The following is a 57,526-nucleotide window of genomic DNA, read 5'->3' on the forward strand; positions in this document are numbered from 1 at the left end:
GGTGGCCATAGCGAGGTGGTCCCACGCCTTCCCATTCCGAACAGGACCGTGAAACGCCTCAGCGCCGATGATAGTGCAGATACCTGTGTGAAAGTAGGACACCGCCAGACGCCCGATACCGAAGCCCAGCTCAGACGAGCTGGGCTTTGTGCTTTGGTGCGGCGAAAACACCGCGCATGCACCCCGCGGCCAACCTTGGCCGCCATTTTTACTTGACGACGCTGCCTGCCGCAGGCACTATCAATAGCACTATGGCTAAGACGACCCTTTTTGTTTCTCACGCTTATTATTATGGTTACCGCACACATCTGGCGGCACCAGGGAAACTTGTGGTCTGAATTCTGACCCTCAATATTTCAAACAATGCCGCCGTAATTGGCGGCATTGCTTTTGTGGGCAACGTTTTTCAGTTACGGTGGTGCGGAGCCTGAAGATGGAAAATGCACTGCCCTGGATTGCGTCTTTCTCCTGCACCTTGCCCGTGCAATCCATACATATCATTACCGATGTCGAGCATGCTGCGACCGTGCCCGCGCGTGAGCTGGCTGCCTGTGGCCACGATGCAAGTGGCCGCTTGATGGTTTCGGAGGCCTTGTTTCCCGAGGTGCGTACGCTGGCGCATATCCTGGCACAGGGTGGCCATCCGTGCCGGGAAGACTGGCTTGCCGCGCGTGTGGTGGTGTTTCAGTTGAATCATCTGTCACTGAGCTTGTCCGAGCTGGATATGATGGACGTGCTTAACCGCAAGCTGGCGTGGTTGGCGACTTTCTTGCAACTGGAGCTGCCGCAGCTGCGTTCATTCGCTTTGAGCGGCGCGTTGCCGGGCAAGTTGTGCCAAGGTGGTGTGCCGATGTTGCTGCGCAAGCAAGGCGGTGTGGTGGCGCAGTCCCTTTCCTTGCGCGAGCAGCTGCGCCCGTGGCTGGTACAGCTGGCTCACGCGTGGCAGGCGAAGTTCTGACCTGCCGGATTAATGATAGGAGGTGTTATGCAAGACGGTACCGTAGAGCGTATGCCGCGCCAGGATGATGCGATCCGTAACCTGACTATGGTGGTGTATATCTTGCAGATCGTGAATCTGTTTGGTGTGCCTGGTGCCATAGTCGGCGTGATCATTAATTATGTGAAGCGTGATGAGGCTCGCGACACGCTGTGGGATAGCCACTTTAGCTGGCAGATACGTACTTTCTGGTGGGCCTTGTTGGGCGCTGCCATTTCTTACCCGTTGATTATCCTGTTCGGGCTGGGCTTTCTGACCGGTGCTCTGGTGTGGTGCTGGTATGTTTACCGCATCGTGCGGGGTTTCCTGGCTTTTAATGATGGCAAGCCGCTACCGCGGTAAGCACGATTGCCCGTGCGTAGTGGGGCAAAATTTGGCACAATGCGCGCCTTCCCTTTGATTTAAAAGAAGATGGACGCCCACCTGCTGCAGCTGCTGGTCACCCGGGTCATGCCGTACGGAAAGTACAAAGGCCGCCTGATCGCCGACCTGCCTGGCCATTACCTGAACTGGTTTGCCCGCGAAGGCTTCCCGCCTGGCGAGATCGGCCGCCTGTTGGCGCTGATGCACGAACTGGATCATAACGGTCTGTCTTCTTTGCTCGACCCACTACGAAAGCGATAATACATGGCCATTCAATGGTTCCCCGGTCACATGAACAAAGCCAAGAAGGAGCTCGAAGAGCGCCTTGGCAGTATCGACGTGGTGATCGAGATGCTGGACGCGCGCCTGCCGGGCTCCAGTGCCAACCCGATGATTGCCCGCCTGGCGCGTGGCAAACCGGCCTTGAAGGTGTTGAACAAACAAGACCTGGCCGACCCCAAAGTGACCGAGCAGTGGTTGAACTGGTACCGCAAGATGCCGGGCACCCGTGCCATCGGTCTGGATGCCTCGGACGCCGCACCTGCGCAGAAACTGGTGGCTGCCTGCCGCGAGCTGGCCCCTGGCCGCAATAGCGTGGACAAACCGCTGCGCGTGGTGATTTGCGGCATCCCGAACGTGGGCAAATCCACGCTGATCAACAGCATTACCGGCCGCCGTATCGCCAAAACCGGTAACGAGCCGGGCATTACCAAAGGCCAGCAGCGCATCATGCTGGCGGACGATATCGAGCTGTTTGATACCCCAGGCATGCTGTGGCCCAAGATCATCGTGCCGCAAGGTGGCTACAATCTGGCCGCCAGTGGCGCCGTTGGCCGCAATGCGCTGGACGAAGAAGAAGTGGCGCTGGAGTTGTTGCTGATTCTGATGAAGCACTACGCCCCGCAGCTGGACGAGCGCTACAAGATTGGCGACATCGACGGTCTGCAAGACTGGCAAGTGCTGGAGCGGGTCGGCAAAAAGCGCGGTGCAGTACTGCCGGGTGGCCGCATCAATATCCAGAAAGCATCCGAAATCGTGCTCACCGACTTCCGCGCGGGGGCGACTGGCCGTATTTCGCTGGAGCTGCCGGAAGAATGGATGGCGTGGGAAAAAGCCGCCAAGGAGCACGAAGTGCTGCGTGCTGCGCAAAAAGAGAATGCGCGCCTGGAACGTGAGGAAAAGAAAAAAGGCACCCGCTAAGGCGAGTGCCGGTACAGCAAAGGCGGCCTGGGCCGCCTTTTTTCATGTGGACAAGCGCAGCTGCGGCCAACGTTGCTGCCACATTTTTTGCTGTAGCCGCTGCTGCCAGATGGCATCGCCGCCGGCAAACAGCGGGTTGCGCACGACTTCAGCGGCAAACAGCGGCGCCCAGCCTAGTGGCGCCAGCCAGTGCAGCTGCTTGTCCGCATCCACCCGTACGGCGTAGCAGGTGGCGGTTTCCGGCCAGTGGCGAATGGCGCTGGCACAATCCGGGTAAGGTGCGTGTTGCTGGCGAGCTGCCATGCGCGCCTGGTTGCGTACCTGCCAAGCTGCGGCCAACTGTGCGGCAAGCAGGGTTTCATAGTGGTGATCCTGTGCGGGTGACAGCTGCGCTGCGTCCAGGTAGATCACGTCGATGTCCTGCAGTGCTGTCGGCTGCAGATAGCCGTGCTGGTGATCCCATACCAGATTGCGGATGAAGCCGGCGGCCAGCCAGGCCTGCACGGGTAGAGCATCGCGTACGGTTTGCAGGCATTGCCAGCGAAAGGTGTCAGCACGTAGCCAGCTGGCTAGCAGTGCCGTCGCCTCGGCATCGCTCATGCCAGCAGTGGCAGGCAAGCCAGCAAGCCGCCATCCGCGCGGCGGCGATCCACATGGAAGTACGGCATGCCCAAGGTTTGGGCGGCGCCGATGTCGCGTACCGCGTCGTCGCCTATCACCATGCACTGTTGTAGCGGCACGCCGGCCAGCGCGGCCGCCACTTCGAAGATGGCGGCGTCGGGCTTGGCGTGGCCGCAGTTTTGCGGCGTCAGCAGGTGCGGGAAGTGCGCGTCCAGCCCGGTAAAAGCCAGCTTGCGTTGCTGAATGTCCAGGTGGCCATTGCTGACCAGCACGCGGGGCAGGTGGGCAGTAGCGGCGACAAACGCGGCGGTATCGTCGAATGCCTTCCAGTTGCTACGGTAGCCGGCAATATAGGGTTCGAAGGCTTGTGCGGCTTCGGACTCGGACAGCTCGCGCTGGAACAGGCCGCGCAAGCGGGCGTGGCGTTGCTCGATGATGCTGCATTCACCGCGCTCGAAGCGTAGCCAGTGCTGCTGCGTGAGGGTGTGCCAGCACTGGCAGGCGTCGTCCAGCGTATAAGGCAGCTGGTGCGCGGCCAACAGGGCAGCCACCCCGTGGCGCGTGGCGTGGGCGTCGTCCAGCAGGGTGTCGTCGATGTCGATCAGCAGGGCGGCGATGCGCATATCAGGCGATGGGCTCGCCGGGCTGTTCGAACCAGCCCATCAGGATCGCCTGGGCGGCCACCTGGTCCAGCATCTCTTTCTGGCGGCGGCCGTACACGCCAGCGTCTTCCAGCAGGCCTTCTGCAATGACCGAGGTTAGGCGCTCGTCCACCAGCCACACCGGCAGGCCGTAGCGGCCGTGCAGGCGCTGGGCAAACTTGCGGCACAGTGCGGTCAGGGCGTGCTCTTTGCCATCCATATGCATGGGCAGGCCCACCACGAAACCGGTGGCTTTCCATTCGTCTATCAGCTTGGCGATGGTGGCAAAGCGCACGTCATTCACCTCGCTGTGAATGGTTTGCAGCGGGGTCGCTATGCCCAGTTGCGGCTCGCCCAGTGCCACGCCAATGCGTTTCTCGCCAAAATCAAAGCCCAGCACGGTGCCCTTATGCATGGCCGGACACGCTGGATAGCAGCGCCGGGTCGAAGCCCAGCAGCTTGATGGCGCAGGTGTAGCGCTCTTCTACCGGGGTGTCGAAGATCACCCAGTCCTCGGCAGCGACGGTGAGCCAGCTATTGGCGGCGATTTCTTCTTCCAGCTGGCCTTTTTCCCAGCCGGCGTAACCCAGGCTGATTTGCAGCTTGTCCGGGCCACGGCCTTCTGCCACGGCGGCCAGGATGTCTTTGGAGGTGCTCAGCGCCAGGTCGTCGGTGATGGTGAGCGTGGATTGCCAGTTGCCGATAGGCTTGTGCAGCACAAAGCCACGGTCTGGCTGTACCGGCCCGCCAAAGAAGACCGGCGTGGTGTTGGTATCGTCGTTGCTCAGCGGCAGGTCGATCTGCTCCAGCAGCTGCGCCAGCACGATGCCGGAAGGCTTGTTGATAATCACCCCCATGGCGCCTTGTTCGCCGTGCTCGCAAAGGTACACGATGCTTTTGGCAAACAGCGGGTCGGCCATATCGGGCATGGCAATCAAGAAATGATGGGCAAGAGATAGCGTTTCCATAGCCGCATTATGGCAACCAATGTCATGGCCGGCAAAGGTTGGCCGCAGTTTCTTTTTATTGCCGGCAGATTGCTTTGGCGCAGGGTGCGTGCGGGCGGGTAAAATGCCCGGCTGATTCAACCGTTTGTGGACTTGCCCCTTGCGCCTTACCCATATCAAGCTTGCCGGCTTCAAATCGTTTGTCGACCCCACCAGCATTGCCGTGCCAGGCCAGCTGGTGGCCGTGATCGGCCCCAATGGCTGCGGCAAATCCAATGTGATCGACGCCGTGCGCTGGGTGCTGGGCGAGTCCAGCGCCAAGCAGCTGCGCGGCGAGTCCATGCAAGACGTGATCTTCAACGGCTCCAGCACCCGCAAGCCGGTATCGCGTGCCTCGGTCGAGCTGGTATTCGATAACGCTGACGGCCAGCTTACCGGCCCGTGGGGGCAGTACGCCGAGGTGTCCATCAAGCGCGTCCTCACGCGGCAGGGCGAATCCAGCTACTACATCAATAACCAGCAAGTGCGCCGCCGCGACATTACCGACCTGTTTTTGGGTACCGGCGTGGGTGCGCGTGGCTACGCGGTGATCGAGCAGGGCATGATCTCGCGCATTATCGAGGCCCGCCCCGAAGAGCTGCGCGCCTATCTGGAAGAGGCTGCCGGTGTCTCCAAGTACAAAGAACGCCGCCGCGAAACCGAAAACCGCCTGGCCGATACCCGCGACAACCTGACCCGTATCGAAGACCTCAAGCTGGAGCTGGGCCGCCAGGTAGAGCGCCTGAGCGAGCAAGCCGAAGTGGCGGCCAACTACCAGGACATGCGCGGCGCGCTCACTTTCAAGCAAAACCTGCTGGCCTTGGCGCGGCGCGAAGAAGCCGCCCGCATCGAAGCCACCGCCCGGGCCGAGCTGGCGCGCATCGAAACCGAAGAAACCGCGCTGGAAGCCGCCCACACCCACCTGGAAACAGAGCTGGAAACCGTGCGCGAAACGCACTACGCCGCCAGCGATGCCGTACACGAAGCCCAGCAGGCGCTGTTTGAAGCCAATGCCAACCTGGCGCGGCTGGAAGAGCAGCAGCGCCACCGCCTGCAAAGCCGCGAACGGCTGGAGCGCGAGCTGGCCAGCGCCCGCAACGAGCGCCAGCAGCTGGCCGAGCACCAAGCCCAGGTAGAAGACGAGCTGGACGACTGGCTACCCCGCCGCGAAGAAGCCCAGATGCGTATGGAAGAAGCGCAAATGGGGCTGGAAGACGGCGCCGACAGCCTGCCATCTGCCGAAGCGGCCTTTCGCGTGGCGGACCAGCGCCTGGCGCAGATGACCGCACAAATTGCCAACCTGACCCGCGAGCGCGACCTGGCGCGGCAGCAGGGCGAGCACCTGCGCCGCAGTATCGAACAACTGGCCGGGCGCGAACACGCCCTGCAGCGCGAGCTGCAAGACCTGAACCTGCCAGAACACGCCGTGCTGGACGCCGCTCGCGCCGAAGTAGACAAAGCCCGCAGCGCACTGGACGCCGTGCGGGCCAGGTTGGCCGCAGACGAAGCCAAGCAGGCCGACTTGTCTGCCGAGCGCGAGCAACTGGATAAAACCCTCAACGCCCTGCACAGCGACGCCGCCCGCGCCGAGGCCGAAATGGCCGCGCTGGATGCCGTGCTGGCGCGCGAAGCGGCAGGCGAGCAGCTGGCCGGCTGGCTGGCCAGCCAGCAGCTGGTCGACGCACCGGCGCTGTGGCAAAGCCTGCAGGTTGACGATGCCTGGCGCACCGCGGTGGAAGTGGTACTGGGCGAGCGCCTGGCCGCCCGCGCAGGCCAGGCCGGCGATGCCGTGCCACCCGCCCCGCTGGCGTTGGTCGATCAGCCGGTTAGCACCGGTACGGCCGCTATCGGCCCGCGCCCCGCCTTGCTGCAGCAGCTTAGCGTGGATAGCGCTTTTGCCGGCGCCCTGGCCGACTGGCTGGCTGGCGTCTACTGTGCGGCCAACCTCGACGACGCCATCGCCCGCCGTGGCGAGCTGGCCGCGGGCGAGTGCTGGGTCACGCCGCAAGGCCACCGCATTAGCCGCCACGCCGTGCATTTTCACGCGGCACAAGCTGGCGACGGCATGATGGCGCGCAAAGCCGCCCGTGACGCCGCTGCCGAAAGGTTGGCCGCACTGCAACCGCAGCAGCACGACGCGCAGCGCCGCCGCGATAGCGTGGTTTCCATGCTGGGCATGCTGGCCGAAGCCATCCGCGCGCAGAAATCGGCCGTGTCGCGGCTGGAGGCGGAGCTGAATGCCGCCACGCTGGAGCACGTCAAGCTGGACCAGGCCGCACGGCAGGGCGCCGCCCGCCTGGCCGCCATCCACGCCGAGCAGCTGCGCCTGCAAGACGAGCGCAGCACCGCACAAGACACCATTACCGACGCCGAGCTGCTGGCCGAAGAAAACGCCATGCAGCTGGAAGAGCTGGCCGAGCAGTTGGAAGACGCCCGCTTGGCACGGCTGAACGCCGAAACCGGCCTGGAGCTGGCGCGTAACAAAACCCGCGACGCCGAACGCCAGCTACACGAAATCAAGCTGGCCCAGCACACCGCCGAGCAAAAAGTGGCCGAGCTGGCGCGCCGCGCGCGCGAGCTGGCCGAGCGCGACCAGCAGCTGCAGGAGCGGCTGGAAACGCTGGTGATGGAAGCCGAGACGGTAGAAGAGGCCGCACCGGACGACGTGCTGCAAGAGGCGCTGGCGGTGCGTGAAACGCGCGAGCACAGCCTGTCCGCTACCCGCGACCAGCTGAATGCCCTCACCGAAGCCCTGCGCCAGTACACGCAACGTCAACAAGAGATCAACGCGGCGCTGCCGGCGCTGCGCGAAGCGCGTTCGGACTGGCTGCTGAAGCACCAGGAAGCGCGGCTGAACGTAGAGCGTTTTGACGAAGAGCTGAAAACCGCCGAGGCCGACGAGGTGGCGCTACTGCCGCACCTCACCGACGCGGTAAAACCCAATGCCTTGGCCGCCGAGATCGCCCGCCTGGCACGTGCCATCGATGGCCTGGGCGCGGTGAACCTGGCCGCGCTGCAAGAGCTGGAAGAAGCCAGAAAGCGCGGTGACTACTTGGCCAGCCAGACCGACGACCTGATGCAGGCCATGGCCACGCTGGAAGAAGCCATCGCCAAAATCGACGGCGAAACCCGCGAGATGCTGCAGGCCACCTACGACGCGGTGAACGCCAAGATGAGCGAGTTTTTCCCCACGCTGTTTGGCGGCGGCCGCGCCGAGCTGGTGCTCACCGGCGAGGATTTGTTGTCGGCGGGTATCCAGATCATCGCCCAGCCACCGGGCAAGAAAAACAGCACCATCCATCTGCTATCCGGCGGCGAAAAAGCGCTGACCGCCATGAGCCTGGTGTTCTCGCTGTTCAGCCTGAACCCGGCGCCATTCTGCCTGCTGGACGAGGTGGACGCTCCGCTGGACGACGCCAATACCAGCCGCTTCTGCGACTTGGTCAAGCAGATGGCCGTGCATACCCAGTTCCTGTACATCAGCCACAACCGCCTCACCATGGAAATGGCCGAGCAGCTGGTGGGCGTGACCATGCAAGAGCAAGGCTGCAGCCGTATCGTGGCAGTGGACATTGTCGAGGCGCTGAAGATGCGCGAAACGGCCTAAGCCCATGCGCCGGGCGCTGCTGGGATCGCTATTGCTGCATGCGCTGCTGCTATGGGGTTTGGCCGCAGCCGTGCCCCTGCCCGCGGCTGAGCCGCCCATCATGCTGATCCGCCTGCAGCCAGCACCAGCATCGGCCGATGTGCCCCAGCCGCGGGCCAGCCCGGGCACGCCAGCCAGGCCGGCTGTGCTAAAGCCAGATTACGGCCGGAGTGCAGGGCAAGCAGAGCGCGCGGCCAACCCTGTGGCAGCACAAGAGGCAGCCATCTCAACCGCCACCCCGCCGGTGCCAGTCGCGGTACCGTTGTCCGCTAGCCCCGCGCCAACGATGCCCGCTGCTGGTGCCGCACCGGCTACACCGGCAGGGCAGAACCCGGGCCGTGGTGGTAGCGAGGCGGCTAGCCAGGAGGTGGTCGCTAGCCGCCCCGCCCGTGTATTACAGGCGCCGCGGCCTGATTATCCGGCCATCTCGCGCGATCTGGGCGAGCAAGGCGTGGTAATGTTGCGGCTGGCAATTGATGCCGATGGCAGGTTGCAGCGCACCGAGCTGCAGAAAAGCAGTGGTTTTACGCGCCTGGACAAGGCGGCGCGCGATAGCGTGGCGCGCTGGCAGTTCCAGGCCGCACAGGAAGGCGGGCGGCCGGTGGCGGCCCAACTGGTGCTGCCGGTGCGCTTTTCCCTTGACGAAAATTGAACAAAACGCTAAATGACGTACTGATTCACGCGCCGTACCCCTGCGGGGGTTTGTTATAATACCGGTTCGGATAATGGCTGCTGCTGTGGAAAAAGCTCAATGAGCGAAATGAAAATAGGCATCTTGTTGCTGAGTGCATTGGTAGTAGCACTGGTATTCGGCTTCAATTTTTATCAGGAATGGCGCTTTCGCAAGAAGACCAGCCAGGCCTTTGCACGCCATCACACCGATGTGTTGCTGGACGTCCCCCGAAATAATGTGCGTGACGGCCAGCAGGCGCGCCTGGAGCCGGTGCTGCTGGATGACGAAGACGACAGTACGCCAGCCTACCTGAACGATATCCCGCCGCCCGCCCCGCTGGCGCGCACTGCGCAGCCAGAGCCTGTCGCCCCGCTGGTGCAGGAACCCCCGGAGCTGGATGCTGCCGACCACCAGGCCTTGGTGGTATCGCTGCTGGACCCGTCGCTGGATTTTATCGCCGAGGTGGCATTCGCCCAGCCGCAGGTGCTGGAGCAGCTGCCGCGCTTCAATGTGGCCAAACGTGTGCAGGCTATCCTGCGCACCGAGCGTGGCTTGTGGAAACCGGCCGAAATCCTGCCGGGCACCCGCTACAAACAAGTGAACTTTGGTCTGCAGCTGGTTGACCGCGGTGGTGCGGTCACCGAGCAGGAGCTGGCCAGCTTCTGCCAGCAGGTAAGCCACTACGCCGAAAAGCTCGGCGCCCAGGTCAGCTTCCCGCAGCGCCAGCAAAAGCTGGTGTCGGCGCGCGAGCTGGACCGCTTCTGCGTGGATGTAGACGTGCTGATCGGTATCAATATCGTGGCTGGCAAGCCCATTGCCGGTGCGCGCCTGCGCAGCGTGGCCGAGGCCGCCGGCCTGCAGCTGGAGCCGGATGGCCAGTTCCACTATCTGGCGGATTCCGGCAATACACTGTTCTCGCTGGCTTCTGCCGACCAGACCCCGTTTACCCTGCACACCTTGCTGGACAAACAGTTTCCGGCGCTGACACTGATGTTTGACGTGCCGCGCGTGGCTGGCGGGGTAGCGGTATTTGACCGTGCGGTACAGTTTGCCAAACATCTGTCGCAAGAGTTTGATGCGCAGCTGGTGGACGATAACCGCCGCGTGCTCAGCGACCAGGGCCTGGCGCAGATCCGCGACCAGCTGACCCGCATCTACGGCAATATGGACGACCGCGGCATTGCACCTGGCAGCGTGGCCGCCCTGCGGCTGTTTGCCTGAGCGGCCAGCATTTCCCATTCACTATCACGCCGGCAGCTGCCGGCGTGCTGCATTCCAGGTTAGGCCATGACTGTCATCCCTGCCCCTGTCCAGACCCGCGCCACCGAGCTAGCGCAGCTGCTGGAACGCTACAACCACCAATACTACGTGCTGGACGCCCCCACGGTGCCCGACGCCGAGTACGACCGCCTGTTCCGCGAGCTGCAGCAGCTGGAGGCCGACTACCCGGTGCTGAAAACGCCGGCCTCGCCCACGCAGCGTGTCGGTGGCGAGGTGCTGCCGGCCTTCGATAGCGTGACGCATACGGTGCCGATGCTGTCGCTGTCCAACGCTTTTTCCGACATGCAGGCCGACGACTTTGCCGTGCGGCACGCCGAGCTGATTGCCTTTGACGAGCGGGTTGGCCGCGACCTGGCGGCGGCCAACCTGGCCTACGCCACCGAGCCCAAGTTCGACGGCCTGGCCATCAGCCTGCTGTACCGCGACGGCGAGCTGGTGCAGGCCGCCACCCGTGGCGACGGCAGCAGCGGCGAAAACGTTACCGCCAATATCCGCACCGTGCGCGCCATCCCGCTGCGTCTGCATGGCGAGCATGTCCCGTCGCTGCTGGAGGTGCGTGGCGAGGTGCTGATGCTGAAGCGCGATTTCGAGCGCCTGAACGAGACCCAGCGCGAACGCGGCGACAAGCCGTTTGCCAACCCGCGCAACGCTGCCGCCGGCAGCCTGCGGCAGCTGGATTCGCGCATTACCGCGCAGCGCCGCTTGTCGTTCTTTGCCTACGCCATCGCCCAGGTAGAGGGTGCCGACTGGCCGGCCACCCACGACGCCGAAATGGACTGGCTGGCTACGCTGGGCTTCCCGGTAGTGCAGGCCGACTTGCGGCCGGTGGTGCACGGTGCTGCCGGGCTGGCCGACTACTACGAAAGCGTGCTGGCGCGCCGTGCCGGCTTGCCGTTCGAGATCGATGGCGTGGTGTACAAGCTCAACAGCCGTGCGCAGCAGGAGCGGCTGGGCTTCGTGTCACGCGCGCCACGCTGGGCCATCGCGCACAAATTCCCCGCCGAAGAGGCGCTGACCGTGGTGGAAGCCATCGAGGAACAGGTTGGCCGCACCGGCGCCATCACGCCGGTGGCGCGCTTGCAGCCGGTGTTTGTCGGTGGTGTCACCGTGACCAATGCCACGCTGCACAACGAGGACGAAGTGCGCCGCAAGGATGTGCGCGTGGGCGATACCGTCATTGTGCGCCGCGCCGGCGACGTGATCCCCGAAGTGGTCGCCGTGGTGCCGGACAAGCGCCCGATGCGGCCAACCTTGGGCGGCGACCTGTTCAGCAGTAGCGAAGAGCCGATGTACGACGCCTACCGCCTGCCCAGCCAGTGCCCGGTGTGCGGCAGCCACGTGGTGCGCGAGGAGGGCGAAGCCATCGCCCGCTGCAGCGGCGGGCTGGTATGCAAGGCGCAGCGTACGCAGGCGATCCAGCATTTTGCCGGCCGCCGCATGATGGACATCGACGGCCTGGGCGAGCGCTATATCGACAAGCTGGTGGAGTTCGATTACGTGCGCAGCGTGGCCGACCTGTACCGGCTGACGCTGGCCGATTTGCTGGAGATGAAGCGCCGCGCCGATGAGCAGGAAGGCATCACGCCAGAAACGGTGAAGGCTGGCAAAGTGGCCACCAAATGGGCTGAGAACCTGATCGACGCTATTGCTGCCAGCAAGACGCCACCGCTGGCGCGTTGCCTGTTTGCCTTGGGTATCCGCCACGTGGGCGAATCCACCGCCAAGACGCTGGCCGACTGGCTGGGTTCGCTGGCGCACATCCGCCAGGCACCACGTGCCGTGTTGGCCGCGCTGCCGGATATTGGTGGCGTGGTGGCGGACGCCATTGCCGAGTTCTTTGCCGAGGCGCAGAACGAAGCCGTCATCGACGCGCTGCTGGCCGCCGGCGTCGTGCCCGCTGACGAACACGCGCCGCGCGCCCAGCTGCACGACAAGCTGACTGCGGCCAACCTTTATGCCCGCCTGGGCGTGCCGCGGCTGACCGAGGTGCGGGCGCAGCAGTTAGCCGCATTGCAGCCTGACATTGCCGCGCTGGCGGCCATGCCGCGTGTGGACCTTATCCAGCTGGCGTTACCGGCCGAGGTGGTGAACGCGCTGGCCGACTGGCTGGACGAAGCGGCCAACCGTGCCGCGCTGCAGCAGCTGGCGGCCTACCGAGATGCGCTGCTGGCCACCACGCCAGCCGAGGCCGCGCTCATGCTAAATGAGGCCGTGGCCGGCAAGACCTTTGTGCTGACTGGTACGCTGCCCACCATGGGGCGCGACCAGGCCAAAGCACTGGTGGAGGCCGCTGGTGGCAAGGTAAGCGGCAGCGTGTCCAAAAAAACCCATTACGTCGTGGCCGGCGCGGAAGCCGGCAGCAAGCTCGACAAAGCGCTGGAGCTGGGTGTGCCGGTGCTGGACGAGGCGGGTTTGCTGGCGCTGCTAGGGCAGGAGCCGGCATGAATACCCAGGCATTCGAGCAGGGCAACCAGCTGATGGCGGCAGGGCAGCACCAGCAGGCGATTGCCTGTTTCGATCGCTGCCTGCAGGCCAACCCGCAAGACTGGCAAGCCTGGCTTAACCGTGGCAATGCGCGCATGGCGCTGCGCCAGCTGAATCTGGCGCTGGAGGATTACCTGCAAGCCTCCACGCTGCAGCCGCAGGCCAGCAGTGTGAAGGTCAACCTGGCGGTGCTGCTCAAAGAGCTGGGCGAATTGGCGCTAGCCGACGCGCTGCTGCGCGAAGTGCTGGCGCAAGAGCCGGGCCACGCCGACGCCTGGGGCAATCTGGGCACCATCTGCTACTACCAGGCCGATTATGCGCAGGCCATGCACTGCCAGCTGCAGGCATTGGCCCTGGCGGGTGATAACCCGGCGCGGCTGAACAACCTGGCCATGGCGTGCATTGCGGCGCTACAGCCGCAGCAAGCCGAACAGCAGCTACGCCGCGCGCTGGCGCTGCCCGATGCCCCGGCGGTATGCCGCTTCAACCTGGCGGTGGCTTTGCTGATGCAAGGGCGTTATGCCGAAGCCTGGCCTTATTACGAGGCACGCTGGGCAGGCCTGCTGCAGCCGCGTTGGCCGGCGCAGCGCTGGCAGGGCCAGCCGCTGGCCGGCAAGACCTTGCTGCTGTGGGCCGAGCAGGGGTTGGGCGACACGCTGCAGATGGTGCGTTTTGTCCCGCAGCTGCGTGCGGCCAACCCTGATGCACACATTGTGCTGGCGGTGCAGGACAGCCTGCTGCGTTTGCTGGCGCAGCTGGAGGGCGTCACCGTACTACCCTTGTCCGGCACGTTGCCGGCATTTGACTGGCAGCTGCCGCTGATGTCGCTACCCGGCGTGCTTGGCATCGATCTGGCCACGCTGCCGCGGCAGCCTTATCTGCACAGTGTGCTGGCGCAGCCACCACGGCAACTGCCGCAAACCGCGCGCCTGAAAGTAGGGCTGGTGTGGCAGGCGGTACCCCAGGGCGGCGGTATTGCCGAGCTGGCACGCCAGGGCCGCTCGGTACCGGCCGAGGCGCTGTTGCCGCTGCGCGAAGTGGCGGGTGTGGATTTTTACGCGCTGCAGCCCGGCGTGGTCGACCCGCTGCTGGCTGACTGGGTGCAACCGTTGCCCTTGCAGGATTTTGCCGATACCGCCGCCATGGCGGCGCAGCTGGATCTGCTGGTCAGTGCCGATACGGCAGCCCTGCATCTGATGGCCGCGCTAGGCAAACCGGTGTGGGTCATGATGCGTGCCGAGCGTGCGCCGTTTTTCCTGCATCAGGGCGATCATTCGCCGTGGTACGACAGCGTAAGGCTATGGTGTCAGCCGGCTGCAGGGGATTGGACGGCGGTGGTGGCTGAGGTGGCGACAGCGCTCGCTAGTCTGTCGCGAGCGGCGCGGCATTGATGTTAGAATCGCATCAATGTCATAACAAACCACCAATCTTTTCCTATCGAAGGCAATAACATGCAGAAAATTACCAAAGCTGTTTTTCCAGTAGCTGGTATGGGTACCCGCTTCCTGCCTGCTACCAAGGCCAGCCCCAAGGAAATGCTGCCGGTGGTGGATAAGCCGCTGATCCAGTACGCCGTAGAAGAGGCAGTAGCGGCGGGTATTACCGAGCTGATTTTCATCACTGGCCGTAACAAACGCAGCATCGAGGATCATTTCGACAAGGCTTACGAGCTGGAAACCGAGCTGGAAAACCGTAACAAGAAAAAGCTTCTTGAATTGGTACAGGACATCCTGCCGGCCAACGTCAGTTGCATTTACATCCGCCAGGCCGAAGCGCTGGGTCTGGGCCACGCCGTGCTGTGCGCCAAACCGGTAGTGGGTGACGAGCCTTTTGCCGTGATTCTGGCGGATGACCTGATCGCCGGCGAACCGGGTGCCATGGAGCAGATGGTGCGCGTATTTGACGACACCCACAGCTCGGTATTGGGTGTGGAGACGGTTGCCCGTGAAGAAACCGGTTCTTATGGCATCGTCGAGGTGCAGCAGAACCCGCGCGGCTACCAGCAAGTCGCCAGTATCGTGGAAAAGCCGCACCCGGACGTAGCCCCGTCCAATCTGGCTGTCGTTGGCCGTTATATCCTGACTTCGCGCATTTTCGACAAGCTCATCAATACCGTGCCGGGGGCAGGTGGCGAAATCCAGCTCACCGATGGTATCGCCGCGCTGATGAAAGACGAGCCGGTATTGGCTTTGCCGTTTCAGGGCAAGCGCTACGACTGCGGTTCCAAACTGGGTTACCTGAAAGCCACGGTAGAATATGGCTTGCAACACCATGAAGTAGGCGCTGAATTCTCGGCCTATCTGGATTCGCTACAACGCGGCTAATCCCGCATTGACATTCTGCGCCGCCTTGGTCATAAAGGCGGCGTTTGTTTTTTGAAAGGAAATACCATGCCTAATGTTGCCGAAGCTCGTGGCATTCTCAATAGCTCCGATATCCTGTTCAGTGCAGCCGAAGTGGACGCCGCGGTAGACCGCATGGCCGCCGAAATCACTGCCGAGCTGGGTGAGACCTACCCGCTGGTACTGTCGGTAATGGGTGGTGCGGTGGTGTTCACCGGCCAGCTGCTGCCACGTCTGCTGTTCCCGCTGGACTTCGACTACGTACACGTATCCCGTTATGGCGACAAAACCCAGGGCGGCGAGCTGGTGTGGAAAACCGCACCAAAAGAAGACGTGCGCGATCGCGTGGTACTGGTGCTGGACGATATCCTGGACGAAGGCCATACCATGGCGGCTATCCGCGACAAGGTGCTGGAAATGGGCGCCAAGGCGTTCTATAGCGGCGTTTTCGCCAACAAACTGATCAGCAAGGCAAAACCGATCAAGTCCGACTTCGTCGGCCTGGACGTGCCGGACCGTTATGTATTCGGCTATGGCATGGACGTGCGCGGTGCCTGGCGTAACCTGCCGGCGATTCATGCGCTGAAGTAAGCGCCTGTTATGCTGGTTTTAAAGCCCACAACATAAATGTTATGGGCTTTTTTCATGCGTACGGATTAGAATTGCTGCCAGATCATAAAAAGAAAGAGCATGCCATGCTGGCCGTTATCGGAGGCTCCCGTCTAACCAGTCTGCCTATTCTGACCGTGACGCACCGCCAGATTGTGCGCACACCGTATGGCGACCCATCTTGTGCCATGACCTTTGGCCAACTGGGTTCGCATAGCATGGTGTTTCTTGCCCGCCACGGCTATGGCAACTCTATTGCACCCCATGAAATCAACTATCGCGCCAATATCTGGGCATTGCAGAGCCTGGGTGTACGCCAGGTACTAGCCATCGGTAGTGCCGGCGGTATACGCCCCGATTTGGCACCCGGGTCTTTGGTTTTGCCGCATGATGTGATCGATCATACCTGGGGGCGTAAGCACACTTATCACGAAGGCCCCGGGGTGGCGCTGCAGCACGTGGATTTTGCTCAGCCCTACGACATGCAACTACGCCAGCGTGTATTGTCCGCCGCAGCCAGGCAAGGCGTGGCGCTGGTGCCCGATGGTGTTTATGCCTGCACGCAGGGCCCGCGGCTGGAAAGTGCTGCCGAGGTATCGGCGTTGGAGGTGCAGGGTGCCGATATGGTCGGCATGACCGGTATGCCGGAAGCAGCGCTGGCGCGCGAACTGGGTTTGTCCTATGCCTCCTTGTGTATCGTGACCAACTATGCGGCAGGCAAAAATCGCGGCGTGGCTGACCGGAATTTCAATACCCAGCTCATCATGCAGGCCACCCAGCGGCTACAAGAAGTGCTGTTGGCGTTGTGACCCTTTTGTCGCGCTTGGCGTGCCAGTCTTAATAAAAACTGATTTTTGCCGATAAGATTACGATATCGGATAGTGTGGATTTATAAGGATTCATCATGAAAGTGTTGGTTACAGGTGCAGCGGGTTTTATCGGTAGCCATATAACAGGCTTGCTACTGGCGCAGGGCTTCGAGGTGATAGCGCTGGATGACTTGTCTACGGGTTCGCTGCGTAATCTGGAGAGTTACCATGGCTTGCCGGGCTTCCGTTTTGTGCAGGCTGATATCCGCGAGCGTGCATCCCTGTCGCCGCATTTTGCCGGTGCGGACTGGGTGATGCATCTGGCTGGCCGTTCTGACATCGTGCCATCTATCGAGCAGCCGACGGATTATTTCGACGTCAATGTCAGTGGCACGCTCAATGTGCTGCAAGCGGCACGCGAACACGGTATCAAACGCTTGGTGTACGCTGCATCCTCGTCCAGCTACGGTATTCCGGACGCGTACCCGACCCCGGAAACGGCGCCCATCCGTCCCGAATACCCGTATGCACTGACCAAAGCCATGGGCGAAGAGCTGGTGCTGCACTGGGCCAAGGTGTATCAGCTGCCGGCGGTTTCCCTGAGGCTGTTCAATGTCTACGGCCCGCGCTCGCGCACCAGCGGCGCCTATGGTGCCGTGTTTGGCGTGTTCCTGGCACAGCACCTGAAGGGTTTGCCGCTGACCATCGTGGGTGATGGCGAGCAGACGCGCGATTTCACCTTTGTGACCGACGTTGCCCGTGCGTTTCTGGCCGCCGCCCGCTCGGATGCAAGCGCCGAAGTCTTTAATGTGGGTAGTGGCAATCATTACAGCGTTAACTACCTGGTAGAACTCATCGGTGGTGAACGCTGCTATATACCGAAGCGCCCGGGCGAACCTGATTGCACTTTTGCGGATACCACGCGTATCCGCAGCCGTCTGGACTGGGCTCCACAAGTCAGCTTCGAAGAAGGGGTTGCGGTGATGAAACAGTGCATGAAAGACTGGACCGACGCGCCGGTATGGACACCGGAGCGCATTGCCGACGCCACTCGCGTCTGGTTTGATCACCTGGGGCAGCCACAATGAAGTCGAGCACTTTTATCGATGCCTTGCAAACATTCCGGCAAGTCCTGGCCGCCACGGAGCTGAGTGCGGCCAACGGTGAGGTGCTGGCGCTGCAAGCCGGCCTGGATACCGCACTGGGTATGCTGCGCCAGGTGCGAGATGCCGGGCGCGATGTGTACCTGATTGGTAATGGTGGTAGTGCGGCGCTGGTCGCGCACGTCCAGAACGACCTGGTCAACAAGACCCGTCTGCGTGCCCACGTATTGCACGAGCCGGCCCTGCTTACCTGCATGAGCAATGACTATGGCTACCAGCATGCCTACGCCAATTTGCTTGATCGTTTCCTGCGCCCCGGTGACCTGTTGGTCGCGGTGAGCAGTGCAGGGCGCTCGGCCAATATTATTGAGGCGGTGGCGGTAGCACGCGCGCAAGGTGCTACAGTGCTGACGCTGTCTGGTTTTGCTGCGGCCAACCCGCTACGCCAGCTGGGTGATATCAATATCTGGTTGCCCTCGGATGACTACGGCGAAGTAGAGGTCGGTCATCAGCTGGTTCTTCACTACCTGTCCGACGCACTGGTTTGACGCGATGAGCATAGAAAAAATCAAGACGCTGGGCGAGTTGGGCGAACTGACCCAGGCTGCCCGCCTGACCGGCTGCAAGGTCATACATTGCCACGGTACCTTCGACCTGATGCATGCCGGCCATATCCGTCACCTGCAACATGCGCGCAGCCTGGGCGATATGCTGGTGGTGACCGTGACCTCGGACGAGTTCGTCCGCAAAGGCCCGGGCCGCCCGGTGTTTGGCGACAGTCTGCGTGCCGAGAATCTGGCTGCGCTGGCCTGTGTAGACTGGGTTGCTGTCAGCCACGCCGAAACCGCGATCACCGCGCTGCAGGCTATTCAGCCCAGCTTGTACGTGAAGGGTAGTGACTACGTGGACGCCAGCCGGGATGTAACCGGCAATATCGCCCGTGAAATCGACGCCGTGCGCCAGCATGGTGGCGACGTGTACTTTACCGACGAGATTACCTTCAGCTCCACCAAGCTGCTGAACAACCATTTCGATGTGTTCCCGCCACAAACGCGTGAATTCCTGGAGCAATTCAAGCAACGCTGCCCGCTGGAGCAGTTTCTGGCTCAGATTCGTGCCCTGTCCAGCCTGCGCGTACTGGTGATAGGCGAAGCCATCATCGACGAGTACCACTACGTCAGTACGCTGGGCCAGACCGGAAAGGGCAATGCGCTGGCGGTGCGCTACCAGAGCGAAGAGCGTTTTGCTGGCGGTGCCATTGCAGTGGCCAACCACGTGGCCGGCTTTGCCCGCGAGGTAACGCTGCTGACCGGACTGGGCTTGCATGATGATTCGCTGGCCTATGTGCAGGGCAAGCTGGCGGCAAACGTCGTATTGGAACATCGCCACTTTCCTACTGCCGGTACGCTGATCAAGCGCCGCTTTGTTGACCAGGACCTGCAGCGACTGTTCGAGGTGTACTACGGTGGCGAGGAGCCCGGCGACTATACCCAGGAAGCCGGTTTCTGCGACTGGATTGCCACCCACGCCGCCGAGTACGACGTAGTGATCGTGCCGGACTTCGGTAACGGTCTGATCTCGCGCCAGATGGCGGCCACCATTGCCGCCCACGCGCGCTTCCTGGCGGTGAATACCCAGATCAACAGTGGTAATCGTGGTTACCACGCCATTACCCGCTATCCGCGGGCGGACTTCTTGTGCCTGAACGAGCCGGAGGCCAGGTTGGCCGCACACGACCGCCAATCGCCGCTGGAGCAGATTGCTACTGATCTGGTGGACAAACTGCAGGCACAGGCGATGGTGGTGACGCGTGGTGCCAATGGTGCCCTGATTACCGATGCCAGCCTGGCGCTGACCATCCCGGCGCTGTCCTCGCGTGTGGTTGACCGTATCGGTGCAGGCGATGCTTTTCTGTCGGTTGCTGCCTTATGCATGGCCGCCGGCCATTCGCTGGATACCGTGGCGCTGGCAGGGAGTATTGCTGCCGCGCTGGATGTACAGATCGTGTGCAACCGCGAACCGGTCGACCCGGTACTGTTTGCCAAATACGCCACCACCCTGCTGAAGTGAGCCATACATGGATACGTATCTGATCGATAGCCACAAGCTGGTGTACCACCCGCGTCGCGTGGCCGACTTGATCGAGGTGGGGGACGACTGGGAAAAGGCCAAACAGGTCTACCCCATCTACCTGGAACTGTCGCCGGTGGGCGCCTGCAACCATCGCTGCACCTTCTGTGCGGTGGATTACATCGGCTACAAGTCGGTGATGCTGGACTACGATATGCTGTCGCAACGGCTGCCCGAGATGGGCCGGCTGGGTGTGAAGAGCATCATGTACGCTGGTGAAGGTGAACCGCTGCTGCACAAGAAGATCAACGAGATCGTGGCGCTGACCAAGTCGTCCGGTATCGATGTATCGTTCACCACCAACGGTGTGCTGCTGAACGAAGCCTTCGTGCAGCAGTCGCTGGACAAAGTATCGTGGATCAAAGTGTCGCTTAACGCCGGCAGCGCTGCGTCCTACGCCGCCATCCACAAGACCCGCGATCGTGACTTCCAGCGCGTTATCGATAACCTGCGCTACGCGGTGGACTACAAGCGCCAGCACGGTATCGACTGCGTTATCGGCATCCAGGCGGTGCTGCTGCCTGAAAATGCGCACGAAATGACCGAGCTGGCGCGCATTGCCCGCGACGAGATCGGCGCCGACTACGTGGTGATCAAACCGTACTCGCAGCACCTGTTCAGCGAAACCCGGCAGTACGAAGACATCAACTACAACCCTTATCTGGCGATGGAGCAGGAGCTGGCCGCGTACAATCGCCCCGGCTTCCAGGTGATTTTCCGCAGCCACACCATGCACAAATACCTGGAAGACCCGGCCAAGCGTTACCAGAAGTGCCATGCCACCCCGTTTGTGTGGGGCTACGTCATGGCCGATGGCCGCGTGTACGGTTGCAGTGCTTATCTACTAGACCAGCGTTTCGAGTACGGCAACCTGAATGACAACAGCTTCCAGGCTATCTGGGAGGGCGACAAGCGGCGAGAGAGCTTCCGCTATGTACGCCATGATCTGGACATCCGCGAATGCCGCAAGAACTGCCGCATGGACGAAGTCAACCGCTATCTGGACCGCCTGGTGAACCAGTCGGTGCCGCATATCAACTTTATCTAGATGATGAACCGCGAATTTTCCCTGCAGTTGCTGCACGACATGTTGCTGGTACGCCGTAGCGAAGAAGCTATCGCGCGGCACTACCCGCAGCAGCAGATGCGCTGCCCGGTGCATCTGTCCATTGGTCAGGAAGCCGCAGCGGTGGGTATCTGTGCCGCGCTGACGCATCAGGACCAGGCGGTGAGCACCCACCGCTCGCATGCGCACTACCTGGCCAAAGGGGGTGACCTGGACGCGCTGATCGCCGAGCTGCACGGCAAGGCAACCGGCTGTTGTGGCGGTCGCGGTGGTTCCATGCACTTGTCCGATCGCCGTGTCGGTTTTCTGGCCAGTACCGCGATTGTCGGTAACAGTATCCCCGTTGGCGTGGGCATGGCATTGTCGCAGCAGCTTAAGCGCAGCCAGGCGGTGACCTGCGTGTTTCTTGGCGATGGCGCGGTGGAGGAGGGCGTATTTTACGAAGCGGCCAACTTTGCAGCCGTGCGCCGCCTGCCAGTGCTGTTTGCTTGCGAGAACAACCGATACTCGGTGTATGCGGGGCTGGAAAAGCGCCAGCCGGCAGGCCGCAAACTGACTGCGCTGGCCGAAGGCATCGGCCTGCGGGCATGGGAGGTAGACGGTAATGACGTGGAAGCCGTGGCCGAGTTAACGGCGGACGTGGTGGCCAGCTTGCGTGATGGCGCCGGCCCCGCCTTCATCGAGATGCCCACCTACCGCTGGCTGGAGCACTGTGGCCATGCTGACGATGATCATCTGGGCTATCGCCCCGAAGGTGAGTTGGCCGCTTGGCAGGCTCGCGACCCGCTGATGGCCATGCTGGCCCGTATCCAGCCGGATGCTGCCTGGCTGGCGGCCACCGAGTCGGTGCTGGCGCAGCGTATCGACGCGGCCTTCCAGCGTGCCTTGGCCGCGCCTTACCCCAGCCCGGCTAGCGCCTTTGATGGCATCTACGCTAGCCCTTTGCAGGAGAACGACTGATGGCCCGCATTCACGCCGCCCAGGCCATTCACGACGCGCTGCACCTGGCCATGGCCGCTGATCCCGGCGTGGTGTGCTACGGTTTGGGCATAGATGACCCGAAACGCATCTTCGGTACTACCGCCGGCTTGCAGGAAGCTTTTGGCGCCGAGCGTGTGTTCGACATGCCCACTGCCGAGAACGCCATGACCGGTATCGGCATCGGTGCCGCCCTGGGTGGCATGCGACCGGTGATGTGCCACCAGCGACTGGATTTCTTCCTGCTGGCGATGGATCAACTGGTGAACAACGCGGCCAAATGGCGTTACACCTTTGGCGAAGGCCACAAGGTCCCGTTGACACTGCGCCTGATTCTGGGCCGCGGCTGGGGGCAGGGCCCTACCCATTCGCAGAATCTGCAAGCCTGGTTTGCCCACGTACCCGGGCTGAAAGTGGTGATGCCGGCCAGTGCGGCCGACGCCAAGGGTCTGCTGCTGTCAGCCATTTTCGATGACGACCCGGTCGTGTTCCTGGAGCACCGCTGGATACACGCCGCTATCGGAGAGGTGCCCGACGGTGATGTGCGGGTGCCGATCGGCAAGGCTGCGACGGTGCGCGAGGGGGATGCATTGACCATTGTTGCCATGTCCTACCTGGTGGCAGAAGCACACCATGCCTGCCGTGCGCTGGAACAGGCCGGCGTTTATTGCGAGCTGATCGATCTGCGCACCATCAAGCCATTGGACATGGCCACCATCCGCGCCTCGGTGGCGCGTACCGGCCGCCTGCTGGTGCTCGATAGTGGCTTTGCCACTGGCTCTGTGGCTGGTGAGATCATCGCCCGCATCGCCATGGACGACTGGTCGCTACTGCGTGCCGCGCCACAAAGGTTGGCCGCGCCAGATTGCCCGGAGCCCACCAGCTATGGTCTGACAAGACAGTTTTATACCGAGGCAGGCGATATCGTGCGCGCCGCCGGCAAAATGCTGGGCCTGAGCCAGCTGCCGCTGGAGGCATTGCCACCAGCAAGAACACACCACGATGTGCCGGGTGACTGGTTCACCGGGCCATTCTGAATCCATCGCCGAGGAGACTGTCATGAGCGATAACGAACAACAAAAGGGTGTGAACCGCTTCGGCCAGAACACCACCACCATGATCCCCGACGACGCACCATTGGCGCGTAATCCGGGCCACAAGCTGCGGACGTCCAACGTGATCGTCAACCGCAAGGCACTGACCGACGAAGAAGCGCTGCTCAATAGCTACAAGCTGGACAAACCCACCGGGCAGAAGATCGAGTTTTACAGCGAAGCCGGGCAGACCGGCGTGATCCGCATTGCGAACAGCGAAGACGCGCCGCATGTGCCCAACCAGTTCACCGGCCCCAGCTATCGTAACCCGCCGCAGCGCTTCCGCTTTGACGGCCACAAGATGATGCACCATCTTGATCGGGTAGTGGCGTGGCAGAACGGCGAACGCTTTGCCCCCATTCACATCGATATGGGCCTGACCAAGTTTTGCAATACCGCCTGCATCTATTGCTACGCGGTGGTCCAGAACATGACCAAGGGCACCATGATCGGCCGCGAAGCGCTGCTGTCGTATATCGAGGACTGCGGCAAGCTGGGGGTGCGCTCCATCGGTTTCATCGGCGATGGCGAGCCCACGCTGAACCCGGCGCTATACGACGCCACGGTGTTGGCCGGCAAGCTGGGCATCGATACGTCGATGGCCACCAATGGCCTGCTGCTGGACATGGACCGCGCTCATGATCTGTTGCAAAACATGAGCTGGATCCGCTTTAACTTATCGGCTGGAACACCTGAAGGCTTCCGCCGCGTGCACCAGTCGCGGGAAGAAAACTTTGCCGAGCTGATCGAGAAGATCCGCGAGCTGGTCCGCATCAAGAAAGAATACGGTTACAAGTGCACACTGGGCCTGCAGATGGTGCTGATTCCCGAGTGCTTCGATGAAGTGCTGGCGGAGGCGAAACTGGGTGCCGAGCTGGGCGTTGATTACTTCGTCATCAAGCACTGCTCTGATTCCGAGTACAAGGAAATCGGTATCAATTACGACGAGTACCTGAAGATCGGTGACGTACTGAAAGAGGCAGAGAGTTACTCTACGGCAGACTACGTGGTGCAAGCCAAGTGGAACAAGATCAACGCCGCTGCCGAATCTGCGCTGTACAAGGACGGCTTCCGTAAGTACGACGTGTGCTACGGTACGCCATTTCTGCTGCAGATCTCCGGTAACGGTAAAGTCTATCCCTGTGGCCCGTTCTTCAACAAGGAACGTTTTTATATTGGCGACCTGCACGAACAGTCGTTCTACGACATGGTCAGCGGCGAACGCTACTGGCAGGTACACCAGGATGTCCAGGCTTCGGTGGATGTGCACAAGGATTGCGCTATCGGTTGCCGGCAGGACTACGTCAACAAGTTTCTGTGGGACCTGAAAAACCCGCCGGAGCATATCAACTTCATCTAGACGAGTAGCAAGGGCTTGCCAGCGGCAAGCCCTTGCCACGAGTGGACTTGGCTACTTACCGGGCTACACATGATTTCCATTGTCATCCCCGCTTACAACTACGCGCACTATCTGCCCGACGCCATCGACAGTGTATTGCGTCAGGATATCGACGATTTCGAATTGATCGTCTGCGACGACTGCTCTACCGATAACACCGCCGAGGTCGTGGCCGCCTATGCCAGCCGTGACCCGCGTGTGCGGTATGTGCTGAATGCGCACAACCTGGGCGCCACGCCCAATATCAACCAGGGTATAGCGCTGGCGCAGGGCGAATTCGTCATGTTGCTGGGTGCGGATGACTTTATCGAACCGGGTGTGTTGGGCAAACTGCTAGCAACGTTGCAGGCTCACCCTGAGTGCGGCTACGTGTTTGGCCGCTATACGCTGCAGGATGAAAGCGGCCAGCGTCATCAGCTACAGCACCCGGGCTGGCTGATGCACGATTACGCCGGCAGTCGCGACGAGTTTCCGGCGCTGCTACGCTACGACTGCTATGTGAATATCGGCGCGACACTGTTTCGTCGCAGTATTCTGGATGGCGCGCCGTTCTTTGATACTTCGCTGTCGGCCTTCCCGGAAGAGAAATTCTTCCGGGCCACGGACTGGGACAAGTCGCTGTCACTGGCGTGTGCGGGCGTACCGAGTGCCTTCGTCAATACCAATATTTCTGTATTCCGCGTGCACGCCAGCCAGGCGTCGTCCGGTGACCGCTATGCCCGCTCCGGCCTGGCGTTCTTCGAGCATTCGGTACTGCTCAAACGCTATCTGACGGCAGCTAACCTGCCGAGATTACTGCCCGATCTGGAAGGTATCTTCCGTCTGTATCAAGGCAAGCTGGAGTACTTCAAACAGCTGGCGCTCCCCGAGTTCAGCAACCGACTGCCACTGGCGGCCCAGGTTGCCAACGAGGTCTTGTCGCAGTGCGAGCAACTGATGGCGGTACCGGCTGCGCCGCTAGAGCAAGCCGCCGTTATGCACACGGCCAACCTTGGCGCAGAGGTCGCGGCGCCGGTAGCTGTTGCCAAACCGCTGGTGCCCATGCTGCCCGGTTTGGCCGATGGCCCGTTTTTCTCCATCATTTTCACGGCGTACAACCGCCCTGCGTTGGCGGTGAATACGCTGCAGAGCATCGCAGCGCAGACCTTCCGTGATTTCGAGCTTATTTACGTCAACGATGGCGGCGAGCCGCAAGAAGCACTGCTTGGTATCGTGGCTGATGCGCTGCCGGCCTACACCTATGTGCGCAAGCCGAATGGCGGCGTCGGCTCCGCCCGTAATCTGGCGCTGCGCATCGCACGCGGCCAGTACATCGTTTACATCGATGATGATGACTTGATGTACCCGCAGCATCTGGCGCGCTTGTACGAGGAAATCGGCAAGCACCCGGGGGCGCTGGTGTTCGGTGATGCCCATTTCGTGATGGAGCGGCTGGAAGGCGGTATTCGCCGCGAGGTCAGCCAGCACCAGATTGCCTGCGAGCGATTCGACTTCAACATGCTGCAAGTCAGCAATTACATCCCGGTGAATTGCCTGGCGCATCCGCGAGCCATCGTGGCGGAAACCGGCGATTTCGACGAGCAGCTACCCTCGCTGGAGGATTGGGACTTCCTGATCCGCCTGTCGCGGCGCATCCCCTTCGTGCACTTTGCCGAAGCCACGGTGCAGGTGCGCCGGCGCGAAGACAAAGAAAATGCTGGCGACTCGCGCACCGTGCAGAGCTGGGGCGGCATGCGCGCGGTGTTTGCCGAGATTTACCGCCGTTATGATGACCTGGGCGAGCACGATATCCGCGAGGCGCGCAAGGTCGTGCTCGCGGCAGAACACCCAAGCAAGGCCAAGGTCAACTTCCAGCCAGCCATCGACCATATGCGCTGGCTGGCCAGCCATGCGCTGACCGAGGCCGATGCCGAAGTACTGGCGCGTCGCCTGATGGCCTGGCCGCAGCAGCCGCAAATTACGCTGGTAGTACTGGCCACACAGGCTCAGGGCCCGCAGCTGGCCAAGACGCTGGATTCGCTGCAGCTGCAGCTATACAAACAATGGCGCCTGATCGTGGTAGCAGACTTTGCTGCTCCCGACCCGCTGTTTGAGAACAGCGAGGTGCTGGGCTGGCTACAGGTAGATCATGTCGACCAGTTTGACGATGCGGCACGTCTGTTCAATGCCCTGCAAGGCGAAGTGGCAATGGACTGGTGCATGTTGCTGCCATGCGGAGCCGAGCTGGAACCGCATGCCCTGCTGCGCTTTGCCGATAGGGTTGTCGGTCAGGAAAACTGCCTGGCGGTGTACTGCGATCATGACTTTGTTGCCCTGCGCGGCTATGAACAGCCACAGTTCAAACCGGCTTTTGATCCGGACATGCTGTTGGCACACGATTATATCGGCCACAGCGTGATGTTCCGTGCCGATGCCGTACAGCACCTGGGCGGCCTGCAGCCATACGATGGTTTCGAGGTTTACCAGCTGCTGCTAAGCCTGGCAGGACATTTTGGCCACACGGCCATTTCCAACCTTCCCGAGCTGCTGCTGCACTTGCCACAACGCGAGGGCAAACTGGCCATGCGCAAGCTGGCGGTAGAGGACTGGCTGCAGGCGCAGAACCTGGCCGCCAGGGTGGAACTGGGTCTGGCCGAAGGCACGCTGCGCGTGATGTATCCGCTGGCACAGCAGCCGCTGGTGAGTATCGTGATCCCCAGCCGTAATGGTTTCGAGTTTATCCAGCCATGTATCGATAGCCTGTTTGAGCGTACCGCCTATCAGCACTTCGAAGTGGTGGTAGTGGATAACCAATCGGACGACCCGGATGTGCTGTGCTTTTACGACCAGGCTATCCGCCGATTTGGCGAGCGTTTCCGTGTGGTGTACTACGATGCGCCGTTCAATTTTTCTGCCCAGATCAACCTGGGTGCGGCCAGCGCACGTGGTGACTACCTGCTGCTGCTGAACAACGATATCGAAATCGTGCAGCCGGACTGGCTGGATCGCATGCTGCAGCACGCCCTTCGTGATGGTGTGGGGGCTGTGGGTGCCAAACTGTTGTTCCCGGAAACGGCCAAAGTCCAACACGCCGGGATTTTCCTGGGTGGCGGGCCGGACCGTATCGGTAGTGCAGCCCATCTGGGCTGGATGGCCGAGGCGGGAGATGCGGGCTATATGCTCCGCTTGCAGATTGATCAGCGCTTGTCGGCGGTAACGGCAGCTTGCTTGCTGACACCCATGACCGCGTTCCGCCAGCTAGGCGGTTTCGACGAGCAGGATTTTGCCGTGCTCTACAACGATGTCGATTATTGCCTGCGCCTGCGCGACGCCGGTTGGCATACGCTGTGGACACCGTACGCCACCCTGGTGCATCACCACAGCATCAGCATCCGTGCCGAGGGCGAACAGCTGCTGAAGGCGATGCGTCGTCACGAACAGAACCAGCAGGAGCAGGAGCGTTTGCTGCAACGCTGGCTGCCTGCGCTGGCGGATGACCCGGCTTACAACCCTAATCTGTCGCTTACCGGCAAGCCATGCGAAATCGAGCAGAAGGTGCTACGTTTCTGGCCGCCAACGTTTACCGAGCTGCCGCGTATCCTTGGCAATGGCATCGCCGGAGGTAGTGGTGAGTACCGCGTGGATCAGCCTTTGCGTGCCCTGAGCCGCGATGGCAAAGCACTGACAGCGTGCCTGCGCCAGCAGAAGGACATTCAGCGCCTGGTCACCGTGGTGGAGCTACAACGCCTGGGCGTGGACAGCTACGTGATGCAAAATGCAATGACCGATCCGCAGCTGGAGTTGCTGCAGGCTTATCGCAAGCATCTGCCGGATATTTTCATGGTGATGTCGCTGGACGACCTGATTACCCAGTTGCCGGAGAAAAGCGCGCTGTACAAGCACTTTATGTCCAACTTCCGCGATGGACGTCGGCGCCTGCGCCAGATGCTCGGCCTGGTGGACCGTTTGGTGGTTACCACCGAGCCGCTGCGCGAAATGGCTGCAGATATGATCGCCGACATCCGTGTGGTGCCGAACCGCCTGTCGCGCGAGTACTGGGGCAGTGTGCAATCGCAGCGCAACGTTGGCCGCAAGCCACGTGTGGGCTGGGTGGGCGCGCAACAGCATCAGGGTGACCTGGCTTTGCTGGAAGAGGTTATCAAGGCCACCGCGCACGAGGTGGACTGGGTATTCATGGGGATGTGGCCCCAAGGGCTGGACGAGTACATTGCAGAGAAACACGAGCCAGTGAGCTTTGACCAGTATCCGGCCAAAATGGCCTCGCTCAATCTGGACATCGCGGTAGCGCCGCTAGAAACCCTGCCGTTCAACGAGGCCAAGAGTAATCTGCGGCTGCTGGAGTACGGTGTAATGGGCTGGCCGGTGATCTGTTCTGATGTCTACCCGTACCGCACCGGCGAGCCACCGGTAACGCGTGTAACAGATAATCCCGCCGCGTGGATTACCCAGATTCGCCGGCTGGCTGCCAATCCGGCAGCGCGTGCGGCAGAGGGAGAGCGCCTGCGTGCCTGGGTAGATCACGATTACTGGCTGGAAGATCATATGGGCGAATGGTTGGCCGCGTTTACCCGTTAGGCAGACCAGTCAAAAAGGCAGCGCTAGCTGCCTTTTTTCGTTCTGGCACAAAAAAATTTAAAGTTCTGCAGGGGGGCGCCGAAATATGGTCATAAGCTAATGCACTGCCAGCAAGAATCAAACCGGACAGTGCATGGTCAGAAACCAAATAGAATCAATGAGGTGCCAAAATGCCAATCATCGTTAACAGCAACATCGCATCCCTGAATGCACAGCGCAACCTGAACATGTCCAACACTGCGTTGGCTGGATCGTTGCAGAAACTGTCCTCCGGCCTGCGCGTGAACAGCGCCAAGGATGATGCCGCCGGCCTGGCCGTGGCCGAAGGCCTGACCTCGCAGATTCGCGGTAACAACCAGGGTGTGCGTAACGCCTACGACGGTATTTCGGTAGCGCAGACTGCTGAAAGCGCGCTGGGCCAGGTAGGCAACAACCTGCAGCGTATCCGTGAAGTGGCTGTGCAGGCTGCTAACGGTGGCGTATCGGACGACAACCGCTCCCAGCTGCAAAAAGAAGTGGACCAGCTGACGCAAGAGATTTCCCGCATCGTGCAGACAACCAACTTCAACGGCACCAAGCTGCTGACTGGTGGTTCCGGCCTGACCTTCCAGGTAGGTGCGTCTGGCTCTGCCGATAACCAGGTTACTACCAGCGGTGTAGAAATGAGTGGCATTGCTGGTTACAGCGGCACACTGAGTGCAACCGGTACTGTTGATGTGTCCACCTCTGGTGCTGCGTCTGCAGCGATTGCATCGATGGATGCCTCGATCCGCACCGTGACGAACACACGAGCTACGTATGGCGCTGTACAAAACCGTTTTGAAGCCGTAATCGCCAATATGCAGGCGTTTACTGAAAACCTGTCGGCTTCCCGTAGCCGTATCATGGATACCGACTTTGCTGCAGAAACTGCACAGATGACGCGTAACCAGATTCTGCAGCAGGCTGGTACCTCCATCCTGGGGCAGGCTAACCAGGTACCGCAGGCAGCGCTGTCTCTGCTGCGTGGCTAAGGTAAGCTAACAACGATATACACCAACTGATTTGGTACCTCTGTCCCTGGCGAACTGCCGGGGATTTTTTTGTCTTTTTTTTGAGAAATTTTAAAAAAAGCCTCAAGAGCAATAAAGAACTGACGATAGAGCGTTAGAGCGATTGGTATCAAAACCCGGGAAGTTCGCTTCCGAGCCAAGTCGCCATAATAACGGAGTTTAAAATGCCTATCATCGTAAACAGCAACATTGCCTCGCTCAATGCGCAGCGCAACTTGAACCAGTCCAACTCGGCACTGGCTTCTTCTCTGCAAAAGCTGTCTTCCGGCTTGCGCGTAAACTCTGCCAAGGATGACGCGGCCGGTCTGGCTGTATCTGAAGGCCTCTCTTCGCAGATCCGAGGTAACAGCCAGGGTATCCGTAACGCCTACGACGGTATCTCGGTTGCCCAAACGGCTGAAAGTGCCTTGGGCCAAGTAGGTAACAACCTGCAGCGTATCCGCGAAATTTCGGTACAGGCGGCCAACGGTTCCATCTCTGATGACAACCGCTCGCAGCTGCAGAAAGAAGTGGATCAACTGACGCAAGAAGTATCGCGTATCGTACAGACCACCAACTTTAACGGTACCAAACTGTTGTCTGGCGGTTCGGGTCTGACCTTCCAGGTTGGCTCCTCGGGTTCTACCGATAACCAAGTGACCACCAGCGGTGTCGAACTGTCCGGTATTTCGGCATATAGCGGTTCGCTGACAGCTACCGGGACGGTTAACGTGTCGTCTTCCGGTGCTGCATCGGCGGCGATTGCCTCGATGGATGCTGCGATTCAGACGGTAACCAATACGCGTGCTACTTTTGGTGCGATCCAGAACCGATTCGAGGCCGTGATTGCCAACACCCAGGCTTACGTGGAAAACCTCAGTGCGTCGAAGAGCCGTATCATGGATACCGACTTCGCCTCGGAAACCGCCTCGTTGACCCGTAACCAGATCCTGCAACAGGCAGGTACCGCCATCTTGGGCCAGGCCAACACCGTGCCGCAGGCTGCGCTGTCCCTGCTCCGCTAAGGTGATAAAAGTGGTTTCCCTCCTATGGTCTGGATTATGCTGTAGGAGGGAGTCCTTTTTTATGAGGTGCTTATCATGCAAATCGGATCAGTAACCGGGGGCTTTCAACCGCTGGGCCTGACTGCCAAGCAACAGGTGGAGTTACCGCAACAACTCTCCAAAGATGGAGAAGCTGCGGCAACCGTCAAGCCCGAAACGCTCAAGGCAGTAAGTGGTGTCAAAGAGGCTGAAGCAAAAGAGCAGGCAAAAAGCAAAGCCGATCAGCAGGCATTCAGCCAGTCAGACTTGGCTGATGCCGTCAAAAAGCTGAATGACACGGTAAAGCTTTATAAGGGTGATCTGCAGTTCACGGTAGATGACGATACCCAGATGCAGATCGTCAAGGTAGTAGACAAAAGCAGCAAGGAAGTGATCAGGCAGATTCCTTCGCCTGAAGTTATCCGTATTGCGAAGGCCATCGAGGATTTTCGCAGTATCCTGCTGCACGACGAGGCGTAGCCTCGGGAGTAGATCATGGCCGCAATCACCACTGCTGGTAGCAACTTTGATGTACAGGGCCTGGTGTCCCAGCTGATGTCGGTAGAACAGGCACCGCTGACCTCCAGCAAGAACCGGATCAATACCTACAACAATCAGGTTTCCTCACTAGGCAAGCTGAAATCCGCCCTGTCGGATTTCCAGACATCCTTGCGCGGCCTGATTTCCGGTTCGTCACTGAATGCCAACAAGACCGACAGTAGTGATGCCAGCGCGGTCAAGGCAAATGCGGGTTCGACAGCGGCTTCCGGCACTTATGTGGTGAATGTTTCGTCGCTGGCGGCAGCGCAGACGCTGGCGCTGACCGGCTATGACGGCAGTAGCGGCAAGATTACCTCCAATACCCAAAGCCTGGGAAATGCCACGGGTGGCGATCTTAGTATCGCTTTCGGCTCCGGCACTACGCTCAACGTCACGATTGGCGCCAATGCATCGCTGCAGTCTATCAGCGATGCCATCAATGCCAAAGGTGGCGATGTCTCTGCCTCGGTAGTCAACAGTGGTACCGACGGTTACAAACTGGCGCTGAGCAGTAAAAAAGCGGGTAATGATGGAGCATTCTCGGTGACGGGGGGGGCTGCACTTGGCGTGGGTTTTCTGGATTTTGACCGCAGCAGTAGCGATGCGGCCAACCTGGCCAAGCGTACCGCGGCGCCCAGTGATGCGCAGTTCACCGTGAACGGGGTAGCTATTACGGCTTCTTCCAACAAGATTACCGAGGCACTCACCGGCCTGGAACTGAACCTGTACAAAACCGGTTCGGCGACGGTGACGGTAACGCGTGATGATGACGCTGTTATCAAGAATGTGCAGTCGTTTGTTGATGGCTTCAATAAGATCAAAAGCCAGATTGATGGCATGTACAAGCAAAGCAGCAGCCAGGTTACCGACGCTAACGGCAAGGTAGTCGGTACGGCGGTACGGCTAGATAGTGGTGCCCGCATGATCATGCAAGATCTGACCGCCGAAATGACGGTAGGCCTGGCTGGTGTCTCACTGGAGTCTGGTCTGGGTTATCTGTCGCAGGCGGGTATTTCACTGCAGAAAGACGGTAATCTCAAACTGGATAGCGAAGCCTTCAAGAAGGCGCTGAATAAAGACTCAACGGCAGTGTACAAACTGTTCAGTAATAGCAATGCCGACGGCTATGCGGACCGTCTGAACGGCAAACTCAACAAAATGCTGGGGCCGGACGGCATGGTGCAGGTGCGTACCGATAGCCTGAATCTGCAGGTAACCTACGAAAAGCAGAAGCAGGACCAGATTCAGGCGCGTCTTGACATGATGCAAAAGCGTTATCTGACGCAATTCTCGTCACTGGATGCTGCGCTGGCCAAAATGAAGAACCAAAGTAGCTATATGGCATCAATGCTTGGTTGATTTTAATAAGATACGGCAGGGTGATAATAAATGAATCGACTGGCATTGCAGCAATTGAACAAGGCGTATCAATCCGATGCACTTGAGGCATCCGTGTATGGGGCTAGCCCTGTCGGTTTGATCGTGATGTTGTACGAAGGTGCCATATCGGCCCTGCGCAAGGCGCAGGGTGAGATAGCGCGTAACAACTACATTGCCAAGGGTAAGCTCATTGGTAAGGGCCTGGACATTATCAATGGCCTGGATACGGTGCTTAACCTCGAAAAAGGCGGTGAGGTGACTGCCAACCTGCGGGAGTTATACCTCTACATGAAGCACCGTCTTGGTGTGGCAAATCTGAAAAATGACGCTGAAATACTGGATGAAGTGATTTCCTTGCTCGAAGATCTGCTAGGTGCCTGGAAACAGCTGGACAAGATGCAGGGGGCTGGTCAGCGGGTAGGGCATGTCTGAGATGGCAGGCCAGGATGCTGCGATTCTGTCGCACTATTCAGCACTTACTGCCCAGATGCTGGCCGTGGCCCAGCATGAAGACTGGGAAGCTTGGCTGTTGCTGGGCGAGCAGCGTGACCAGTGTTTTGACCTGCTGCGTGAATGCTTGCAACTAGGTGCGCTGGATGAGCAAACACGTGCCATATTGGTAGAAACCCTGCAGCAAAACCAACAGATGGAAAAGCTGGTTGCCATCCGTCATCACGAGCTTTCTGAGCTGCTGCAGAGTTTACGCCAGCAGCAGAAGATATCTACTACATACCGCTAGGCTTCTGCCGCTGTTTTGGCTGCTCAGACTCCGGAGCCTGTGATGAATACTACCGATTGGTTGTTATTTTTGATTGTGGTGCTGCAGTCCGGCATCGTGTTCTGGCTCTGGCGGCGCATTGACATGATGGAGTCCGAGCGCAGGGTCGAGGCAAGCACTTTTGACCACTTGCAACGGCAAATCAGCGCCTTGCAGCGCACAGTGCAGGAGTTGCCTTCGGCGCCACGCGCCGACACTATCGTCGCGACTCCCCCCATCAGGCCGCAGCCTCGCCAGCAGCCACTGGCCACCACCGAGGGCGCCAGCCCCTATAACCAGGCTATAGAGCTGTTCAAGCGTGGTTTCTCCACTGCCGATGTGGCCGAGCGCTGTGGCATCTCGCGCAGCGAGGCCGAGTTGATCCTTTCCTTGTACCGCAATAGTCCTACTGCATGATCTCTCCGCTTTCCCAGGGTTTGCCCGGCCTGCAGGCTGGTACGTCCGAGCTGGCCGGCAACCCGCTTACTACGGCGCAGGCTGTCAAGCTCAGTCGCGAGCAGGGCCGCCTGCTGCTGGAAGCCAGCAGTACCCCGGCCCGCATGCCGGTGCTGCAAGGTGGCGAGACCATTCTGGCCAAGATCAGCGAGCGCCTGCCGGATGGCCGCATCTCTGCGCAGATAAAAGGTGAACCCTTTCTGCTGAATGTACCGCAGGGGGCCACGCTGCAGGGCGAAGACCTGCGTTTGCGGGTGGCGACTACCCAGCCGCTGGCTTTCTTGCTGCTGGATACGGACGATCTCAAACCCGAGCCATCGCCTGCAGATACGCCAACCACCAAGCAGTCGCAGGCCTTGGCACAGGCCCTGCAATTGGCTGCAGGCAGCGAGGGAGTGGAGCTGGAAACCCTTACCCAGCCACAAGGCAAGCTACCTGCTTTCCAGCCTGGCGAATGGGTGATGGCCAGGGTGGCAGAGCGTCTACCTGATGGCAGTGCTGCCGTTCTGGTAAAAAATGCAGCGTTTACCCTGAAGGCGCCAGGAGATGGCCAGGCGCTGCGCGCCGACCCCTTGATGCTACGCGTGCGCGCTACCGAGCCGGTTCTCAGCTTTACTCAAGTCAATCTGCCTCAAGCCGCTGCCAGCGACAAGTCCGCCCCCGTATCGTTTAGCACCGCTTCGCGGTATTTGAGTAGCCTGCTGGCATCCAGCAATGGCGCTCAAGGTTCGACGGCAACTGCGGCCACGCTGGCGAGTGCTTTGCCGACAGCGGGCCAGCTGGAAGGCAAACCGCTGTCTGATGTCATTGCTAACCGTCTGGCTGCAGGGTTGGCCGCCATGCCCGCTACGTTACGGACTGAGGCTAGCCAGGCGGCCTTGTTGCCCAACCCGTCGCAGCCGGCGCCGGAGCAGGAAACCCACCTCAAGGCCACCGTTGAAAAGAGCGGAGTATTCTATGAAGCTCACCAGAAGGCCTGGGTTGATGGCCGACTGTCGCTGGACGAGCTGAAGCAAGAGCCGCAGGCACGGCTGGCTACTACTTTGACGACGGCCGAAGCCAGTGCTGGCAAGCATACCGTGACACCTGAAGCGGGCCACCTGGTACAGCGTCAGCTTGATACCCTGGAGCAGCACCAATTCATGTACACCGGCCAAGCCTGGCCTGGCCAGCTGGTACAATGGCAGATTCAGCCGGAGCAAGGTGGCGAGCGCGAGGGTAACGGCCAACAAGAAATGCGCGCGTGGCATACCAGCCTGGCCATGAGTTTGCCGGCGCTGGGCGGCTTGGCAGCACGCTTGCGTCTGGTAGGTAACCAGGTGCAGCTCACCTTTGATACCGATAACCCAGAGGCCGCAGCCCTGATCGAACAATACCGTCAGCAGCTTGCCGGCTCGATGGAAGCCGCCGGTCTGGCACTGGCTAGCCTGCAGGTAAGACATGAAGCCAGCACGGGCTGATGGCCGCCGCTCCGCGGTGGCGCTCAAGTACAAGGATGGCGCCAGCGCACCGACTGTCGTGGCTAAAGGCTACGGCCAGACGGCCGAGCGCATCATCGAACACGCCAAAGATGCCGGCGTATTCGTGCACGACTCGCCTGAGCTGGTCAATCTGCTGATGCAGGTTGACCTGGATAGCCATATCCCGCCCGAGCTTTACCGCGCCGTGGCCGAGGTATTGGCCTTTGTCTATTTCCTGGAACAGCACGCCAAAGGCGAAAAGCTCGACTTTGCACAATGGCTGGCCATGCGCCGGCCCCCCCCTGTTGCCGTCGCGGCAGATAACGGAGCCAAACAATGAAAGTGGGATACATCGGTCTGGGCATCATGGGACGCCCTTGCGTCAGCAACCTGTTACGCGCCGGTTTCGAGGTAACAGTATGGGCACGCCGCCCGGAAAGCGCTGCCAGCCTTATCGACGCAGGCGCGCACTGGGCAGCGAGTGTGGCCGAGTTGGCCGCCAGTGTGGATGTGCTCATTACCAATGTGTCCGATACCGCCGACGTCGCCGCGCTACTACTGGGGGACGATAGTGTGGCCAGTACCGCCCGCCCGGGGCTGGTGTGCATCGACATGAGCACTATCTCGCCCATTGGTGCCCGCGACATTGCGGCCAACCTTGCCGCCCGCGGCATCAGCTTTCTGGATTGCCCGGTGTCCGGTGGTGAAGTTGGTGCTATCAACGGCACCCTCACCATCATGGTCGGCGGCGATGCCGCTGCGCTGGACAAGGTACATCCGGTGCTGGCCGCCATGGGCAAGACAATCACCCATATCGGGGCTAGCGGTGCCGGCCAGGTCGCCAAGGCCTGCAACCAGATTGCCGTTGGTGTCGGTATTGCTGCGGTAGCAGAGGTGATGAAGCTGGCGCAAGCCTGTGGTGTGGACCCGGCGCCGGTACGCCAGGCGCTGCTGGGCGGCTTTGCCGGCAGCAAGGTGCTGGACGTGCACGGCCAGCGCATGATCGACGACAATTACGCCCCCGGCTTCAAGGCCAGGCTGCATCAGAAAGATATGGGCATCGTGCTGGATACGGCGCGCGAGCTGGGCATACGCCTGCCCGAGGCCGAGCGCGTGGCCGGGCTGATCAGCCAGCTGGTAGCCAGTGGCGAAGGCGAGCTGGACTCGTCCGCCATTGCCCGGCTGATCTGGGCGGATAACGCCTGACAGCAACAAGGCCGCCCGTAACGGGCGGCCTTGTTGCTTGCCGTGTAACGCGGAATGCTTATTCCGTTGGATCTGTATGTTGAGTAATACGGCAAGATGCCTATTTTTAAAGGGTTTCATTACTCGCTTTTTTTGGAAATGTACACCCATGTGTACACCCCGCCGGGTGGTGCTCTTCAGGCCGGTGTTGTTCTTCCAGCTGGATTATTGACTGTCTAGCCAGCTTACTACTCTGCGCAGTTTCTCCTCATCGGCTTGATCTGCTTCTTGGCGTAGTCGTTTGCGCAGCTCTTCCGTGGAGGGAGCCGCTGTGAAGTCGAAAAAATCTTTCAGCTCAACATTCAGCACGGTAGCGATTCTCTCCAGCGTCTCAATTGCTGGGTAATGTACCCCGCGTTCAAGTCGGCTCAACGACTTGGCATCCAGCTTGGCAGCCGCCGCTAAGGTCTCTTGCGATAAGCCCTGACGCTTCCGTAGTTGCTGGACTATCAAGCCTATCTGCTTTTTGGTATCCAAGGTAAACGTCCTATGGGTGATCCTTGGATTTAATCAGCCTGGAAGGTAGACTGACCACGGCGTGTGACGTTACTATTTATAGGATTGGTGACGTATAAGGCTGATTTTGAAGTGTGTGTTCGATCAGCCATCTCTGCGAGGGAGTCATATGCTGGCAGCGGTGTTGAATGGAAAGCGGCGAGGCACGGGGTTTGCCGGTAAGCAGTTGACGCTTGGCGCCCACGATGGCGCCGAGGACGTTCTGACTGGAACGGTGTTTGAACGGCTGGCTTACCTGCCAGATTCGCTGCTGGCAGGGTTCCTTGAGGCGCTCCTCAGCCTGGATGAGCCGGTGGGTGTCATCGATGACCTGCAGTTCTGGCCATCATGGTCACTGTCGGGGCAGCGCGTTGAACCTGATGTAGTGCTGTATGGCAGAGAGCGTACCCTGCTGGTAGAGGCCAAGCGTTACGACGACGGCCTCCAGCAGTATGCCCAGCAGTTGGCGCGTGAACTGGTTGCCGGGATGCAGGACGGTGAGATACAGCGCCCGGTACTGTTGACCGTTGGCGGGCTGCAAGACTACGGCGAGGCCACGTCCCAGGCACTGTGTGAGCAGATTGACGCCGAGCTAGGCGATTTCTCGGTCGAGTACGAGCTGGTTTGCCGTAGCTGGCACCAAGTGTACCTCGCACTGCAGGCAGTTATTGCTGACGCCGATGCCGATTGGCAGCCTGGGTTGCATCGTCTGCTAAGCGATATCGCGGCCACCTATGAATGGCACGGCCTACGTACGCAGGCCCACCGTTGGTTGGCGCAGCTGGCACCGGTGGGCATCGACTCCGAGAGCTACCCCATCAGTGGCCTGCACACCGTGCCGGAAAGCCAGGCTACTGCACCACGCATCTCCCTGACCCCACTGTCTACCTTAACTGCGCCAGGTATTGCTAGCGGCGCTTTCCCGATCCAGAGCTGGAGTTTCTGACCATGACCACTATCGATAACGCACTGCTGGATGTTCGCAAGGCCTACCGCCTGCTGGCTGACTATCAGCAGCGGGTACTGGAGCTGCTTGGCTTTATCCGTGAAGAGCTGGGCGCCACTCACTACCATCAGCACTACCGGAACAAGATGCCACGCAGCCTGGATCGTCTGGAGCGTAGCGACGATGGTGGCCAGCGTCTGCTGCCGTTCAATGACGTTTCTTTCCTCTGGCTTCGTGATCACGGCCAAGAAGATCCGGCGCATTTCCACCGCAAAGGCGATTTGCTGATTGATGTCTGGGTGCGCAGCGATACCGGCAATGGCGCCGACGAGGAAAACGAGCAGGCGGCTGAAGATAGTAGCAGTGAGCTCCGGATCTACTTCTTCCAGTGCGTGGAGCCCAAAGAGGAAAGCCACAATTGGTACTACCAGGTGTGGTCGAACACGGATTACCCGCCGCTTGGCGAGGTCGCCGTATGTGACGATAACCCCGGCTACCGCGCCTACGGTGAGGCACTGAGCTTGGCCGACCTAGTGGATGAGGCCTCCGTGCGTGCCGCCATCGCTGCGCTGAGGCAGCGTGCTTCTGAGAAGCTGGACCAAGCGATTTAATCTCGTTACCCATACCGCCCGGCAGGCCTCCCGTCGGGCGTTTGTCATTCTGGAGCGGTGATGGCGGTCAAAGTCATTCTGGTGTTGGAGCAACCATGGTGGGGCATCGAGAACAACCCGTCGCAGGCATCGGTCATTCCGTTCTTTGAGGGGCTGGCACGGCTAACCGATTGCCGGCTCTACAGTGCCAGCTTCTTTGGCCTGGATGGCTTCCGGCAAGGGCTGGCGCATCTGGCTGAGGCTGCCGAGCATCACCGCAATGGTCGTTTCTATCTGTATATCGCTGCGCATGGTTCCGGTCGCAAGCTGGGTAACGACAAGTATGGCTCGGGTATCCGGCTGGATACCGCCATGGTGGAGATCAAGCTGATGGCGGACCAGATCAAACGTGCTATCAGCGGCCTCCACGGCCTGGAAGGCTGCATTCTCGGCAGCTGCGAGCTGGGCCAACATGAGCCTGACTTTCATGCGCTGCTGATGGGCACCAGCCTGCGCTGGGCCGTTGGCTACCGGCATGCCGTGGACTGGCTGCCCAGTACGCAAATCGACCTGGCGTTGATGGCGGCGATGGTCAGGGGTGACCGCGCCTATCAGGACTCTGACGAAGGGCTGGTGGCGCGTTTTGCCGAGGCATTGAAGCTGTTTGACCCGCTGGCCGAAATCGCAACTGACTACGGCGACAACATGGCGAGGCGGGCGCTGGAAGAAACGATCTCGGTGACAGTACAATCGGCAGGACGGGGCAAACGCCCGTGGACGTTGGCCGCAGAGGACCTGTGGCCGTTGGATGAGGTGGAGGATGAACCCGAAGACTGATGTGATGGTGGTCCTGGCAGAGCTGCAAGCACTTGAGCCCTATACGGAGATAGTGCTACCCGACTCATTGCCGGATGACCTGCGGCCAACCTGCACGGCCATGCCCATCGTGCTAGCCGAGCGTTTTCTTGTGTTGGTACCCACTGGGCAGGAGCAAGAGATGGTCGAACGCTATATGCAGTCCTTGCGGGAGCAGCAGATGGAGCCTCCGATGCTGGAGCGGTTTCAGCGTACGGCGCTGGGGCAGGCTGCGATTTGTGTGGCACAGGGCCAGAGGCTCTGGTTGCCTACTAGGTTGGCAAACTGGCTGGGAGCCTGCTCAGAGGTACGCCTTGGCCCACATGGCGAATTGCGGTTGCTCGCCAAGGCGCATTTCATCCGGCCAGAAGCTTTGATGTAGTCGTTTATCCGAAGGGGGCCTGTCCGAATTTTTGTGTAAACGGGGTTTCAGTTACGCCTGTGGAATGCGCTCCTCGAACTGAATGGTAAAGCGAGTCAGCGCTGCCTTCCAATCCCGAATCGGCATGGTCCACTTCTGGCTGATGTTCCTCAGCGCCAGGTAGAACAATTTCAGCAATGCCTCATCACTCGGGAACGAGCTCCGATTCTTGGTCAGCTTGCGCAGGCTCATATTCACCGACTCGATGGCGTTGGTGGTGTAGATCACCTTCCTGATCTCCGGCGGGTAGTCGAAGAATGGCGTCAGCCGAGCCCAGTTGCGCCGCCAGGACTGGGCAATCGGCAGATACTCCCCATCCCATTTTGCCTCGAACTCTCCTAGCCGCTGCTCTGCTTCGTCCAGGGTCGCAGATTGGTAGATCCGCTTCAGGTCGGCCGCCACCTCCGGGCGCCCCTTCCACGACACGTAGCTCAGGCTGTGCCGCACCATGTGCACTATGCACAGCTGCACGGCGGCTTGCGGGAAGACTGCCTCGATCGCTTCCGGGCAACCCTTCAGGCCATCGACGCAGGCGATAAAGATGTCCTGTACGCCCCGGTTCCGCAGCTCGGTCACCACTTGAAGCCAGAACTTGGCGCCCTCCGTCTGGGCCAGCCACATCCCCAGCACCTCCTTCTCTCCAGCCAGGGTGACGCCGATGGCGAGATAAACGGCCTTCACGCGGACGGCTCCCTCGCGCACCTTCACGTGGATGCAGTCGAGGTAGATGATCGGGTAGACCGCATCGAGTGACCGAGCTTGCCAAGCTTTGACCTCTTCGCTGACGGCATCGGTGATGGAGGAGATCAGGCTGGGCGAGACCTCGGCGCCGTACATTTCTTCCAGATGGGCCTGAATTTCGCGGACCGTCATGCCCCGGGCGTAAAGCGAGATGACTTTGTCGTCGAAACCGGCCTAGCGGGTTTGGTGCTTGGGATCAGTTGTGGCTCGAAGGTGCCGTGGCGGTCGCGTGGTACTGCGATGGGTAACTCACCGAACTCGCCCTTGAGGGTCTTGCGGCTCTTACCGTTACGGGCGTTCCCGGCGGCATTGATCACCGGCTCATGCTTGCTATGGCCGAGGTGCGCGGCCATCTCGGCATCCAGTGCTTTCTCGACCAGCAACTTGGTCAGCTGCTTGAGTAGGCCGTTCTCTCCGATGAGGTCTTCGGGCTTCTTGTAATCGGCCAGCAAGCTGGCCAGTAGTGCTTCAGGTACGTTGTGGTTCTTTGCGCTCATTGTGCCTCCAGACAAGATGGCAGTGTCCTGCCAAATGTCCGTTTACACAAAATTCAGTACACGCCCACGTCGGTACCTTGCGAGCATCAAGGGATATCTGGTACAGCGTCGGCGATTCACTTCTGCCGATCACTGCACCAGTACTAATATGCCTCCATCAATTGTGATAATGTCAGTGGTTTCGAGTAGAGATAGCCTTGGAACAGGTGACAGCCCATCCTCTTCAACACATTGGCTTGCCCTTCCTTCTCCACTCCCTCCGCCAACACGCTCATGCCAAGGTTTTTCGCTAGGTTGATAATGGTCATCACTATTGCGAGGTTTTTCGGATCGTTGTCGATGTTCATCACGAATGAGCGGTCGATCTTCAGTTTGTCGAATGGCAGGTCCTTGAGATAAGACAGGCAGGAATAGCCAGTACCAAAGTCATCAATGCTCAGTTTGACTCCCAGCGCCTTGATCCGCTCTAGCAAGACCACTACCTCATCGCCAACCAGCAGCAGCGAGCGTTCTGTTAGCTCCAGCTCCAGCCGTTCTGCGGCAAAGCCACTCTCCGCCAGGAACCGTTGCAAACTGCGATGGAAGGTCTCTGCAACCATTTGTGATGGTGAAATATTGATTGCCAGATAGGCATCCTCACCAAGCTTTGCAACGTTGGCCGCAAGAAAATCAAACAGATGATCTTGGATGATGTGAATTCGACCGGTCTCTTCTGCAAGGGGTATGAAGACATCGGGCGGCACCTGCTGCCCGTTATGGCACCAGCGCGCCAAAACCTCATAGCCAACCGTGCGGGCCGTATCTGTGTCTATGATCGGCTGGAAGCAATAGTACAGTTCGCCATTGCGGATAGACTCCTCCAGCCTGGTCGACAGCAGAGTGCGGGCCTCGATAGTCGAGAACAGGTCTTCACGGAAATACTCGATGCGACCGCGCCCTTTCTGCTTGGAGATATTCAATGCCACATCAGCACACTTGATCAAGTCTTCTACATTACTGGCATCACCCGGGCTACGTGCGACACCAACCGACATGCCAGGCCAGAATGCGTGGTTACCAATCTGCAGTGGTACATTACCGATCTTCATCAATTGGTAGGTCAGCCGCGTAAGATCTTTACCAACCGAGATCACAACAAATTCGTCACCAGCCAGCCGATATACCCGGGCACCATGTTCCTCCGCGACCCGTTTCAGCAGTGCACCGATTTCAGTCAACGCTTTATCGCCAAAGTAATGGCCGTAGCTGTCGTTGATGTCTTTGAAACGATCCAGATCAACTAATGCCAACTCCAGAAAGCTGGCTTCCTGAAATAGTGCTGGGCTTTCGTCAAAGAGGGCATTGCGGTTTGGTAATCCGGTAAGCGGGTCAAAGAATGCCATCTTGTACATCTTTTTTTCATAGGCTCTCTTGGCCGACACATCACGCACGATTACCGTCGAAATAATATCGCCATCGGTCTTGAACTTCGATAGCGATGCCTCTATCGGGAATTCACTACCATCCTTGCGTAGGGCCCACAGCTCCATGCTGCGCCCCATGGCACGATGGGCACCGTTTTCCACCAAAAAATTATTGACATGCGTCTTATGGCTTCTGTGGTAACGACCAGGAATCAAGATATTAAGGTGTTGACCGGTAGCTTCTTCCGCACGCCAGCCGAATACCCGTTCGGCCTCCTTATTGAATAGTACGATCAGCTGATTTTTATCAACCGAGACAATCGCATCCATCGCAGACTCAATCACGTTACGATAGCGGTAGTGGTTACGCTCGACATCATGATGAAGCCGCTTTATCTCTGTGACATCCTGCGCAGTACCAAGCACCGTCAGGTTCGGAATTTTGTGCGAGAAGCTTCCCTTAACTCGCCAGGTTTTCTTTTCCTTGCCCCGACTGCAGGGCAGCTCAATATCAAAACTGCCTTTTCCATGCTGTACCTGCTGTATTGCCTCCTGCCATGCTTTCCGCTCGCGCTCTCCAAATAAAGACAGGATATCGGGTGCGTCTGAGTGTGGCAGTCCGAAAATACTGGCCGCATTATCTGTCCACACAATCTCCTCAAGTCCAGAGTCAAACCACCAGCCAACGGTGTCTGCATTCTTCAAAAACAATGCCAACAATGCATCGGACACCCCCTGCATTACATGTTCCTTTCAAAATTCTGCAACAGCTTCTTCAAATCCAACGAGGCGTTATTCAGGTCTGTTGCTACGCTGAGACTGCTCTTGATGCTGTTATTGTTTTGCTCTGCAGCACCAATTAGTGCTTCCATCCTTTGCGCCACTTCCGATGCGGCACTGGATTGCTGGCGTAATGTTTCGGATATCGATACGGTCACATTTTCGACACCGATGCTGGCCTCGTTCACGGCCTGAAGGCTCTGCGCCATTGTTTCAGTACTGTGCTCGACACTGGCTACCGAGTGTTCCATCACCATACTGCCGGCCACAATCTGATTGATTTTTTCGCTCAGGGCCTCGATTGACGAGTTAATGTCCACCGTATTTCTGGCAGTTTGCTCCGACAGTTTCTTGACTTCATCGGCGACGACCGCAAACCCTCTCCCGTGTTCTCCTGCCCGAGCGGCCTCGATGGCAGCATTTAGCGCCAGCAGATTGGTTTGTTCGGCAATGCGCTGAATCACATTGGTAATGCTGCTGATTTTTTCTGAAATCGTAACCAGCTCCCGCACCGATAAACTGGTCTTGTCGACCTCTGCTACTACCTTCTCAATAGCCAGTTTGGCCTTCAGCATCGTGTCATCCCCCTCGCGAACCAGATCACGTGCATGCTTGGCGTGCTCTGCTCCCTCCTGAGTGGTGTAAGTGATTTCCTGAATCGATACCGTTAACTGCTCCAATGCGGCCGAAATCATTGTGGTGTTCTCGAACGCGAGACTATTGTTCCGGTACAGGCTGTTGGCATCACTTTCAATCTGCTGTGAGGTAGTGGCGACATCCTGGCCAGCGGCCACCACATCTGAGATGACCGCTCGCAGGTTGACACAGGTGGTTTCCAGGGAGGACAGCAGGTACTGGAATTCGCGACTACAGGTAAAGTCTGCCTCGTGCTTGAAATTACCCTCACCCAGCATCGCCAAACCTTGTTGTAGGCTTCGGCTGCCTGTCCTGATTTTCTGTACCGAGATAAACAAGACACCACACACCAACAAGGTGAAAAACAGGTTAAAGAATGCCGCATTGCTTCCTTGCAACAGGGCAGCACTACCTATCTGGGTGACAATGAGAATGGAGCCAGCTAGTACAATCCAATTTTCAATGGAGAAGGCCTTGATCGGTTCTGTGACCGGGAATGACTTGCTACGCTGCGAGACCTGCCGATACAGCTGCTCAGCCTCCTGCTTTTCCGTTGTTGAAGGTGGGACCCTTACCGACATGTAGCCAACATGATGTCCTTGCTCGTATACGGCGGAGACATAAGCCTTAACCCAATAAAAGCCACCATTCTTACAGCGGTTCTTGACCAAGCCCTGCCAAGGTTGGCCGCGAGCGATGGTAGACCACATATCAGCGAAGGCATCTGCAGGCATGCTTGGATGACGCACAATATTATGGCTATGGCCGATCAGCTCTTCTTCGGTGAAGCCGCTCACTCTGACGAACTCGGGGTTCGCATACAGAATTACCCCTTTCAGGTTTGTCTTGGTTACGATCGGCCGCAGAGGATCCAGAAAAACCTCTTCATCGGTAATAGGCAAGTTATTACGCATATGCGCTCCTATTTTTTTGGCATGACAAAGATCCATGCCTTTCGCTAATGTAAAAGCAATAATTATTTGTATAAAATACAAAACCACTCAATTCAGTATAGGTCAAAATATAATATAAACATTACCAAGCGCTTAAGGTTGTAAGGTGATGTCGCTAATTTGCAACATTTTACATCAAATAACAACAAAAAAAATAATCAAATACTATCGAAATATTTTAAATGAATATTTTGGCATGGCTTTGGCATGCAAATCTGTAATGACCCACCCCTTTCTGCACAGGTCAGGCTGCTAATTGATACGCCATCGCCGGCGTCTTCATCCCCAAAGCTTGGTGCGGGCGCCGGTGGTTGTAGAACCCGATCCAATCTGCAATTACCCGGCTGGCGTGCGCCAAGCTTTCAAAGCGGTGCCGATGCACACACTGCTCTTTCAAGATGCGGATCACCCGCTCCACCATGCCGTTCTGCTCCGGTGTGTACGGAGTGATGAACTCCTGCTGTAAACCGTAGCTTTTCACCAGTGCGGTGTAGCTGCGGCTGGTAAACACCAAGCCGTTGTCACTGCGCAGCAGGAAGCGTTGCGGCACCCGGCCCAGGTAGCCAAAGCGGTTGATCAGCGCGTGTTCCAGCGCCGATTCGGCCGTTTTGGACTTGCCACTGCGTGACAGATGCCAGCCCAGCAATTCGCGGGTGCAGCAGTCGATCACCAAGGCCAAATGGCACCAGCCATCCTTGCCGGCCCAGATGCGGCACAGGTCGGTGGCCCAGCGTTGGTTCGGCTCGGCCGCCACCGATGGCAGGGCTTGCACACGCGGGCGGAAGCCGACCGGCCGCTTCTTCACCTGCTAGCCTTTGAGCTGGAAGATGCGCTGCACGGTGTTTTTGTTCATGCCCAGCAGGCCTGCCACGGTGCGGTAGCCGAATGAAGGGTTCTCTTCAATCATGGTCTTTATGGGCTCGACCAGCTGCGGCTGCAGCTTGGGTGCAGCCTTTTGCGGGAGGTAGTACAGCGTGCGACGTGGCACGCCGAACCAGCGGCACAGCTTGCTGATGGGCACCGGGATGCCGTCGTCTGCTAGTCCTGTCATTTTCAGAAGACGACTGCACCAATTGAATGGGCATAACGGCTGTTGTGCAGCCCACTCATGACAGACCGATATCAGCAGTCGGCTGCACCAATCTCGTCTATGCTTAATACTCGTGTGCACCAAAGCGAGGTGAGCATGGCGACCGATACCGTACCGATTGCCGAGCACGGCGTAGCCACCCTGCCAGAACAGGCATGGGAGCGTGCGCGTCGTCGTGCGGAGATCATTGGGCCGCTGGCGCAGTCGGAGACGGTCGGGCATGAAGCGGCCGACGCGGCAGCCCAGGCACTGGGTTTGTCCCGGCGGCAGGTCTACGTCCTGATCCGCCGTGCCCGGCAAGGTTCGGGACTGGTCACTGACTTGGCTCTTGGGCAGTCGAGCGGTGGCAAAGGTAAAGGCCGCTTGCCGGAGTCGGTCGAACGAATCATCCGCGAGTTGCTCCAAAAGCGCTTCCTGACCAAGCAGAAGCGCAGCCTGGCGGCCTTCCACCGCGAAGTTGCGCGGACGTGCAAGCTGCAGAAGCTGCGGGTGCCGGCGCGCAACACGGTGGCGTTGCGGATCGCCAGCCTTGATCCACTCAAGACCACTCGCCTTCGGGAAGGCCAAGATGCGTCCCGCACCCTGCAAGGTGCCGGTGGTGTTCCGCCGCCAGTTTCCGCACCGCTGGAGCAGGTGCAGATCGACCACACAGTCATCGACCTGATCGTGGTGGACGAGCGCGACCGGCAACCGATTGGCCGTCCGTACCTGACCCTCGCCATCGACGTGTTCACCCGCTGCGTGCTCGGCATTGTCGTCACGCTGGAAGCACCGTCTGCCGTTTCGGTTGGTCTGTGCCTCGCGCATGTCGCCTGCGACAAGCGCCCTTGGTTGGAAAGGTTGGACGTGGAAATGGTCTGGCCGATGAGCGGCAAGCCCGCGCTGCTCTACCTGGACAACGCGGCCGAATTCAAGAGCGAGGCGCTGCGCCGTGGCTGCGAGCAGCATGGCATCCGGTTGGACTATCGGCCTCTCGGGCAGCCGCACTATGGCGGCATCGTGGAACGGATCATCGGCACGGCGATGCAGATGATCCACGACGATCTACCGGGAACAACCTTCTCCAACCCGGACCAGCGCGGCGACTACGATTCCGAAAATAAGGCCGCCCTGACGCTGCGCGAGCTGGAGCGCTGGCTCACATTGGCGGTCGGCACCTACCACGGCTCGGTGCACAACGGTCTGCTTCAGCCACCGGCGGCGCGCTGGGCCGAGGCCGTGGCGCGCGTCGGCGTGCCGACCGTCGTCACCCGCGCCACTGCCTTTCTGGTCGATTTCCTGCCCGTCCTCCGCCGCACCCTGACCCGCACTGGCTTCGTCATCGACCACATCCACTACTACGCCGATGCGCTCAAGCCGTGGATAGCTCGGCGCGACCGCCTGCCTGCGTTCCTGATCCGGCGCGACCCACGCGACATTAGCCGCATTTGGGTGCTGGAGCCGGAGGGGCAGCACTATCTGGAAATTCCATACCGTACCTTGTCGCACCCGGCTGTCACCCTCTGGGAGCAACGGCAGGCACTGGCGAAATTGCGGCAACAAGGGCGCGAACAGGTGGATGAGTCGGCGCTGTTCCGCATGATCGGGCAGATGCGCGAAATCGTGACCACTGCGCAGAAAGCCACGCGCAAGGCGCGGCGCGACGCGGATCGACGCCAGCATCTCAAGTCAACGGAACAACCTATCAAAGCCACGCCACCAGCGGACACGGACATGGCAGACGCGCAGGCGGACAACCAGCCACCTGCCAAACCGTTCGACCAGATTGAGGAGTGGTAGCCGTGGACGAATATCCCATCATCGACCTGTCCCACCTGCTGCCGGCGGCCCAGGGCCTGGCCCGTCTCCCGGCGGACGAGCGCATCCATCGCCTGCGCGCCGACCGCTGGATCGGCTATCCGCGAGCAGTCGAGGCGTTGAACCGGCTGGAAGCCCTGTATACGTGGCCAAACAAACAACGCATGCCCAACCTGCTGTTGGTCGGTCCAACCAACAACGGCAAGTCGATGATCGTCGAGAAGTTCCGCCGCGCCCACCCGGCCAGCTCCGACGCCGACCAGGAGCACATCCCGGTATTGGTCGTGCAGATGCCGTCCGAGCCGTCGGTGATCCGCTTCTACGTCGCGCTGCTTGCGGCGATGGGTGCACCATTGCGACCGCGCCCACGGCTGCCGGAAATAGAGCAACTGGCGCTGGTACTGCTGCGCAAGGTCGGCGTGCGCATGCTGGTGATCGACGAACTGCACAACGTCCTGGCCGGCAACAGCGTCAACCGCCGGGAATTCCTCAATCTCCTGCGCTTCCTCGGCAATGAACTGCGCATCCCACTGGTCGGGGTCGGCACGCGCGACGCCTACCTGGCCATCCGCTCCGATGACCAGTTGGAAAATCGCTTCGAGCCGATGATGCTGCCGGTATGGGAGGCCAATCACGATTGCTGCTCACTGCTGGCCAGTTTCGCCGCTTCGCTTCCACTGCGGCGACCCTCGTCGATTGCCACGCTGGACATGGCCCGCTACCTGCTCACACGCAGCGAGGGCACCATAGGCGAACTGGCGCACTTGCTGATGGCGGCGGCCATCGTCGCCGTGGAGAGCGGAGAGGAAGCGATCAACCACCGCACGCTCAGCATGGCCGACTACACCGGCCCCAGCGAGCGGCGGCGGCAATTCGAGCGGGAACTGATGTGAAGCCAGCGCCACGCTGGCCACTGCATCCGGCCCCCAGAGAAGGCGAAGCCTTGTCTTCGTAGCTCAACCGCGTGGCCCTTTGCTATCACATGGAGGTGTCCGAGCTGCTGGAGCACGATCTTGGTCACGCTCAGGTTGATGACCTGGATACCGCGCCACCACTGGCGCTGTTGGCGATGCTCTCCCAGCGGAGCGGCATCGAGCCGGACCGGCTGCGTTGCATGAGTTTCGCCGGCTGGGTGCCTTGGCTACTGGACAGCCTTGATGATCAGATTCCAGACGCATTGGAAACCTATGCGTTCCAGCTCTCGGTGCTGCTGCCGAAACTCCGCCGTAGGACGCGATCCATCACGAGCTGGCGTGCCTGGCTGCCCAGCCAGCCGATACATCGCGCCTGTCCGCTCTGTCTGAACGACCCGGCAAACCACGCCGTACTGCTTGCATGGAAGCTGCCCCTGATGCTGAGCTGCCCGCTGCATGGCTGCTGGCTGGAATCCTATTCGGGCGTGCCTGGGCGGTTTCTCGGCTGGGAGAACGCCGACACTGCGTCGCGCACCGCCAGCGACGCGATTGCAGTGATGGACCGGCGTACCTGGCAGGCACTGACGACCGGCCATGTGGAACTGCCGCGCCGACGCATCCACGCTGGTTTGTGGTTTCGACTGCTACGCACGCTGCTCGATGAGCTGAACACCCCGCTTTCGGCGTGCGGAACCTACGCGGGGTATCTTCGCCAAGTCTGGCAAGGCTGCGGGCATCCGCTGCGTGCTGGGCAAAGTCTGTGGCGACCGTATGAAACCCTGAACCCGGCAATACGGTTGCAGATGCTGGAGGCAGCGGCAACGGCAATCAGCTTGATCGAGGTGAGGGATATCAGCCCGCCAGGCGAGCATGCAAAGCTGTTCTGGTCCGAGCCCCAAACCGGGTTCACCAGTGGTCTGCCGGCGAAAGCGCCGAAGCCCGAACCCGTCAATCACTGGCAACGGGCGGTCCAAGCTATCAGTGAGGCGATCATTGAAGCGCGGCACGACCCCGAGACGGCACGCTCGCTGTTCGCGTTGGCTTCCTATGGTCGGCGCGATCCCGCTTCCCTGGAACAGTTGCGCACCACCTTTGCAAAGGAAGGCATCCCCCCGGAATTTTTGTCACATTACGAGCCTAATGGGCCCTTTGCATGTCTTAGACAGAGTGACGGGTTAAGTGACAACTTTTGACGGTTAGAACTTTCCGGCGCATACTGTCACATAATCGAACGTATATGTGACAGGTGCAAAATGTTGATCGGCTACATGCGGGTATCGAAAGCGGACGGCTCTCAAGCGACCGATTTGCAGCGCGACGCGCTGATTGCTGCCGGCGTCGATCCGGCACATCTCTACGAGGATCAAGCGTCCGGGAAGCGCGAGGATCGGCCCGGTTTGGCAAGCTGTCTGAAAGCGCTACGCGATGGCGATACGCTGGTGGTGTGGAAGCTGGATCGGCTCGGCCGCGACCTGCGGCATCTGATCAACACCGTACATGACCTGACTGGACATGGCATCGGCCTCAAGGTGCTGACCGGCCACGGCGCGGCCATCGACACCACGACCGCCGCCGGCAAACTGGTCTTTGGCATTTTCGCTGCGCTGGCCGAGTTCGAGCGCGAGCTGATCGCCGAACGCACAGTTGCCGGTTTAGCGTCGGCACGGGCACGCGGACGGAAAGGCGGGCGGCCGTTCAAGATGACGGCGGCCAAGCTGCGCTTGGCCATGGCGGCTATGGGGCAACCGGAAACCAAGGTCAGCGATTTGTGCCAGGAACTCGGGATTACCCGGCAGACCTTGTATCGGCATATTTCACCCTCCGGTCAGTTGCGTTCCGACGGAACGAAGTTGCTCAGTAAGGCTTGACCTTCATTCCATCATAACCACCACCCATCGCCTGAAATAGAGCGGCACTATCGGCAAGTCGTTGCGCCTGCGCTGCGACCAAGGCAATGCTATTTTGTTGAGCCTGCTGCCTTGCAATCAGCAATTGCGTGTAGCTGGCTGCGCCAAGCGCATACTGACGCCCCGTGGATTCAAGGGAAGACTGTGCAGTTGAGTCTGCAAACGCGAGTGAACTCAATGCCTGTGCATCGTGCTCCAGTGCGCTCAATGTGTCCGCCACGTTGCGCAGAGCGTCGAGCACAACGCCCTGATAATTTTCCGCTGCGGCATCCAATGCCGCCAGCGATGCCCGTTTTTCTGCGGGTAGTCCCGGATTGAATAGTGGCTGGGTCAACTGCCCCAGCACACTCCAAACAGCAGAGTTGCCGCCAAAAAGAGCCCCGGTTGTGAGTGCTTGTGAGCCAAGGTTTGCACTGAGGTTGATTTGTGGATACAGCTTGGCGATCGCCACCCCATATTCGGCATTCGCCGCGTGAAGCAATGCTTCTGCCGCCTGAATATCAGGCCGTCTGCGCACCAGATCAGAAGGCATCACAAGAGGCAATTCGGTGGGCAGTTTGAACTCGGCCAAAGTGAAATCCGGCACCTTCGCGTCACCAGGGGCCTGGCCGGAAAGCGTAGCCAGAAGATGCTCACTTTGTTGCAGTTGCTTGAGCAACAGGGGTAGTCCAGAACGAGTCTGTTCGGTCTGCGTTTGCTGTGCAAGCAGTTCGTCCGGTGCTGCTTGACCAAAACGCACCCGCTCGCGGGTGACATTGATCTGCTCGTCCTGTGCTTCGACCATCGCTTTGGTGGCCGCAAGCTGACCCGCGAGTTTTGCTCGGACAATGGCGGTGGTGGTGATATTTGCCGCAAGGGTCAGTTGCGCGCCCGCCAGTTCATGGCTCCGGTAGTCCACACGAGCGGCCAGCGCTTCCAGCGCACGACGATTCCCTCCGGCCAAGTCGAGGCGGTAATTTACGCCAACACTGGTGTTGTAAAGACTGAACTCACGTGCCTCGCCGGCCAATCCGAGACCGCTGGAGCTCATGCGTTGGCGTTGCGCACCGATACTCGCATCGACTTGGGGGTAGCGCGTTGATCCCGCTTGCGCAGCATGAAGCTCCTGCGCCTGCCGCAGTGTCGATTTTGCGGAGGCTAACGTGGGACTGTTTTGTAAAGCCAATGCAATCAGTGCATCGAGTCTGTATGACCCCAGGCTGTGCCACCATTCCGAACTGACCTCCCGACCGACCCGGAGGGTTTGCACTTCCCCCAAGGGGATTGTGGACAAGGCGGTTTGCGCTGGCATGGTGGCAACGGTGTATTTGGATGTAGTCGGCGCTTCGGGGCGTTTGAAGTCAGGCCCGACCGCACAACCAGCCAACAAACCAACAAGTGCGAGAGATGTCAGGGCTCTGGCTGGACTTTGACTGGGTTTCGTGCATTGGCCCGTGCAAGTCAGGTCATCGGTTTTCATAGAAATGCTCCAGGAACGGCTTACGGAAGCTCTGATGACAAATGAGACAGCTTTGTTGCACCTTCGAAAAAGCAGAGATAACGGCTAGACCATCACCACGCTTGGCTGCGTCGCCCATAGCTGTAGCAGATTCGTGCGTCTGCCCATCGTGGCTGCGAAACTTCCCAGCATCGGTTCCGAGCCAAGCAAGAATGCGCATTTTTTCCGCGACGGGAGGCTCTGCGTGGTTGGCAATCTTCGGCGCCAACTCGGCAACCACCGCCCACTCTTCCTTGGAAATTGCGCCTGTAATGGCTTGCATGTCGCGGCCTAATTTGTCCATCACACCACGTAGCGCCATCGGCTTTGCGGATTCTGCCTGCGCGCCAGCAGGGTTGACTGATATGGTCATCACCGTGAAAAGCACGGTGGCAATGACCAGGAACGGTTTTTTAGTGCTGTTCATGAGACCTCTTCTTTTCTCAGCGACATCGATAACGAGTGGTGCAGTCATTCAAAACTGCGCCCTTCACCCGCTTCCTCGTGAGTGACGCCATCGCGGATGTGGTAAATGCGCTTGAACGTCGGGATGATTTTTTCGTCGTGCGTGACGACGATGACGGCGGTTTCAAAACGCCGAGCCATGTCGTTGAGGATGCGGATGACAGACATCGCACGCACCGAATCCAGCGGTGCTGTTGGTTCATCAGCCAGGATCACTGGTGGTCGATTGACCAAGCCGCGAGCAATAGCCACGCGTTGCTGTTCTCCGCCTGAGAGTTGTGACGGCATGGCCCTGGCGCGGTGCTGCACATCCAGCGCGGTGAGCAGTTCGAGCGCGCGTTTTCGCGCATCGTCATTGCCGACACCCGCGAGCATCGGCAAGAGCGCCACGTTATCGGTGACATCGAGAAACGGGATCAGGTACGGCGCTTGAAACACGAAACCGATCTTGTCGCGGCGCAAAGCCCGCAGGTCGCGCACTTTCCATTCATCGTCGAAAATCACCTCGTTTCCCAGCACCATGCGACCGGCGGTGGGGTCAATCACGGCTCCCAGGCACTTGAGCAACGTGCTCTTGCCGGAACCGGATGGGCCGATCAGACCAACCACCTCGCCCGGCGCAACCTGCATGTTCACGTTCTTCAAGGCGAGAACCGCAGTGTCTCCCTCTCCGTAACGCTTGCTCAAGCCTTCGATGTGAATGCCTTTTGCCGTCATGTTCAGCCTCCAATCGCTTCGGCCGGATCGACCTTCAGCGCCATACGGATGGCGACAACGCTGGCCAGCACACAAATAACCATCACCGCGAAGAAACCCAAGATTGAATCAATGGGCATCAGCAATACGTATTTGGGAAACAAGGGTGCAGCGAAGGTAGCCGTGATCTTGCCAACGACAAAACCGATGACCCCAAGTACCAACGCCTGCTGCAAGATCATTCCCGAAATCGTGCGGTTGCGTGTGCCGATGAGCTTGAGCACTGCGATTTCGCGAATTTTGTCCATCGTCAGGGTGTAGATGATGAACGCCACGATGGCGGCGCTGACCACAGCCAGAATCACCAGGAACATGGCGATTTGCTTGGCGGATGTGGCAATGAGTTTTCCCACTAAAATCTCTTCCATCTGCGCGCGGTCATAAACCGTGAGCCGTTTCCAGCGCCGTATCGGTTCAGCCACCTCCTGCGGGGAGTATTCAGATTGGATACGCACCAGCACCGCATTTACCGAGTTGTTACTGGTTTGTGAGGCAATCACAGCATCGAGCAGACCAGGCACGCCGGGGCGGTTAAAGGCCGGATTGGCTTCGGTGCGGCGACGCTGCATCAGAATGGCGTCGTTGTCTTTGAGGAATTGCGCTTCTTGCGCATCCTTGAGTGGGATGAACACCATTGGGTCGCCACTGGAGGACACCATGCGGCGGGTCAGGCCAACTACTGTGTAATGGTTGCGGCGAATTTTCACCTCATCGCCCAGCCGAAACCCGGTGGCGATGTCCGCGACCGCCTCATAGTGGCCACGTGTAATCTGGCGCCCCGCGACCAATTGAGGTGGCCAACCCGATGTTCCCGGTTCGCCTGCCGCAATGCCCACGACCATGGCGCGCACATCCTTTTCACCTCTTCCGACCTGCATGGTCAGGTAGGTCACATTGGCGGCCTCTGCGACGCCCGGCAGGGTGCGGATGCTGCGCCACAGGTCATCAGGGATGCTGGAAGACTCGGCATAAGGGCCCAGGGTATCTTTCTGTACCACCCACAAGTTGGCACCACTGTTGTCCAGCAACACCTTACCGTCATCGACCATGCCGCGATACACACCCGCCATGGTCAGCGTGACGCCAATCAACAGGCCCAGGCCGATGCCCGTAAAGATGAATTTCCCCCAGGCATGAAGGATGTCACGTCCGGCCAGGCTTATCACGGTGAGACTCCTGGCAGACGATCGACGATGTTAATCCGACTCTTGGCGCTGAGTGTCTTTTCGCTGTAGAGCACGATCTGGTCGCCAACGCTCAAGCCCTCGAGCACCTGAACCAGGCCATCAAGACTGGAGCGGCCCAGCACGACCGGAGTGAAAGTCAAACCTCCTTCAACCAGCTTCCATACACCGCGTTTTCCATCGACTGTCCGAATTGCGGCATTGGAGATGGTCGGCGCGGCAGGCAATTCGCCCAGTTGCACAGTCACCTCCGCCAACTCACCCAATGGTGGAAGAGGTACTGGAGGCGCGTTGAAAACGATTTTTGCCAGGGTTTCCTCAGTCACGGCATCGGCACGAGGCTCGATTCGCAATACGTGTCCCGCCACTGCCTGAGATCGCCGTGATCTCAGAACAATCTTGGCTGGAAGCCCTATAGCCAGTCCCTCGGCACTGATTTGATCAAAGCGTGTATCAACCCACAGGCTTGCGGTGTCAATTACTTCGATTACCGCTTGCCCCGCCACCACCGTGGTGCCAGGGTCTGCATCGCGTGCTGCGACCAGTCCGGCAACCGGTGCCACCAACCGCAAGTTTCCGCGTTGAGCGCGGAGCGCTTCCAACTCTGCGCGCAGACGCGCGATATCTTCTCGCGAGGCGACCAATGCCGCGCTCGCCACAGCCAGTTCTTGCCGTTTGGTGACTACCGTTTCTTCGCTGGTGCCACGCACCGATAAAAGCTGCTCATAGCGTGTGGCCTGTGTCTGCGCGAAAGTTTCTTTGGCCGCAGCCTGTCGAAGTGCAGCTTCGGAACTCTTGATTGCAGCCTGCTGAGCGCTAACGCGATCGTCCAGGTCCACCGCATCCATTTCACCGAGCACTTGCCCTGCCTTAACGATATCGCCGACATGCACATCCAACCGCTTGACGCGCCCGGCAACGGTGGGGCCGATTTTGTAAGTAAAGCGCGCTTGTACTGTCCCTATACCAGCTAATGCTGGGGCAACGGAGCGGGACTCTACCGTGCTGACAGTAGCTGCAATAGGAGCCAATGGCCCTGAACGCAAAGCAACATAGATGAAAAGTAGTAGAAGCGGAATGATGATTACGACAAGTGCCAGTGTGCGGCGTTGTAAGGGTGGAAATTTCATGACTCACTCCCAATGCCACGACGATAGATTGCAAAAACACCAGAGGCATCGCGACGGATGCGAGCGGCGTCACCCGCGATGAGTGACTGCATCACCAAGCCCTGGATGGAGCCGATGAACGATACCGAGGCAGCCTCGATATCGAGGTTGGCATCAAGCTCGCCTATCGCCTTGCCCCGCTCCAGTAGATGGCGCAAGCGTTCTCCGTACCGTTGAATTAAGGTCTGAACCATCCTTTTAGGGAGTGTTTCTCCGGGCCGCTGCAATTCTCCGAAGAGTATCCGTGGCACACCCGGATGCTCGGAAACGAAGTCGATATGAGCCATGAAGACCGCTTCCAGCGCGGCAAGAGGAGAAGTCACGTTCTGTGCCGCCCTGTCTACTCGGGAAAGAAGACGTTCCGCCACCCATGTCATCACTGCTTCGAGAATGGCATCCTTGGTGGGGAAGTGCCGGAACAGCGCGCCTTGGGTCAGGCCCATGCGCTGCGCGATCGCCGTGGTGGTGATGTCGCTGGGATTCTGCTCAGCCGCCAGATTGATCACCGCCTCTACGGTGGCCGCTCTCCGTTCATCAGCCGGAAGGTGCTTAGGGTGTTCGCTCATCGCCAATCCAAAAGAAAGTAATCTATTACTATCTTAGCAGGTTGTGTGATGAGAGCAAGACCCTATCTGACAGCGCCCAATGAACTCAACGCCAAGTTCGACCCCGAGCCAAGGTACCCAGCTTGTCGGTTGGCCCCTACAGGCAGGTTTAGCGCGTACTGAATTTAGTCAGTTTTTTTCTTTCACCGGCACAGTGCAATCGACTTCTGATGTTTGGTGCGGTCGTCTTCTGAAAATGACAAGTCCCTGCCGGACGAGGTGGACTACTTGTCGTCCTCACCCAGCAGAGACTGCAGCTTTTTTCGGGCGCGCAGCTCCAGCATGGCTTCGCCGTACGCTTCCTGCAGTTCTTTGAGTTGTTTTTCGTACTGCTCGCGGATGTCCATCGGCTTGGCACGCAGGGCGTTCTCCATGCCGCGCTTGGCCTCATCGACCCAGGTTTCGATCTCGGAGGGGGCCAGTGGTCTGTCCCGCTCCCCATGGACAGCGGGTTAAGCACTAAGCACTGAACGACGGCGTTCGAATTCAACCGGGGTCAAATACCCCAAGGTCGAATGACGTCGTTGATGATTGTAAAAGCGGATGTAATCAAACACATCTGTACGTGCCTCTTCGTAGCTTCGGTAGTGGGTCAAATAAACCCGCTCCGACTTCAGCGAACGGAAGAAGCTTTCCATCGCCGCATTATCCCAGCAGTTCCCGGCGCGGGAGTGGCTCGGTACCATCCCATGCCGCTTCAGTAGTGCCTGGTAGTCAAAGGCACAGTACTGACTCCTGCGGTCTGAATGCAGAATCACCTCTCCAGCAGGCTGGCGACGCGCCACTGCCATCGTCAGGGCAGCATGCACCAGTTCTTGCTGCATGCGGTGATGCATAGCCCAGCCCACTATCGCCCGGGAATACAAGTCGAGCACTACCGCCAGATACAACCATCCTTCACCGGTCCGGATATAGGTCATATCCGATACCCAACGG

Annotated in this window: 55 protein-coding genes, 1 rRNA gene and 1 pseudogene (1 of these 57 cut by a window edge); 39 read left to right on the forward strand and 18 right to left on the reverse strand. The window is 59.6% G+C overall.

The window, feature by feature from the left end; translation table 11 throughout:
- The 5 genes from rrf to ylqF all read left to right on the forward strand — a co-directional run.
- Positions 1–110, forward strand: a 5S ribosomal RNA gene (gene rrf, locus PQU95_RS06260); the annotation flags it as partial.
- 371 nt (positions 111–481) lie between these two features.
- The gene (locus PQU95_RS06265; protein ID WP_272751204.1) at positions 482–958 is read left to right on the forward strand and encodes a hypothetical protein; all 477 of its coding nucleotides are present in this window, start codon (positions 482–484) and stop codon (positions 956–958) included.
- Positions 959–985: 27 nt separating this feature from the next.
- Complete coding sequence (locus PQU95_RS06270; protein ID WP_272751205.1) at positions 986–1,339, forward strand: DUF4870 family protein; 354 nt, start codon at positions 986–988, stop codon at positions 1,337–1,339.
- A gap of 69 nt (positions 1,340–1,408) precedes the next feature.
- Positions 1,409–1,621: a DUF3820 family protein gene (locus PQU95_RS06275; protein ID WP_017509690.1), complete on the forward strand. Its 213-nt coding sequence runs from the start codon at positions 1,409–1,411 to the stop codon at positions 1,619–1,621.
- Between the two features lie 3 nt (positions 1,622–1,624).
- Positions 1,625–2,560, forward strand: coding sequence for a ribosome biogenesis GTPase YlqF (gene ylqF, locus PQU95_RS06280; protein WP_272751206.1), 936 nt, complete (start codon positions 1,625–1,627; stop codon positions 2,558–2,560).
- 42 nt (positions 2,561–2,602) lie between these two features.
- Here ylqF and PQU95_RS06285 read toward each other — a convergent pair whose 3' ends face one another.
- From PQU95_RS06285 to PQU95_RS06300, 4 genes are read right to left on the reverse strand one after another with little or no spacing between them, the layout of a single operon-like run.
- A complete protein-coding gene (locus PQU95_RS06285; RefSeq protein ID WP_272751207.1) occupies positions 2,603–3,160 on the reverse strand; it encodes a nucleotidyltransferase family protein in 558 nt (185 codons plus the stop codon).
- Positions 3,157–3,804, reverse strand: coding sequence for an HAD family hydrolase (locus tag PQU95_RS06290; protein ID WP_272751208.1), 648 nt, complete (start codon positions 3,802–3,804; stop codon positions 3,157–3,159). The genes PQU95_RS06285 and PQU95_RS06290 overlap by 4 nt, the downstream gene beginning before the upstream one ends.
- A 1-nt stretch (position 3,805) precedes the next feature.
- The gene (gene ruvX, locus PQU95_RS06295; RefSeq protein WP_272751209.1) at positions 3,806–4,237 is read right to left on the reverse strand and encodes a Holliday junction resolvase RuvX; all 432 of its coding nucleotides are present in this window, start codon (positions 4,235–4,237) and stop codon (positions 3,806–3,808) included.
- A complete protein-coding gene (locus PQU95_RS06300) occupies positions 4,230–4,790 on the reverse strand; it encodes a YqgE/AlgH family protein (RefSeq protein WP_272751210.1) in 561 nt (186 codons plus the stop codon). The genes ruvX and PQU95_RS06300 overlap by 8 nt, the downstream gene beginning before the upstream one ends.
- A gap of 139 nt (positions 4,791–4,929) precedes the next feature.
- Here PQU95_RS06300 and smc point away from each other — a divergent pair, with 139 nt between their 5' ends.
- The 26 genes from smc to PQU95_RS06430 all read left to right on the forward strand — a co-directional run bounded on the left by smc (position 4,930) and on the right by PQU95_RS06430 (position 36,870).
- On the forward strand, positions 4,930–8,415 hold the full coding sequence (gene smc, locus PQU95_RS06305; RefSeq protein ID WP_272751211.1) for a chromosome segregation protein SMC: 3,486 nt from the start codon (positions 4,930–4,932) through the stop codon (positions 8,413–8,415).
- A gap of 325 nt (positions 8,416–8,740) precedes the next feature.
- Positions 8,741–9,106 carry an energy transducer TonB gene (locus tag PQU95_RS06310; RefSeq protein WP_272751212.1) on the forward strand — a complete coding sequence of 122 codons (366 nt, stop codon included), beginning with the start codon at positions 8,741–8,743 and terminating at the stop codon, positions 9,104–9,106.
- A 99-nt stretch (positions 9,107–9,205) separates the two neighbouring features.
- The gene (locus tag PQU95_RS06315) at positions 9,206–10,348 is read left to right on the forward strand and encodes a cell division protein ZipA C-terminal FtsZ-binding domain-containing protein (RefSeq protein ID WP_272751213.1); all 1,143 of its coding nucleotides are present in this window, start codon (positions 9,206–9,208) and stop codon (positions 10,346–10,348) included.
- Positions 10,349–10,414: 66 nt separating this feature from the next.
- On the forward strand, positions 10,415–12,853 hold the full coding sequence (gene ligA / locus PQU95_RS06320; RefSeq protein WP_272751214.1) for an NAD-dependent DNA ligase LigA: 2,439 nt from the start codon (positions 10,415–10,417) through the stop codon (positions 12,851–12,853).
- A complete protein-coding gene (locus tag PQU95_RS06325; protein WP_272751215.1) occupies positions 12,850–14,283 on the forward strand; it encodes a tetratricopeptide repeat-containing glycosyltransferase family protein in 1,434 nt (477 codons plus the stop codon). The genes ligA and PQU95_RS06325 overlap by 4 nt, the downstream gene beginning before the upstream one ends.
- A gap of 60 nt (positions 14,284–14,343) precedes the next feature.
- Positions 14,344–15,216 (forward strand): UTP--glucose-1-phosphate uridylyltransferase GalU, encoded by an 873-nt coding sequence (gene galU / locus PQU95_RS06330; protein ID WP_272751216.1) that lies wholly within the window; start codon positions 14,344–14,346, stop codon positions 15,214–15,216.
- Between the two features lie 66 nt (positions 15,217–15,282).
- A complete protein-coding gene (locus PQU95_RS06335) occupies positions 15,283–15,825 on the forward strand; it encodes a hypoxanthine-guanine phosphoribosyltransferase (RefSeq protein WP_017509678.1) in 543 nt (180 codons plus the stop codon).
- A gap of 41 nt (positions 15,826–15,866) precedes the next feature.
- Positions 15,867–16,652: an S-methyl-5'-thioinosine phosphorylase gene (locus tag PQU95_RS06340; RefSeq protein WP_272751217.1), complete on the forward strand. Its 786-nt coding sequence runs from the start codon at positions 15,867–15,869 to the stop codon at positions 16,650–16,652.
- A gap of 95 nt (positions 16,653–16,747) precedes the next feature.
- Positions 16,748–17,740 (forward strand): SDR family oxidoreductase, encoded by a 993-nt coding sequence (locus PQU95_RS06345; protein WP_272751218.1) that lies wholly within the window; start codon positions 16,748–16,750, stop codon positions 17,738–17,740.
- Complete coding sequence (locus PQU95_RS06350; RefSeq protein ID WP_272751219.1) at positions 17,737–18,303, forward strand: D-sedoheptulose-7-phosphate isomerase; 567 nt, start codon at positions 17,737–17,739, stop codon at positions 18,301–18,303. Before PQU95_RS06345 ends, PQU95_RS06350 begins: the two co-directional genes overlap by 4 nt.
- 4 nt (positions 18,304–18,307) lie before the next feature.
- Complete coding sequence (locus PQU95_RS06355) at positions 18,308–19,825, forward strand: PfkB family carbohydrate kinase (RefSeq protein ID WP_272751220.1); 1,518 nt, start codon at positions 18,308–18,310, stop codon at positions 19,823–19,825.
- Positions 19,826–19,832: 7 nt separating this feature from the next.
- A complete protein-coding gene (locus tag PQU95_RS06360; protein WP_272751221.1) occupies positions 19,833–20,933 on the forward strand; it encodes a radical SAM protein in 1,101 nt (366 codons plus the stop codon).
- The gene (locus PQU95_RS06365) at positions 20,934–21,911 is read left to right on the forward strand and encodes a thiamine pyrophosphate-dependent dehydrogenase E1 component subunit alpha (RefSeq protein ID WP_272751222.1); all 978 of its coding nucleotides are present in this window, start codon (positions 20,934–20,936) and stop codon (positions 21,909–21,911) included.
- The gene (locus PQU95_RS06370) at positions 21,911–22,966 is read left to right on the forward strand and encodes an alpha-ketoacid dehydrogenase subunit beta (protein ID WP_272751223.1); all 1,056 of its coding nucleotides are present in this window, start codon (positions 21,911–21,913) and stop codon (positions 22,964–22,966) included. The genes PQU95_RS06365 and PQU95_RS06370 overlap by 1 nt, the downstream gene beginning before the upstream one ends.
- Before the next feature lie 22 nt (positions 22,967–22,988).
- The gene (locus PQU95_RS06375) at positions 22,989–24,383 is read left to right on the forward strand and encodes a radical SAM protein (RefSeq protein WP_272751224.1); all 1,395 of its coding nucleotides are present in this window, start codon (positions 22,989–22,991) and stop codon (positions 24,381–24,383) included.
- Between the two features lie 69 nt (positions 24,384–24,452).
- Complete coding sequence (locus tag PQU95_RS06380) at positions 24,453–28,997, forward strand: glycosyltransferase (RefSeq protein ID WP_272751225.1); 4,545 nt, start codon at positions 24,453–24,455, stop codon at positions 28,995–28,997.
- A 170-nt stretch (positions 28,998–29,167) separates the two neighbouring features.
- Positions 29,168–30,010, forward strand: a complete 843-nt coding sequence (locus tag PQU95_RS06385) for a flagellin N-terminal helical domain-containing protein (RefSeq protein WP_272751226.1) — start codon at positions 29,168–29,170, stop codon at positions 30,008–30,010.
- 203 nt (positions 30,011–30,213) lie between these two features.
- Positions 30,214–31,053 carry a flagellin N-terminal helical domain-containing protein gene (locus PQU95_RS06390; protein ID WP_272751227.1) on the forward strand — a complete coding sequence of 280 codons (840 nt, stop codon included), beginning with the start codon at positions 30,214–30,216 and terminating at the stop codon, positions 31,051–31,053.
- Between the two features lie 75 nt (positions 31,054–31,128).
- Positions 31,129–31,551: a flagellar protein FlaG gene (locus PQU95_RS06395; protein WP_272751228.1), complete on the forward strand. Its 423-nt coding sequence runs from the start codon at positions 31,129–31,131 to the stop codon at positions 31,549–31,551.
- Positions 31,552–31,566: 15 nt separating this feature from the next.
- Positions 31,567–32,970 (forward strand): flagellar filament capping protein FliD, encoded by a 1,404-nt coding sequence (fliD, locus tag PQU95_RS06400; RefSeq protein WP_272751229.1) that lies wholly within the window; start codon positions 31,567–31,569, stop codon positions 32,968–32,970.
- 30 nt (positions 32,971–33,000) lie between these two features.
- A complete protein-coding gene (gene fliS / locus PQU95_RS06405; protein ID WP_272751230.1) occupies positions 33,001–33,423 on the forward strand; it encodes a flagellar export chaperone FliS in 423 nt (140 codons plus the stop codon).
- Positions 33,416–33,730, forward strand: coding sequence for a flagellar protein FliT (locus tag PQU95_RS06410; RefSeq protein WP_272751231.1), 315 nt, complete (start codon positions 33,416–33,418; stop codon positions 33,728–33,730). Before fliS ends, PQU95_RS06410 begins: the two co-directional genes overlap by 8 nt.
- Before the next feature lie 42 nt (positions 33,731–33,772).
- Positions 33,773–34,165 carry a DUF2802 domain-containing protein gene (locus PQU95_RS06415; protein WP_272751232.1) on the forward strand — a complete coding sequence of 131 codons (393 nt, stop codon included), beginning with the start codon at positions 33,773–33,775 and terminating at the stop codon, positions 34,163–34,165.
- A complete protein-coding gene (fliK, locus tag PQU95_RS06420) occupies positions 34,162–35,664 on the forward strand; it encodes a flagellar hook-length control protein FliK (protein WP_272751233.1) in 1,503 nt (500 codons plus the stop codon). The genes PQU95_RS06415 and fliK overlap by 4 nt, the downstream gene beginning before the upstream one ends.
- A complete protein-coding gene (locus PQU95_RS06425) occupies positions 35,645–36,004 on the forward strand; it encodes an EscU/YscU/HrcU family type III secretion system export apparatus switch protein (RefSeq protein ID WP_272751234.1) in 360 nt (119 codons plus the stop codon). Before fliK ends, PQU95_RS06425 begins: the two co-directional genes overlap by 20 nt.
- On the forward strand, positions 36,001–36,870 hold the full coding sequence (locus tag PQU95_RS06430; RefSeq protein ID WP_272751235.1) for an NAD(P)-dependent oxidoreductase: 870 nt from the start codon (positions 36,001–36,003) through the stop codon (positions 36,868–36,870). Before PQU95_RS06425 ends, PQU95_RS06430 begins: the two co-directional genes overlap by 4 nt.
- A gap of 204 nt (positions 36,871–37,074) precedes the next feature.
- Here PQU95_RS06430 and PQU95_RS06435 read toward each other — a convergent pair whose 3' ends face one another.
- Positions 37,075–37,386 (reverse strand): helix-turn-helix domain-containing protein, encoded by a 312-nt coding sequence (locus PQU95_RS06435; RefSeq protein WP_272751236.1) that lies wholly within the window; start codon positions 37,384–37,386, stop codon positions 37,075–37,077.
- Positions 37,387–37,591: 205 nt separating this feature from the next.
- Between PQU95_RS06435 and PQU95_RS06440 the strand changes: the two genes are divergently transcribed.
- The 4 genes from PQU95_RS06440 to PQU95_RS06455 are packed head-to-tail and all read left to right on the forward strand — an operon-like array spanning position 37,592 to position 40,177.
- A complete protein-coding gene (locus tag PQU95_RS06440) occupies positions 37,592–38,350 on the forward strand; it encodes a hypothetical protein (protein ID WP_272751237.1) in 759 nt (252 codons plus the stop codon).
- 2 nt (positions 38,351–38,352) lie between these two features.
- Positions 38,353–38,961: a PM0109 family protein gene (locus PQU95_RS06445; protein ID WP_272751238.1), complete on the forward strand. Its 609-nt coding sequence runs from the start codon at positions 38,353–38,355 to the stop codon at positions 38,959–38,961.
- A 60-nt stretch (positions 38,962–39,021) separates the two neighbouring features.
- A complete protein-coding gene (locus tag PQU95_RS06450) occupies positions 39,022–39,777 on the forward strand; it encodes a hypothetical protein (protein ID WP_272751239.1) in 756 nt (251 codons plus the stop codon).
- On the forward strand, positions 39,761–40,177 hold the full coding sequence (locus PQU95_RS06455; RefSeq protein ID WP_272751240.1) for a hypothetical protein: 417 nt from the start codon (positions 39,761–39,763) through the stop codon (positions 40,175–40,177). The genes PQU95_RS06450 and PQU95_RS06455 overlap by 17 nt, the downstream gene beginning before the upstream one ends.
- A gap of 51 nt (positions 40,178–40,228) precedes the next feature.
- Here the strand turns inward: PQU95_RS06455 and PQU95_RS06460 are convergent.
- From PQU95_RS06460 to PQU95_RS06480, 5 genes and pseudogenes are all read right to left on the reverse strand, one after another.
- Positions 40,229–41,454: pseudogene (locus PQU95_RS06460) on the reverse strand (IS256 family transposase).
- Positions 41,455–41,597: 143 nt separating this feature from the next.
- Complete coding sequence (locus PQU95_RS06465) at positions 41,598–43,598, reverse strand: putative bifunctional diguanylate cyclase/phosphodiesterase (protein ID WP_272751241.1); 2,001 nt, start codon at positions 43,596–43,598, stop codon at positions 41,598–41,600.
- Positions 43,598–45,187: a methyl-accepting chemotaxis protein gene (locus tag PQU95_RS06470; RefSeq protein ID WP_272751242.1), complete on the reverse strand. Its 1,590-nt coding sequence runs from the start codon at positions 45,185–45,187 to the stop codon at positions 43,598–43,600. The genes PQU95_RS06465 and PQU95_RS06470 overlap by 1 nt, the downstream gene beginning before the upstream one ends.
- Positions 45,188–45,470: 283 nt before the next feature.
- Complete coding sequence (locus PQU95_RS06475) at positions 45,471–45,980, reverse strand: IS3 family transposase (protein WP_272751243.1); 510 nt, start codon at positions 45,978–45,980, stop codon at positions 45,471–45,473.
- Between the two features lie 54 nt (positions 45,981–46,034).
- Positions 46,035–46,277, reverse strand: coding sequence for a hypothetical protein (locus PQU95_RS06480; RefSeq protein ID WP_272751244.1), 243 nt, complete (start codon positions 46,275–46,277; stop codon positions 46,035–46,037).
- A gap of 135 nt (positions 46,278–46,412) precedes the next feature.
- Here PQU95_RS06480 and PQU95_RS06485 point away from each other — a divergent pair, with 135 nt between their 5' ends.
- From PQU95_RS06485 to PQU95_RS06500, 4 genes are all read left to right on the forward strand, one after another.
- On the forward strand, positions 46,413–48,095 hold the full coding sequence (locus PQU95_RS06485) for a TnsB C-terminal domain-containing protein (RefSeq protein ID WP_272751245.1): 1,683 nt from the start codon (positions 46,413–46,415) through the stop codon (positions 48,093–48,095).
- Positions 48,096–48,097: 2 nt separating this feature from the next.
- Positions 48,098–49,006, forward strand: a complete 909-nt coding sequence (locus PQU95_RS06490) for a TniB family NTP-binding protein (protein WP_272751246.1) — start codon at positions 48,098–48,100, stop codon at positions 49,004–49,006.
- 71 nt (positions 49,007–49,077) lie between these two features.
- Positions 49,078–50,220, forward strand: coding sequence for a TniQ family protein (locus PQU95_RS06495; RefSeq protein WP_373321379.1), 1,143 nt, complete (start codon positions 49,078–49,080; stop codon positions 50,218–50,220).
- A 60-nt stretch (positions 50,221–50,280) separates the two neighbouring features.
- Positions 50,281–50,895, forward strand: coding sequence for a recombinase family protein (locus PQU95_RS06500; RefSeq protein ID WP_194117431.1), 615 nt, complete (start codon positions 50,281–50,283; stop codon positions 50,893–50,895).
- On the opposite strand, the gene PQU95_RS06505 is transcribed toward PQU95_RS06500, so the two are convergent.
- The 8 genes from PQU95_RS06505 to PQU95_RS06540 all read right to left on the reverse strand — a co-directional run.
- Complete coding sequence (locus tag PQU95_RS06505) at positions 50,882–52,393, reverse strand: efflux transporter outer membrane subunit (protein WP_256497083.1); 1,512 nt, start codon at positions 52,391–52,393, stop codon at positions 50,882–50,884. The genes PQU95_RS06500 and PQU95_RS06505 overlap by 14 nt on opposite strands.
- Positions 52,380–52,838 (reverse strand): cytochrome c, encoded by a 459-nt coding sequence (locus tag PQU95_RS06510; protein ID WP_233495111.1) that lies wholly within the window; start codon positions 52,836–52,838, stop codon positions 52,380–52,382. The genes PQU95_RS06505 and PQU95_RS06510 overlap by 14 nt, the downstream gene beginning before the upstream one ends.
- Before the next feature lie 44 nt (positions 52,839–52,882).
- Complete coding sequence (locus PQU95_RS06515) at positions 52,883–53,593, reverse strand: ABC transporter ATP-binding protein (RefSeq protein ID WP_054257781.1); 711 nt, start codon at positions 53,591–53,593, stop codon at positions 52,883–52,885.
- Positions 53,594–53,595: 2 nt separating this feature from the next.
- Positions 53,596–54,798, reverse strand: coding sequence for an ABC transporter permease (locus PQU95_RS06520; RefSeq protein ID WP_054257780.1), 1,203 nt, complete (start codon positions 54,796–54,798; stop codon positions 53,596–53,598).
- Positions 54,795–55,946 carry an efflux RND transporter periplasmic adaptor subunit gene (locus PQU95_RS06525; protein WP_054257779.1) on the reverse strand — a complete coding sequence of 384 codons (1,152 nt, stop codon included), beginning with the start codon at positions 55,944–55,946 and terminating at the stop codon, positions 54,795–54,797. Before PQU95_RS06525 ends, PQU95_RS06520 begins: the two co-directional genes overlap by 4 nt.
- Complete coding sequence (locus PQU95_RS06530; protein WP_272751247.1) at positions 55,943–56,551, reverse strand: TetR/AcrR family transcriptional regulator; 609 nt, start codon at positions 56,549–56,551, stop codon at positions 55,943–55,945. Before PQU95_RS06530 ends, PQU95_RS06525 begins: the two co-directional genes overlap by 4 nt.
- Positions 56,552–56,814: 263 nt before the next feature.
- Positions 56,815–56,964 (reverse strand): hypothetical protein, encoded by a 150-nt coding sequence (locus PQU95_RS06535; protein WP_272751248.1) that lies wholly within the window; start codon positions 56,962–56,964, stop codon positions 56,815–56,817.
- Positions 56,965–57,042: 78 nt separating this feature from the next.
- Positions 57,043–57,526, reverse strand: partial view of an IS3 family transposase gene (locus tag PQU95_RS06540; RefSeq protein WP_272751249.1) — the 3' portion only. It continues 287 nt past the right edge of the window; 484 of the gene's 771 nt are visible here — the last part of the coding sequence; the start codon falls outside the window, past its right edge — the gene reads right to left on this strand; its stop codon occupies positions 57,043–57,045.

Origin of the sequence: Vogesella aquatica (genome assembly GCF_028548455.1) — a bacterium.
Taxonomy (GTDB): Bacteria; Pseudomonadota; Gammaproteobacteria; order Burkholderiales; family Chromobacteriaceae; genus Vogesella; species Vogesella aquatica.

Bases quoted from the DNA above. Each gene is read 5' to 3' on its own strand.
- PQU95_RS06270 (WP_272751205.1), top strand. From the start codon at position 986: ATGCAAGACGGTACCGTAGAGCGTATGCCGCGCCAGGATGATGCGATC.
- PQU95_RS06275 (WP_017509690.1), top strand. From the start codon at position 1,409: ATGGACGCCCACCTGCTGCAGCTGCTGGTCACCCGGGTCATGCCGTAC.
- ylqF (WP_272751206.1), top strand. From the start codon at position 1,625: ATGGCCATTCAATGGTTCCCCGGTCACATGAACAAAGCCAAGAAGGAG.
- PQU95_RS06285 (WP_272751207.1), bottom strand. From the start codon at position 3,160: ATGAGCGATGCCGAGGCGACGGCACTGCTAGCCAGCTGGCTACGTGCT.
- PQU95_RS06290 (WP_272751208.1), bottom strand. From the start codon at position 3,804: ATGCGCATCGCCGCCCTGCTGATCGACATCGACGACACCCTGCTGGAC.
- ruvX (WP_272751209.1), bottom strand. From the start codon at position 4,237: ATGCATAAGGGCACCGTGCTGGGCTTTGATTTTGGCGAGAAACGCATT.
- PQU95_RS06300 (WP_272751210.1), bottom strand. From the start codon at position 4,790: ATGGAAACGCTATCTCTTGCCCATCATTTCTTGATTGCCATGCCCGAT.
- PQU95_RS06310 (WP_272751212.1), top strand. From the start codon at position 8,741: ATGCCCGCTGCTGGTGCCGCACCGGCTACACCGGCAGGGCAGAACCCG.
- PQU95_RS06315 (WP_272751213.1), top strand. From the start codon at position 9,206: ATGAGCGAAATGAAAATAGGCATCTTGTTGCTGAGTGCATTGGTAGTA.
- ligA (WP_272751214.1), top strand. From the start codon at position 10,415: ATGACTGTCATCCCTGCCCCTGTCCAGACCCGCGCCACCGAGCTAGCG.
- PQU95_RS06325 (WP_272751215.1), top strand. From the start codon at position 12,850: ATGAATACCCAGGCATTCGAGCAGGGCAACCAGCTGATGGCGGCAGGG.
- galU (WP_272751216.1), top strand. From the start codon at position 14,344: ATGCAGAAAATTACCAAAGCTGTTTTTCCAGTAGCTGGTATGGGTACC.
- PQU95_RS06335 (WP_017509678.1), top strand. From the start codon at position 15,283: ATGCCTAATGTTGCCGAAGCTCGTGGCATTCTCAATAGCTCCGATATC.
- PQU95_RS06340 (WP_272751217.1), top strand. From the start codon at position 15,867: ATGGGCTTTTTTCATGCGTACGGATTAGAATTGCTGCCAGATCATAAA.
- PQU95_RS06345 (WP_272751218.1), top strand. From the start codon at position 16,748: ATGAAAGTGTTGGTTACAGGTGCAGCGGGTTTTATCGGTAGCCATATA.
- PQU95_RS06350 (WP_272751219.1), top strand. From the start codon at position 17,737: ATGAAGTCGAGCACTTTTATCGATGCCTTGCAAACATTCCGGCAAGTC.
- PQU95_RS06355 (WP_272751220.1), top strand. From the start codon at position 18,308: ATGAGCATAGAAAAAATCAAGACGCTGGGCGAGTTGGGCGAACTGACC.
- PQU95_RS06360 (WP_272751221.1), top strand. From the start codon at position 19,833: ATGGATACGTATCTGATCGATAGCCACAAGCTGGTGTACCACCCGCGT.
- PQU95_RS06365 (WP_272751222.1), top strand. From the start codon at position 20,934: ATGATGAACCGCGAATTTTCCCTGCAGTTGCTGCACGACATGTTGCTG.
- PQU95_RS06370 (WP_272751223.1), top strand. From the start codon at position 21,911: ATGGCCCGCATTCACGCCGCCCAGGCCATTCACGACGCGCTGCACCTG.
- PQU95_RS06375 (WP_272751224.1), top strand. From the start codon at position 22,989: ATGAGCGATAACGAACAACAAAAGGGTGTGAACCGCTTCGGCCAGAAC.
- PQU95_RS06380 (WP_272751225.1), top strand. From the start codon at position 24,453: ATGATTTCCATTGTCATCCCCGCTTACAACTACGCGCACTATCTGCCC.
- PQU95_RS06385 (WP_272751226.1), top strand. From the start codon at position 29,168: ATGCCAATCATCGTTAACAGCAACATCGCATCCCTGAATGCACAGCGC.
- PQU95_RS06390 (WP_272751227.1), top strand. From the start codon at position 30,214: ATGCCTATCATCGTAAACAGCAACATTGCCTCGCTCAATGCGCAGCGC.
- PQU95_RS06395 (WP_272751228.1), top strand. From the start codon at position 31,129: ATGCAAATCGGATCAGTAACCGGGGGCTTTCAACCGCTGGGCCTGACT.
- fliD (WP_272751229.1), top strand. From the start codon at position 31,567: ATGGCCGCAATCACCACTGCTGGTAGCAACTTTGATGTACAGGGCCTG.
- fliS (WP_272751230.1), top strand. From the start codon at position 33,001: ATGAATCGACTGGCATTGCAGCAATTGAACAAGGCGTATCAATCCGAT.
- PQU95_RS06410 (WP_272751231.1), top strand. From the start codon at position 33,416: ATGTCTGAGATGGCAGGCCAGGATGCTGCGATTCTGTCGCACTATTCA.
- PQU95_RS06415 (WP_272751232.1), top strand. From the start codon at position 33,773: ATGAATACTACCGATTGGTTGTTATTTTTGATTGTGGTGCTGCAGTCC.
- fliK (WP_272751233.1), top strand. From the start codon at position 34,162: ATGATCTCTCCGCTTTCCCAGGGTTTGCCCGGCCTGCAGGCTGGTACG.
- PQU95_RS06425 (WP_272751234.1), top strand. From the start codon at position 35,645: ATGAAGCCAGCACGGGCTGATGGCCGCCGCTCCGCGGTGGCGCTCAAG.
- PQU95_RS06430 (WP_272751235.1), top strand. From the start codon at position 36,001: ATGAAAGTGGGATACATCGGTCTGGGCATCATGGGACGCCCTTGCGTC.
- PQU95_RS06445 (WP_272751238.1), top strand. From the start codon at position 38,353: ATGACCACTATCGATAACGCACTGCTGGATGTTCGCAAGGCCTACCGC.
- PQU95_RS06450 (WP_272751239.1), top strand. From the start codon at position 39,022: ATGGCGGTCAAAGTCATTCTGGTGTTGGAGCAACCATGGTGGGGCATC.
- PQU95_RS06455 (WP_272751240.1), top strand. From the start codon at position 39,761: ATGAACCCGAAGACTGATGTGATGGTGGTCCTGGCAGAGCTGCAAGCA.
- PQU95_RS06465 (WP_272751241.1), bottom strand. From the start codon at position 43,598: ATGCAGGGGGTGTCCGATGCATTGTTGGCATTGTTTTTGAAGAATGCA.
- PQU95_RS06470 (WP_272751242.1), bottom strand. From the start codon at position 45,187: ATGCGTAATAACTTGCCTATTACCGATGAAGAGGTTTTTCTGGATCCT.
- PQU95_RS06480 (WP_272751244.1), bottom strand. From the start codon at position 46,277: ATGACAGGACTAGCAGACGACGGCATCCCGGTGCCCATCAGCAAGCTG.
- PQU95_RS06485 (WP_272751245.1), top strand. From the start codon at position 46,413: ATGGCGACCGATACCGTACCGATTGCCGAGCACGGCGTAGCCACCCTG.
- PQU95_RS06500 (WP_194117431.1), top strand. From the start codon at position 50,281: ATGTTGATCGGCTACATGCGGGTATCGAAAGCGGACGGCTCTCAAGCG.
- PQU95_RS06505 (WP_256497083.1), bottom strand. From the start codon at position 52,393: ATGAAAACCGATGACCTGACTTGCACGGGCCAATGCACGAAACCCAGT.
- PQU95_RS06510 (WP_233495111.1), bottom strand. From the start codon at position 52,838: ATGAACAGCACTAAAAAACCGTTCCTGGTCATTGCCACCGTGCTTTTC.
- PQU95_RS06515 (WP_054257781.1), bottom strand. From the start codon at position 53,593: ATGACGGCAAAAGGCATTCACATCGAAGGCTTGAGCAAGCGTTACGGA.
- PQU95_RS06525 (WP_054257779.1), bottom strand. From the start codon at position 55,946: ATGAAATTTCCACCCTTACAACGCCGCACACTGGCACTTGTCGTAATC.
- PQU95_RS06530 (WP_272751247.1), bottom strand. From the start codon at position 56,551: ATGAGCGAACACCCTAAGCACCTTCCGGCTGATGAACGGAGAGCGGCC.
- PQU95_RS06535 (WP_272751248.1), bottom strand. From the start codon at position 56,964: ATGGAGAACGCCCTGCGTGCCAAGCCGATGGACATCCGCGAGCAGTAC.